The sequence below is a fragment of the Microvirga sp. HBU67558 genome, assembly GCF_018069605.1.
In the GTDB taxonomy this organism is placed as follows: domain Bacteria; phylum Pseudomonadota; class Alphaproteobacteria; order Rhizobiales; family Beijerinckiaceae; genus Microvirga; species Microvirga terrae.
In genome coordinates this window covers 57672-114297 of the sequence record NZ_JAGPUP010000562.1, presented here as the reverse complement: position 1 = coordinate 114297, position 56626 = coordinate 57672, and the positions used below count along the sequence as shown (strand labels likewise).

Annotated in this window: 52 protein-coding genes and 2 pseudogenes (2 of these 54 only partly in view); 30 read left to right on the top strand and 24 right to left on the bottom strand. The window is 63.8% G+C overall.

The genetic code is table 11. From position 1 onward, the window contains the following. The 4 genes from KBI52_RS30675 to KBI52_RS30660 form a co-directional block, all read right to left on the bottom strand. A protein-coding gene (locus tag KBI52_RS30675) for a hypothetical protein (protein WP_173949399.1) crosses the window boundary here: on the bottom strand, positions 1–57 show its 5' end (the start). 144 nt of this gene lie to the left of the window's left edge; the window shows 57 of its 201 coding nt (coding positions 1–57); its start codon is at positions 55–57; the stop codon falls past the left edge of the window. 96 nt (positions 58–153) lie between these two features. Beyond that, positions 154–1044, bottom strand: coding sequence for a LysR family transcriptional regulator (locus KBI52_RS30670; RefSeq protein ID WP_173949398.1), 891 nt, complete (start codon positions 1042–1044; stop codon positions 154–156). 76 nt (positions 1045–1120) lie between these two features. After that, complete coding sequence (locus KBI52_RS30665; RefSeq protein ID WP_262265649.1) at positions 1121–4738, bottom strand: CheR family methyltransferase; 3618 nt, start codon at positions 4736–4738, stop codon at positions 1121–1123. Between the two features lie 120 nt (positions 4739–4858). Further along, positions 4859–5887, bottom strand: a complete 1029-nt coding sequence (locus tag KBI52_RS30660) for a chemotaxis protein CheB (protein WP_210812690.1) — start codon at positions 5885–5887, stop codon at positions 4859–4861. Between the two features lie 142 nt (positions 5888–6029). On the opposite strand from KBI52_RS30660, the gene KBI52_RS30655 reads away from it, so the two are divergent. Both KBI52_RS30655 and KBI52_RS30650 read left to right on the top strand, forming a co-directional pair. After that, positions 6030–6317, top strand: coding sequence for a hypothetical protein (locus KBI52_RS30655; protein ID WP_210812689.1), 288 nt, complete (start codon positions 6030–6032; stop codon positions 6315–6317). An 83-nt stretch (positions 6318–6400) separates the two neighbouring features. Next, positions 6401–7141, top strand: coding sequence for a Crp/Fnr family transcriptional regulator (locus tag KBI52_RS30650; protein WP_315974862.1), 741 nt, complete (start codon positions 6401–6403; stop codon positions 7139–7141). A 27-nt stretch (positions 7142–7168) separates the two neighbouring features. Here KBI52_RS30650 and KBI52_RS30645 read toward each other — a convergent pair whose 3' ends face one another. Further along, entirely contained in the window at positions 7169–8356 is a 1188-nt protein-coding gene (locus KBI52_RS30645) for a hypothetical protein (RefSeq protein ID WP_210812688.1), read from the bottom strand. Between the two features lie 190 nt (positions 8357–8546). After that, positions 8547–9341 (bottom strand): DNA-binding response regulator, encoded by a 795-nt coding sequence (locus KBI52_RS30640; RefSeq protein ID WP_173949393.1) that lies wholly within the window; start codon positions 9339–9341, stop codon positions 8547–8549. A gap of 790 nt (positions 9342–10131) precedes the next feature. Between KBI52_RS30640 and KBI52_RS30635 the strand changes: the two genes are divergently transcribed. From KBI52_RS30635 to KBI52_RS30625, 3 genes are all read left to right on the top strand, one after another. Continuing rightward, entirely contained in the window at positions 10132–11472 is a 1341-nt protein-coding gene (locus tag KBI52_RS30635; protein WP_210812687.1) for a hypothetical protein, read from the top strand. A 119-nt stretch (positions 11473–11591) separates the two neighbouring features. Continuing rightward, positions 11592–13400: a type I secretion system permease/ATPase gene (locus KBI52_RS30630; RefSeq protein ID WP_247654740.1), complete on the top strand. Its 1809-nt coding sequence runs from the start codon at positions 11592–11594 to the stop codon at positions 13398–13400. Beyond that, positions 13400–14749 (top strand): HlyD family type I secretion periplasmic adaptor subunit, encoded by a 1350-nt coding sequence (locus KBI52_RS30625; protein WP_247654739.1) that lies wholly within the window; start codon positions 13400–13402, stop codon positions 14747–14749. The genes KBI52_RS30630 and KBI52_RS30625 overlap by 1 nt, the downstream gene beginning before the upstream one ends. 329 nt (positions 14750–15078) lie before the next feature. On the opposite strand, the gene KBI52_RS34345 is transcribed toward KBI52_RS30625, so the two are convergent. Beyond that, positions 15079–15201 carry a hypothetical protein gene (locus KBI52_RS34345; RefSeq protein ID WP_371823232.1) on the bottom strand — a complete coding sequence of 41 codons (123 nt, stop codon included), beginning with the start codon at positions 15199–15201 and terminating at the stop codon, positions 15079–15081. Between the two features lie 72 nt (positions 15202–15273). Further along, a pseudogene (locus KBI52_RS34340) lies at positions 15274–15821 on the bottom strand (AAA family ATPase); the annotation flags it as partial. Between the two features lie 466 nt (positions 15822–16287). On the opposite strand from KBI52_RS34340, the gene KBI52_RS30615 reads away from it, so the two are divergent. Next, positions 16288–17400: an NADH:flavin oxidoreductase/NADH oxidase gene (locus KBI52_RS30615; protein ID WP_173949390.1), complete on the top strand. Its 1113-nt coding sequence runs from the start codon at positions 16288–16290 to the stop codon at positions 17398–17400. Positions 17401–17446: 46 nt separating this feature from the next. On the opposite strand, the gene KBI52_RS30610 is transcribed toward KBI52_RS30615, so the two are convergent. The 8 genes from KBI52_RS30610 to KBI52_RS30575 all read right to left on the bottom strand — a co-directional run bounded on the left by KBI52_RS30610 (position 17447) and on the right by KBI52_RS30575 (position 27429). Next, positions 17447–18808, bottom strand: coding sequence for an NAD(P)/FAD-dependent oxidoreductase (locus KBI52_RS30610; RefSeq protein ID WP_210812685.1), 1362 nt, complete (start codon positions 18806–18808; stop codon positions 17447–17449). Positions 18809–19053: 245 nt separating this feature from the next. Then, positions 19054–20004, bottom strand: coding sequence for an arginase (gene rocF / locus KBI52_RS30605; protein WP_173949388.1), 951 nt, complete (start codon positions 20002–20004; stop codon positions 19054–19056). Between the two features lie 132 nt (positions 20005–20136). Then, positions 20137–21552 carry an adenylate/guanylate cyclase domain-containing protein gene (locus KBI52_RS30600; protein WP_247654738.1) on the bottom strand — a complete coding sequence of 472 codons (1416 nt, stop codon included), beginning with the start codon at positions 21550–21552 and terminating at the stop codon, positions 20137–20139. Positions 21553–21764: 212 nt separating this feature from the next. After that, positions 21765–22586 carry an alpha/beta fold hydrolase gene (locus KBI52_RS30595; protein ID WP_173949386.1) on the bottom strand — a complete coding sequence of 274 codons (822 nt, stop codon included), beginning with the start codon at positions 22584–22586 and terminating at the stop codon, positions 21765–21767. Between the two features lie 24 nt (positions 22587–22610). After that, a complete protein-coding gene (locus KBI52_RS30590; RefSeq protein WP_173949385.1) occupies positions 22611–24242 on the bottom strand; it encodes an MFS transporter in 1632 nt (543 codons plus the stop codon). Beyond that, positions 24239–24664, bottom strand: coding sequence for a DoxX family protein (locus KBI52_RS30585; RefSeq protein ID WP_210812684.1), 426 nt, complete (start codon positions 24662–24664; stop codon positions 24239–24241). Before KBI52_RS30585 ends, KBI52_RS30590 begins: the two co-directional genes overlap by 4 nt. 10 nt (positions 24665–24674) lie before the next feature. After that, on the bottom strand, positions 24675–26645 hold the full coding sequence (locus KBI52_RS30580) for an amidohydrolase (RefSeq protein WP_210812683.1): 1971 nt from the start codon (positions 26643–26645) through the stop codon (positions 24675–24677). Between the two features lie 100 nt (positions 26646–26745). Continuing rightward, positions 26746–27429, bottom strand: coding sequence for a hydrolase (locus tag KBI52_RS30575; protein WP_173949382.1), 684 nt, complete (start codon positions 27427–27429; stop codon positions 26746–26748). Between the two features lie 194 nt (positions 27430–27623). Here KBI52_RS30575 and KBI52_RS30570 point away from each other — a divergent pair, with 194 nt between their 5' ends. The 19 genes from KBI52_RS30570 (at position 27624) to KBI52_RS34335 (ending at position 44736) form a co-directional block, all read left to right on the top strand. Continuing rightward, positions 27624–28592 carry a VOC family protein gene (locus KBI52_RS30570; protein ID WP_173949381.1) on the top strand — a complete coding sequence of 323 codons (969 nt, stop codon included), beginning with the start codon at positions 27624–27626 and terminating at the stop codon, positions 28590–28592. An 87-nt stretch (positions 28593–28679) separates the two neighbouring features. After that, positions 28680–29603 (top strand): helix-turn-helix transcriptional regulator, encoded by a 924-nt coding sequence (locus KBI52_RS30565; RefSeq protein ID WP_173949380.1) that lies wholly within the window; start codon positions 28680–28682, stop codon positions 29601–29603. Positions 29604–29715: 112 nt separating this feature from the next. Further along, positions 29716–30690 carry an ABC transporter substrate-binding protein gene (locus KBI52_RS30560; protein WP_210812682.1) on the top strand — a complete coding sequence of 325 codons (975 nt, stop codon included), beginning with the start codon at positions 29716–29718 and terminating at the stop codon, positions 30688–30690. 8 nt (positions 30691–30698) lie between these two features. Further along, complete coding sequence (locus KBI52_RS30555) at positions 30699–31460, top strand: ABC transporter permease (protein ID WP_210812681.1); 762 nt, start codon at positions 30699–30701, stop codon at positions 31458–31460. Then, positions 31457–32101 carry an ABC transporter ATP-binding protein gene (locus KBI52_RS30550; RefSeq protein ID WP_210812680.1) on the top strand — a complete coding sequence of 215 codons (645 nt, stop codon included), beginning with the start codon at positions 31457–31459 and terminating at the stop codon, positions 32099–32101. Before KBI52_RS30555 ends, KBI52_RS30550 begins: the two co-directional genes overlap by 4 nt. After that, positions 32098–33270: an ABC transporter substrate-binding protein gene (locus tag KBI52_RS30545; protein WP_210812679.1), complete on the top strand. Its 1173-nt coding sequence runs from the start codon at positions 32098–32100 to the stop codon at positions 33268–33270. The genes KBI52_RS30550 and KBI52_RS30545 overlap by 4 nt, the downstream gene beginning before the upstream one ends. Further along, complete coding sequence (locus tag KBI52_RS30540; RefSeq protein ID WP_210812678.1) at positions 33258–34220, top strand: PQQ-dependent catabolism-associated beta-propeller protein; 963 nt, start codon at positions 33258–33260, stop codon at positions 34218–34220. Before KBI52_RS30545 ends, KBI52_RS30540 begins: the two co-directional genes overlap by 13 nt. After that, positions 34217–34933 (top strand): ABC transporter ATP-binding protein, encoded by a 717-nt coding sequence (locus tag KBI52_RS30535; RefSeq protein WP_210812677.1) that lies wholly within the window; start codon positions 34217–34219, stop codon positions 34931–34933. The genes KBI52_RS30540 and KBI52_RS30535 overlap by 4 nt, the downstream gene beginning before the upstream one ends. Then, positions 34930–35739, top strand: coding sequence for an ABC transporter permease (locus KBI52_RS30530; RefSeq protein WP_210812676.1), 810 nt, complete (start codon positions 34930–34932; stop codon positions 35737–35739). Before KBI52_RS30535 ends, KBI52_RS30530 begins: the two co-directional genes overlap by 4 nt. A gap of 70 nt (positions 35740–35809) precedes the next feature. Beyond that, positions 35810–35977 carry a hypothetical protein gene (locus tag KBI52_RS30525; RefSeq protein ID WP_173949372.1) on the top strand — a complete coding sequence of 56 codons (168 nt, stop codon included), beginning with the start codon at positions 35810–35812 and terminating at the stop codon, positions 35975–35977. A 116-nt stretch (positions 35978–36093) separates the two neighbouring features. After that, positions 36094–37902 (top strand): methanol/ethanol family PQQ-dependent dehydrogenase, encoded by a 1809-nt coding sequence (locus KBI52_RS30520; RefSeq protein ID WP_210812675.1) that lies wholly within the window; start codon positions 36094–36096, stop codon positions 37900–37902. Next, on the top strand, positions 37883–38707 hold the full coding sequence (locus KBI52_RS30515) for a substrate-binding domain-containing protein (RefSeq protein WP_210812674.1): 825 nt from the start codon (positions 37883–37885) through the stop codon (positions 38705–38707). The genes KBI52_RS30520 and KBI52_RS30515 overlap by 20 nt, the downstream gene beginning before the upstream one ends. Further along, positions 38704–39264 (top strand): c-type cytochrome, encoded by a 561-nt coding sequence (locus KBI52_RS30510; RefSeq protein WP_173949369.1) that lies wholly within the window; start codon positions 38704–38706, stop codon positions 39262–39264. Before KBI52_RS30515 ends, KBI52_RS30510 begins: the two co-directional genes overlap by 4 nt. A 7-nt stretch (positions 39265–39271) precedes the next feature. Then, a complete protein-coding gene (coxB, locus tag KBI52_RS30505) occupies positions 39272–40276 on the top strand; it encodes a cytochrome c oxidase subunit II (protein WP_173949368.1) in 1005 nt (334 codons plus the stop codon). Positions 40277–40359: 83 nt separating this feature from the next. After that, positions 40360–42285: a cytochrome c oxidase subunit I gene (gene ctaD / locus KBI52_RS30500; RefSeq protein WP_371823231.1), complete on the top strand. Its 1926-nt coding sequence runs from the start codon at positions 40360–40362 to the stop codon at positions 42283–42285. A gap of 2 nt (positions 42286–42287) precedes the next feature. Further along, the gene (locus KBI52_RS30495; protein WP_247654749.1) at positions 42288–42917 is read left to right on the top strand and encodes a cytochrome c oxidase subunit 3; all 630 of its coding nucleotides are present in this window, start codon (positions 42288–42290) and stop codon (positions 42915–42917) included. A 4-nt stretch (positions 42918–42921) separates the two neighbouring features. Next, positions 42922–43272: a hypothetical protein gene (locus tag KBI52_RS30490; RefSeq protein ID WP_173949366.1), complete on the top strand. Its 351-nt coding sequence runs from the start codon at positions 42922–42924 to the stop codon at positions 43270–43272. Beyond that, positions 43269–44174: a cytochrome c oxidase assembly protein gene (locus KBI52_RS30485; RefSeq protein WP_173949365.1), complete on the top strand. Its 906-nt coding sequence runs from the start codon at positions 43269–43271 to the stop codon at positions 44172–44174. Before KBI52_RS30490 ends, KBI52_RS30485 begins: the two co-directional genes overlap by 4 nt. Continuing rightward, on the top strand, positions 44161–44736 hold the full coding sequence (locus tag KBI52_RS34335; RefSeq protein WP_315974879.1) for a c-type cytochrome: 576 nt from the start codon (positions 44161–44163) through the stop codon (positions 44734–44736). The genes KBI52_RS30485 and KBI52_RS34335 overlap by 14 nt, the downstream gene beginning before the upstream one ends. Positions 44737–44818: 82 nt before the next feature. On the opposite strand, the gene KBI52_RS30475 is transcribed toward KBI52_RS34335, so the two are convergent. Next, on the bottom strand, positions 44819–45712 hold the full coding sequence (locus KBI52_RS30475) for a LysR family transcriptional regulator (protein ID WP_173949364.1): 894 nt from the start codon (positions 45710–45712) through the stop codon (positions 44819–44821). A gap of 137 nt (positions 45713–45849) precedes the next feature. On the opposite strand from KBI52_RS30475, the gene KBI52_RS30470 reads away from it, so the two are divergent. Together KBI52_RS30470 and KBI52_RS30465 are read left to right on the top strand one after the other, a co-directional pair. Beyond that, complete coding sequence (locus tag KBI52_RS30470) at positions 45850–46578, top strand: SDR family oxidoreductase (RefSeq protein WP_173949363.1); 729 nt, start codon at positions 45850–45852, stop codon at positions 46576–46578. 16 nt (positions 46579–46594) lie between these two features. Continuing rightward, entirely contained in the window at positions 46595–46954 is a 360-nt protein-coding gene (locus KBI52_RS30465; protein ID WP_173949362.1) for an Atu4866 domain-containing protein, read from the top strand. Positions 46955–47111: 157 nt separating this feature from the next. Here the strand turns inward: KBI52_RS30465 and KBI52_RS30460 are convergent, their stop codons facing one another. After that, positions 47112–47558: a BLUF domain-containing protein gene (locus tag KBI52_RS30460; protein ID WP_173949361.1), complete on the bottom strand. Its 447-nt coding sequence runs from the start codon at positions 47556–47558 to the stop codon at positions 47112–47114. A gap of 716 nt (positions 47559–48274) precedes the next feature. Between KBI52_RS30460 and KBI52_RS34330 the strand changes: the two are divergent. The 3 genes and pseudogenes from KBI52_RS34330 to KBI52_RS30450 form a co-directional block, all read left to right on the top strand. Next, a pseudogene (locus tag KBI52_RS34330) lies at positions 48275–48607 on the top strand (GAF domain-containing protein); the annotation flags it as partial. Positions 48608–48790: 183 nt separating this feature from the next. Beyond that, on the top strand, positions 48791–49039 hold the full coding sequence (locus KBI52_RS33210) for a helix-turn-helix transcriptional regulator (RefSeq protein ID WP_262265895.1): 249 nt from the start codon (positions 48791–48793) through the stop codon (positions 49037–49039). 152 nt (positions 49040–49191) lie between these two features. Further along, entirely contained in the window at positions 49192–50673 is a 1482-nt protein-coding gene (locus KBI52_RS30450; protein WP_210812672.1) for a PAS domain-containing methyl-accepting chemotaxis protein, read from the top strand. Between the two features lie 83 nt (positions 50674–50756). Here the strand turns inward: KBI52_RS30450 and KBI52_RS30445 are convergent, their stop codons facing one another. The 6 genes in view from KBI52_RS30445 to KBI52_RS30420 are tightly spaced (at most 25 nt apart) and all read right to left on the bottom strand, a layout consistent with a single transcriptional unit that may run on beyond the window. Beyond that, positions 50757–51653: a carbohydrate kinase family protein gene (locus tag KBI52_RS30445; protein WP_210812671.1), complete on the bottom strand. Its 897-nt coding sequence runs from the start codon at positions 51651–51653 to the stop codon at positions 50757–50759. Further along, the gene (locus KBI52_RS30440; RefSeq protein ID WP_210812670.1) at positions 51650–52720 is read right to left on the bottom strand and encodes an ABC transporter ATP-binding protein; all 1071 of its coding nucleotides are present in this window, start codon (positions 52718–52720) and stop codon (positions 51650–51652) included. Before KBI52_RS30440 ends, KBI52_RS30445 begins: the two co-directional genes overlap by 4 nt. Next, entirely contained in the window at positions 52720–54228 is a 1509-nt protein-coding gene (gene argH / locus KBI52_RS30435; RefSeq protein ID WP_210812669.1) for an argininosuccinate lyase, read from the bottom strand. Before argH ends, KBI52_RS30440 begins: the two co-directional genes overlap by 1 nt. Positions 54229–54233: 5 nt before the next feature. Next, a complete protein-coding gene (locus KBI52_RS30430) occupies positions 54234–55088 on the bottom strand; it encodes a carbohydrate ABC transporter permease (RefSeq protein ID WP_173949355.1) in 855 nt (284 codons plus the stop codon). Next, the gene (locus KBI52_RS30425) at positions 55088–56014 is read right to left on the bottom strand and encodes a carbohydrate ABC transporter permease (RefSeq protein WP_173949354.1); all 927 of its coding nucleotides are present in this window, start codon (positions 56012–56014) and stop codon (positions 55088–55090) included. The genes KBI52_RS30430 and KBI52_RS30425 overlap by 1 nt, the downstream gene beginning before the upstream one ends. A gap of 25 nt (positions 56015–56039) precedes the next feature. Further along, positions 56040–56626, bottom strand: the 3' end of a protein-coding gene (locus KBI52_RS30420) for an extracellular solute-binding protein (protein ID WP_371823229.1). Its footprint extends 679 nt past the window's final position; the window shows 587 of its 1266 coding nt (coding positions 680–1266); its start codon lies beyond the right edge, outside the window; its stop codon occupies positions 56040–56042.

Here is a 56626-nt window from a genome sequence, read left to right as displayed (position 1 = left end):
AATGAGAAACGGAAGGCCAAGGGCAATGCTGAGAACAGCAACGAAAGACCGTGACATGGGAATGGAGCCCCGAGAATATCTGGAAAGGTTCAAGTAGCCTAAGAATCGTGGAGAAAATGAGGTTGAGCCTTTCCTCCGCTCGAACCGCTCGGGTCAGAAGTCCCAGCGCTGGGCCTTCGAGACGAGAAAGTCGCGGAAGACCTGGACGCGCGCCACCGAACGCATCTCTTCCGGATAGACGAGATAGCTGTCGAGGGTCGGCATCTGCTCGTCACGAAGAACCTGCTTGACCCGTGGGTTGTTGCTCATGGCGTAGTCGGGAGCCATGCCGATCCCCGCTCCGTTCTCGATCGCCTGCCGGAGCGCCAGGCTGTCATTGACCACGAACCGGCTGGGACGAGGATCCTTGGGGTTTCGGCCCAGGCTCGTCAGATGATGCAGGTTGAGGATGAAGGGTGGCTGATCGCCGCCGAGGCAGACGATGGAGTGCCGGTCGAGGTCGTCGATGCTCTCGGGCTCCCCGAAACGCTCGATATAAGTGTGGGCCGCGTAGGCGTGATACTGGATGGTGAAAAGGCGGCGCTGGATCAGATCGGGCTGAGCCGGCAGGCGCAGGCGAATCGCGATGTCCGCCTCCCGCATCGCAAGATCCAGTTCATCGTTGGTGAGAATGAGCTGGATGTGCACTTCCGGGTAGAGATCGAGGAATTCCGCAATGCGCCGCGCGAGCCAGATGCCGCCGATGCCGACGGTCGCCGTGACCTTGAGTTCCCCTGCCGGACGCTCGCTCGTCTCGGTCAGACGCTGGCGTGTTTCGTCCAGGCGGACGCGGATGTCCTGAGCGGCCCGGAAAAGCACGTCGCCGTGCTCCGTCAGGACGAGGCCACGGGGGTGCCGATGAAAGAGCGGGACCTTCAGTTCATGCTCGAGAGCGCTGATCTGCCGGCTGATCGACGACTGGTTGACACCGAGCTTCTCGCCGGCGCGGGTGAAATTCCCGGCGCTGACGACCTCGTAGAACAGTCTGATCTTGTCCCAGTCCAATGCGGATCCCTTAGGCTGGCGGCGCGACGTGCGGCCAAATGGAGAACACGGTAGCCTGTCAGGTCAAGCCCAATCTTCAAGAGGGATGGTGCGGGGCATCGGTCTGATCGTCCTCGGAGAGCCGATGCGATGAGGATGGAGCATCCGGAACCGCGGTTCGCTGGTTGAGCGGAACCTCGATCACACAGCGCACGCCGCCTGGTGTGAATTCAAGTTCCGTCGTCGCATCGACCTCGTAGGGGAGGGTGCGCTCGATCAGCTCGGTGCCGAAGCCGCGCCGGCGCGGGGCCGAGGCTGCCACGCGAACACCGCTTTCCCGCCATTCCAGCCGCAGCTTGCGGTCGCCGTCGACCGCCTCGATGCGCCAGGTGATGTCGATATGGCCATCGGTCTCCGAAAGAGCCCCGTATTTGACCGCATTGGTGGCGAGCTCGTGGATCGCCATTCCCAGCTTTTCCGCTACGGCCGTCTGGAGCCGGACGGGTGGTCCGTCCACATGGGCCTTCTCGTCGTCCCGAACCGCATGGGCGAGCAACTCGTCCCTGACCAGCTCTTCCAGATTGATTCCGGCATCGGCCGTCCGGGTGGCCATGGTCTGGGTGCGGGCGAAGGCTTCGATGCGCCCTTCGAGATGCATGGCGTAGTCGTCGACCGTCTCGCTGTTCGCGGCCGTTCGCCGTGTGATCGATCGCACGACGGCCAGGGTGTTGCGGACGCGGTGCTGCAGTTCGGCGAGCAGGAGCTTGGTATGCTTCTCGCTCGCCCGCAGCGCCTCTTCTGCCCGAACCCGCTCGGTGAGGTCGATCGCCACGGTCAGGCCGCCGACCACCTGTCCTGCGGCGTCGCGTCGAGCGCTGACGTTGTTCCGCACCCAGACGAGCGAGCCATCCGGGCGAAGGTGGCGGCCCTCCTGCACGAACGATTCCCCGCTGGAGACCGCACGCTCGAGCAGCCCTCCGTTGCGTCCCGCTTCCTCCGGATGCGTCAGCTCCTGAACCGTGCGGCCGACGATCTGCTCACGCGTCATGCCGAGGATCGTGCAATAGCGATCGTTGACATAGATGACACGGCCCTCGCGATCCGTCATGACAATGCCCACCTCGGCCTGCTCGGCCATGGCGCGGAACCGCTCTTCGCTTTCGCGCAGGGCCTGCTGCGCCCGGGTGAGCGGCGTGACGTCCATGAAGGTGACCACCGCGCCCCCGATATAGTTATCGACGCTGCGATAGGGCAGGACGCGGATCATGTAGCGGGTGCCCGTCGTCGGATCCTCGATCTCGCGATCGACGCTGCCGAGCGTCCGTATCACGCGCCGGGCATCGTCCTGAAGCTCGTCATAGGCCACACGCGACTTGATATGCGCGATCGGACGCCCGACATCCGTCTCGACGAGGTGGAAGATCTCGGTGACGGCCGGTGTGTAGTTCATCACCCGGATGTCATTGTCGAGAAAGATCGTTGCGATCTGCGTGCTCTCCAACAGGTTCTTCAGATCGCTGTTCGAGCGACCGAGTTCCTGAACCCTGTGTGCGAGCTCGCCGTTGACGGTGGTCAGTTCCTCGTTGACGGATTGCAGCTCCTCTTTCGAGGTCTCAAGCTCCTCATTGGCGGATTGGAGCTCCTCATTCAGGGACTGGTATTCCTCGTTCGATGATTTCAGTTCCTCGTTGGTGCTCTCGAGCTCCTCGATGGTGGCCTGAAGCCTTTCGCGGGTCACGCGCAGTTCGGTCTCAAGACGCTGCACATGCTCGTCACGGAGGAAGGAACTGCCAGCCGTGGTGCTGGCCTCCTCGGCGACGGGAGCGGCGCTGTCCTTGAACACGACGACGAAGCCCGGTGCCGCGTTGGGCTGATCGCGCAGGGGCTCGACGACGATGTCGACGATCAGGCTCTTGCCGTTCGAGCCCATCCGGAGACCGTCGATCTGGATCGTCTTGTGGTCTTCGGCCGCCTTGGTCAAGGCTGCGCGGAGGTCCAGGCGCAGGTCGCTGTGAACGAGGTTCAACAGGTTGAGCGTCGCCGTGCCGCCGGCCGGCTCGATGTAGCGCCCGGTTCGCCCTGAGAAATGCATGACGTCGAAGTTCTCGTCCGTCACCACATAGGCCGGGGCGTAGCGCTCCGCGATCATCTCGGCCTGACGCGCGAAGCTGCCTTCGATCCGCCGCGGCCGCAGGAGCGACGGGCCCTCGGCGGGCTTGCGGTCGACCGCCGTGAAGGGGAAGTCCGGTAGGATCCGGGCACTCGTTTCCAGGCGTTGGAAGATGCGATAGCCGCGATCGATCGGTGCAAAGAGCCTCGTATGGCGCGAGATGTTCTCGGAGTTGCCGAGGAACAGGTAGCCTCCCGGCCTGAGCGCGAAATGGAAGAGGGGGATGACCCGGTCCTGAAGATCCGCATTGAGGTAGATCAGCAGGTTGCGGCAGGAGATCATGTCGAGGCGCGAGAACGGAGCGTCCTTGATGACGCTGTGCTGCGAGAAGATGCACATCTCCCGCAATTCCTTCACCACGCAATAGGTGTTGCCCTCCTTGACGAACCAGCGGGCCAGCCGTTCGGGGCTTACGTCCTTCGTGATGGCTTCCGTGTACCGGCCCACCCGGGCGGACGCGAGGGCGCGGCCGTCGATATCGCTCGCAAAGATCTGCACATGCGGCACGGCGTCCAGCCCCGCCATGTATTCGCGCAGCAGAATGCCGATGGAGTAGGCCTCCTCGCCCGTGGAACAGCCAAGCACCCAGATCCGGATCTGATCGCTGCGGGTCTTGCCCTCGAAGAGCTTGGGGACCACCTGCGATTCCAGAAGCTCGAATTCCCGGCGATCCCGGAAAAATTGCGTGACGCCGATGAGAAGATCGTTGAAGAGGCTCTGAGCCTCCTCGGCATGGTCGCGCAGAAACTCCACGTAAGCGTCGATCGTCTCGGCCTGGACGACCTGCATGCGGCGTTGGACGCGGCGGAGGAAGGTGTTCGGCTTGTAGCCGTGGAAGTCGTGGCCGGTCTGGTTGCGCAGGATCGTGGCGATGCTGGCCAGAGAGCCGGAGATCTCGGCGGCCTCCGCCTCGAGATGGGCTGCCTCGCTGTAGCGCGCGAGATGGCTCACATAAAGCTGCACCCTCTCCGCCAGTTCCTCCGGAGGCAGGACGAAATCGACGAGAGCCGCGGGGCTGTGGTTGGGGACGATCCCTTCTCCGGCCAGTTCAGGGCTTTCTTCCGCGAGCGTGAGGCCGCCCGCTTCCTTGAGAGCCGTGACGCCGAGCGTCCCGTCCCCGTCCGTCCCGGAGAAGATGACCCCGATGGCCTTTTCTTCCTGATCCTGGGCAACCGAGATGAGGAAGCTGTCGATGGTGCCCCGCTCGCCCGGTGGCTCCTGCGCGGCACGGATATGGAAGCGACCGTCCTCGACCGTCAGGATCGTGTTGGGAGCCGACCAATAGATCTGGCCAGGTTCGACGAGGTCTCCGTGAGCCGCCGAGGTCAGGGTCAGCCCCTGCTCCGAGAGCGCTGATCTGAATCGCTCTTCGTTCAACGCCTCCCGCTGCTGGAAGACGAGAACGACCGACATCTCCTCGCCCACCTTCAGCCCGGTCAGGAAGCGCTCAAGGGAATGGCTGTCGGCCCCGGACGCTCCTGCTGCAACGACCGAGAAGACGCCCCGCCGCCCGGCTTCGCCAGTTCGGACGGATTCTGAGGAGATTGTCTTGTTGTTCTTGGCGTTGTTCTTAGCGGCCACGGTGACGATTCCCAGCTCGGGGAGGGGTTTGCCATACTATAGAGGATTGCACCACCTCTCAAAGTTCTGTCATGACGCTGCAGCCTATTCCTGGTTGTCCTGTCCGCCTTCGTCGACGCGCGGCGCGAGGGGGGTCATCGACTGGAGGACGGCCTGGCGCAAGGTGTCGGCGTAACCACGGTATTCGAGAGCCCTCTCATCGTACATCTCTGCCACCGCCTTGCGACCGCTTCGGCGTCCGTCCTCGGCCATGCGGGCGACCAGCTCGGCCCGCTCCTCAATGATGCGCAGAGCGACCCGCAGGGCTTCGTCCACGGCGTTCTCCTGCTCCTTCGCGACCAGGTCGGCCGTGAAGCCGTGGCCGACCTGACAGCGGAACCGGAGCGGCTTTCCTCCGCGCACCTTGGACAGGACCCCACCGCAGGAGGGGCAGGTGAGCGCCGCAGGATCGGCGAACTTTCCGATGACCTCGCTGTCGACCCGTTCCCCGGCCGCGATGTCGACCTCCAGGCGGATGTCCGGCGGAACGGGCAGGCTTGGGCCGGCGGGCTCCCGGACGAGATCGGAGAGCACGTCGCCGATCCGGATGCTCGGCACCGACAGATCCACCGACGTCGCCTCCAGGGCGCTCCGCGGCATCTCCTCGGCGATGGCCTCGGTCGGATCCTGCACGATGGCGACGCCGCCGCAGCGCTTCACGGCCTCAAGACCCGAGGCCCCGTCGTTGAGCAATCCGCTCAGGATGATCCCGATGACCCGGGACCCGTAGGCGGCCGCCGCGGAGCGGAACAGCGGGTCGATGGCGGGGCGGGCCAGGTTTTCCCGCGGCCCCCGGCCCAGCTTGATGCGCCCTTTGGTCAGGATGAGGTGATGATCCGGAACGGCCAGGTAGACATGGCCGGACGTGATCGGCATGCCATCGGCGGCGGCATGCACGGGCAGGGGCCCGGCCGCCGATGCGACCGTCGACAGGATTCCGATGCTCCGGGCCGGGATGTGCAGCACGATGAACACGGCGGCGGGAAGATCCGGGGGAAGCGCGCCCAGGATCGTCTTGAGGGGGGCCGTCGCTCCCGAGGATCCGCCGATAACGATGATGTCGCGATTGCTCATAGACGGCTCTCGGGTTGTTCTCAGGGAGTGAACATCCGGTCGAAGCGTCTGTTCCCGATGGGCAGGGTGGGATGCAGATTTTTCCAGTGTTGACGGGAACTTAAGTCCTGGGAAGCGCGTCGGTACCTGGGCAGCCAACACAATGAACGCGAGCGTGGCCATGCTGGGTCGTTCAGCCGAACAGGAGGCTCTCGCCAGGGCCGAGCGCGATATTGCCGATGGGGAAAGGCGAGTGACCGACCAGATCGTCTTGATCGAAGCCTTGCGTCGTGACGGCCACGATGTGAGCGAAGCAGAGAAGCTGCTGCAAACATTTCTTGAAACGCTGGTGGCGTGGCATGGCCACCGGGACGAGATCCTGGTCGAGCTGGCGCGGCAAGGAGCATTACCCTCGACCCATGTCCAGCAAAGCCCCATGATGAAGGAATGAGGGGAGCGATATCGCACGGTGAGGGGCGTTTCCCGAGCCCCGAACTGGGCAATATCGTTCTGCAAAGAAGGTCTGGAGGTGCTATGATGAATCTTGCCATGCACAAACAGGCCAGTCTCAATCCTCTTCTCTGGAAGCTGGACGCCATTGCGGATCTGTCCGATCAGGACAAGCAGGCGATCTTGGACCTGCCGATGAGCGTCAAGGTTTTCGAAGCGGACAGTGACATCGTCCGTGACGGTGACCGGCCTTCGGAATGCTGCCTGGTCCTGAGCGGGTTCATCTGCCGATACAAGATCCTTTCGGACGGCAAGCGGCAGATCATGGGCTTCTATATTCCGGGCGACATTCCGGATCTGCAGAGCCTTCATCTGAAGGTGATGGACCACAGCATCGGGGCTCTCGCGACGAGCAGCATCGCGTTGATCCCGCACGAGAGCCTTCACGCCGTTCTGGAGCGGCACCCTGGCCTCAATGCTGTCATGTGGCGGGACACACTCATCGACGCGGCCATGTTTCGCGCATGGATGATCGGCATCGGGCGGCGTTCGGCTTATCAGCGCATCGCCCATCTCTTGTGCGAACTGCAGATGCGCCTCAAGGCGGTCGGGCTTGCCGGTGAGAACGGTTACGACCTGCCGGTCACCCAGAATGAGCTCGGCGATGCCCTGGGACTGTCCACGGTCCATGTCAACCGGGTGCTTCAGGATCTCAGAGGCGAGGGACTGATCGTCCTGCGCGGAGGCACGCTTCACATTCCCGACTGGGAAGCCCTTCAAGTGGCCGGCGACTTTGACCCCGCTTATCTTCACCTCAAGCGCTGATACGGCTGTCTGGGTCTGCACGACGCGCTATACGACAGAGAAGTCGATCCTGAGCGTAGTATCCTGGTCGATCGTCGCCGTCTGTACTGCGTCGACATCGACACCGATAGCACCATCGGCATAGCTGACATCGATGTCGGCGTCCTGGTCCACATCGATGGCCTGTTTCACGCCAATCGCGACCTTGATCGCGAACTTCTCCTCGAGTTCATCGTCGATATCGACATCCACATCGACGTCCTGCCGGATATCGAGATGATTGTTGACGACGAACTGGCTCTTGCCGTGCCAGCCGTCCATCATCAGGTCGAGTTCCGTATCCTGGACGATATCAACCTCGTTCTTGAGGTACAGGTCGACATAGAGAACGCCCTTGACCTCGTAGATGTCGAGATCGATCTCGGTGTTCTGGTCGATCGTCATCGACTGGTCGAGGCGCAGGAAAACACGATTGTTGGCGTCGACATCGAGCCGAATATCGGCGTCCTGCTCCATGTCCGCATCGTTGTCCATGAAGACACGGATCTTGCTTTCACCCATCCAGCCGTTGAGCAGAACGTCCGCGTCCTGGTCCACGAAGGCGGTCTGGACGATGTGGATGTCGTCGCTGTCGGGAACGGCTATCGGAATGCCGGCCGGGGCCGGCGGATCCGACGGGAGCCCGGCTCCCGGGACCGTTGCAGTTCCTGCGGCGGTCTCGGGAAGCGGCGTATGCACGCCCCCGCTCTCCAGGGCAGGCCCTGGATCCTTCTGTCCCTCGTCGGTCGCAGCCTCCTCCGGCATGCGATGCGAGGCGCCGCTCGAGGCGCCTGCTGCCGCATGAGGAGCTGCTGTGGGAGATCCGACAGAAGATCCAAAGACTGAAGACTGACCTGACTCGGTTCCGTTGTCGTCGATCTCCACGCCGGACCGGGCATGTCCGCTGATGCCATCCGTTGAACCCTTTGGCCCCGGGGACGAGAACGCATGCGAGGCCGAATCGTGTACCGCCGGAGCCAGGTCCGTTCCAAAGGGCGACGTGGCAGGCTGATGGGCCGGCTCGATGCGGGACGGTGCCGGATCGCTGGTCGGATTGGACGAATGGGAGGCCGATAGCCCAGGATCCGAGGCCGGACGGACTGGGCTGCCCTCGTCCTCGGCCGCCTGAACGATTCCATCCTGCTTGTCAGCCAGGAGCGGGAGCAGGTTTCGTGTTCCCTTGTCGGGAGGCAGCATCAGGATCGACCTCGCGCGGCCACTAAGGAAAAGACAGTGTAGAGCGCCGGTGGACCGCTGCGCCAGTCACCCATTCAGGCGCCTTACCCATCTGCCTAGACGATCCTGCATCCTTCGGCTGGTGCTCAAGCGCACAGGGACTCCGTCTCATTCTCATTCAAATGGACGACACCAGATGGGATTACGAGCCTCAGCTCAAGCCGTTGAGCTGACGGTGCCGGATGACCGCCTCCGTCCTGTTGGTGGCGTGCAGCTTTCGCATGATACGCTGGATATGCACTTTGATCGTGTTCTCGGAGATGTTGAGTGAATGGGCAATCCATTTGTTGGACCATCCCTTCTGAAGGGCCTCCAGGACATCCAGCTCCCGCGCCGTGAAGATGACCCCTGATCCGTTCGCCTCTGTCTTGAGCACGTCTCCGGTTTGCTCCACGATCTCGAAATAGGATCGCTGACCGGTATGGGGCAGGACAAGCCGTGTGGGCACCTCCGGATGTAAGTCGTGCCCATCCTTGGTTTCGGGGACGACAGGCAAGTCTCCGTTCGCGAAACGAGGGAAATATGTACCGCCAACCATCACGAGCTGAAGGGCCGCGACCGCAACCTTGAAGGAGGTGGTCATCGGGATGATGCCGCGGACGCCCATGGCAATCGCATCCCGGACATCCTTCGTCTTCATGCACATGGAGAGGATGACGATGGGCACGTCCGGACGGTTCTGGAGGATGTCTCTGGTGTCATCATTCAGCTGGCTTCCTGAGGGTGAATGCTGCTGAGACCTCAGCAGCACCAAGCCGACTGCCAACTCACCAGCATGAGCAAATTCGCTGGCCGATGAAAATCCTACGACGGGGGTGCGCGGGAACGCACTGCCGATCGCGTGGACGAGACATTCCTGCGAGAACGGCTCGTCATCGATGATGACGAGAGCCTCCTGCCTCATACCATTCGGGTCACCATCGGGCGTTGCGTACGAAAAATGCATCACAACCCTCCTTCATGTGAGGCCAATCTCATTGAATGGGTTCCCAAGAATTTTTGTGTTCCCTAGGGCGATTGATATCTACGCAACGATGGGGCACCACGATCAGGCAGGCACTATTAACAGGCCTATCCTGCCATTGATCTTCCAAACGGCGGAACTTGGCACTCGACGCTCAAGACGCAAACGGCGCGCGCTGGATATTCTCCAATAATCGTGTGCCTAGTTTAACCGTTTTTCATGGCAGTTTCTAGTAATCGAACTGCCAGGCTTAGCTTCAATTCGATCATCCCTTGAAGCATCAGCCGAGATTATTGCTCACGCTCCCTCAGGTCAGAAATCTCCAGAGCCACTCTGAATAGGTCAATTGTCACAGGTGCCTCTCCGGCATGATGAGAAAGGAAGCTTTCCCATCCTCCAACTGCCTCGGCATTCACACGGATCAAGTGAATGGCATGCACCGGGAGGCAAATTAGCGGTACGTCCTACGAGCCGCCGACGTGGAGTGCCGAAGGCGATGGTTTGCGTAAACAAATCATTGTCCTAGCCAATCCAAGACGTTCCTACCTCTTAGGGGTTACCCCATCAAAAGAGCTACCGGTTCGGCTGATCCGGCAGGTGCTCTGATGCATGTGAAAGGAGACGCGTCACCCGAATGGGCGACCGGAACCTTCTCCTCACCCATTCTGCGGCATGCAAATCGGCAACTTTCTCTCATGCCGTGCATGCAGGACTCTCTGCCAAACCGCCTCGCAACTCCACGAGGCGGCTGCAACTACTGAGGAGCGCGAGAATGGCAGACCTATCAGACCTGCTCAGCGGATTCGGGTTCGATTTCGATCTCGACGTTGAGTTGAACAACACCCTGGATCAACTGCAGAGGCAGAACACCGAGACGAATGCCAGTCAGACCTCGGCCATTGACCAGGACAACGACAACGAAGCCGCGGTCGACTACAATCCGGTTCAGCTGGCCTACAACGATGCCAGCGCCAACAACACTGCCGATACGAATGTCACCACGGACAACGACTCGGGCGTCGACTCGACCGTGACGACCGGTGGCGATTCGATTGCCACAGCCGCCAACAGCGCCAATGGCGGCGCCGCCACGGGCGGCACGACGACCGGCGGGTCCGCCACAGGCGGCGACACCGTAGGCGGTTGGACCGACAGCGGCGACTCCACGTCCGGAGACACGGCAGGAAGCAATGCGGGCGCCGTGGGCGGCGCAGGCGGAGACGGGACCGGCGGGGACGGCACGAGCGGGCCGATTTATTCCGGAGACGCGGACACTGGCGACGGATCGGGTGGCAATGGTCCTGGCGGTGATGGGTACTCGGGCGATGCGGCAAGCGGCGACTCTGCCGCGACCGGCGGCGCCGGAGGCGATGGTGGCGACGGCACGGGCGGCTATGGCCGTGGCGGCTACGCGTCTGGTGGCGATGGCACTGGCGGTGACGGAGACTACGGTGCAGGCGGCGCCGGAACAGGCGGTGACGGGACGGGCGGCGCCGGCACCGGCGGTGACGGCACCGGTGGAGCGGGCGGCTATGGTGGCGCCGGCACAAGCGCCAGCGGCGACGGCACCTCAGGGGCCGGCACCGGCGGTGCCGGTTCAGGCGGCGCCGGCACGAGCGGTGCGGCGACATCCGGCGCTGCTACGGGCGGCGACGGCACGGGCGGCGCCGGCGTGGGCGGTGCGGGCGGCGCAGCTACGGCGGCTTCCGGCGATACCACGGGCGGCAGCTCCACGTCCGGTGCAGCCACGGGCGGTGACACGGCCGGCGGTGCCACGACTGCCGGGTCCGCTATGGGCGGGAATGCTTCCGCCAATGGCGGCACGGCCGCGGGCAATGCCGGGGCTCACAGCGACAACGATGCCGTGGCCGACATCGACTCCACGGCCAGCGGCAACGCCGGGGCCAGCGTGAACCAGGGCGGCGGTGGAACCGCAGCCTCCGATCAGGACATCGGTGACTTCAACTTTGGCCAGAACAACGACTCCGACGCCACGTCCACCCAGGATCAGGCGGTGACGGTCGATCTCGACCAGACGATGGATGCCACGCAGGATGCGAGCCTGGCCTTCACCTTCGACTTCGGCGACTTCGACTTCGGCTTCGTCGTCTGAGCCCCGATAACGGCGATCCGGGGCTGCGGCACTCCCGCGGCCCCGGAGTGGCGCATGCGCGATCTTCCCCGGACGTGCGAGCGCCAGCCCGACTCCCCTGATGGTTCCGGAGATCGCGTATGGCCCTGAACTGGATGAAGGCCCGCCATCAGACAGAGGTGGAGCACGCCTTCCGGCTTTGTCGCTACTCGCTGGCCCTCGTCGCGGGCTTGAGCTTCTTCGTCAATCTGCTCGCCCTGACCATGCCGCTCTACCTGCTGCAGGTCTACGACCACGTCTTGTCGAGCCAGAGTCTCGACACGCTCTTCATGCTCACCCTCATCGTCATCTTCGCGCTGGCGCTCCATGCGGTTATCGAGGCCCTGCGCCGCGAGATGCTCGCCCGCGTCGGTGGCTGGCTCGAGGAACGCCTGCAGGCTCCCGTGCTCACCGCAGCCGTGCAGGCCGCGCTGCGGGCCGATCCCGCGGGAGCCGCGCAGGCATGGCGCGATCTCGGCACCCTGCGCCAGTTCTTCGGCGGATCGGCATGCACGGCGCTGTTCGACCTGCCGTGGACCCCGATCTTCCTGCTCGCCATGACCCTCGTTCACCCGCTGCTGGGTGCCATTGGGATCGTGGCTTCCCTCATCCTGTTCGGCTTCGCATGGCTCAACGAGACCGTAACCCGGGCTCCTTTCGCGCGGGCGTCCGCGGCCTCATCCGAAAGCCAGCACCGCTTCGAGTCGCTGATGCGCAACGTGGAGGCGATCACCGCCATGGGCATGCTGCCTGGCGTGGCACGGATCCTGGCCGACGAGCAGGCGCATGCCAAGGCCGCCCAACTGACGGCCGGCTCGCGGGCTTCGGCGATCCAGGCGCTAGCCCGCTTCGTCCGTTTCCTCGCGCAGGTGCTGGTGATGGCGGCGGCCTCCTTCCTCGTCATCAGGCACGATGTCAGCCCGGCCGCGATCTTCGCCGCCTCGATCCTGCTTGGCCGCTCCCTCGGCCCCGTCGAGGGAGCCATCGGCACCTGGAAGGCCGTCACCAACGTGCGGCTCGCCTATGACCGCATCCGGCGCATCATGCAGGCCGCCCCGCCGCCCGTGAAAGGCATGGAGCTGCCCCCACCCAGCGGCCTCCTCGAAGTTGAGCAGCTCACCTACGTGCCGCCTGGATCGACCGAGCCTGTCGTGCGCCGCCTCTCGATGATGGTCTGCGCCGGCAAGGTGCTCGGTGTCGTCGGGCCCTCAGGAGCCGGCAAGTCGACCCTTGGTCGCCTGATCGCCGGCACCGTGCCGCCGACCACGGGGCATGTGCGCCTCGACGGGGCCGATGTCGGGGTGTGGATGGCCTCCGGGGGACATCGTTACTTCGGCTATCTGCCCCAGGACGTCGAGCTCTTCGCCGGGACCGTCGCGGAGAACATCTCCCGCCTGTCCGAGGCGAGTTCCACGGATGTCATTGCGGCGGCGCGGTTGGTGGATCTTCACGATACCGTCATGCGGCTGCCCAGGGGCTATGACACTCATATCGGCGAGGGCGGGGCGCGGCTCTCCGGCGGCCAGCGCCAAAAGCTCGGGCTCGCGCGTGCGTTTTTCGGCGACCCTCGTTTGATCGTTCTCGACGAGCCGAATGCAAGCCTCGACCCCGAAGGCGAGGAGGCGCTCCGTCGAGCCATCGACGAGATGAAGTCCCGCGGCGCAACGATCATCGTCATTGCCCAGCGCCTCGGCATTTTGTCCGTTGCCGATAACGTGCTCGTACTCGACAACGGCCTGGTCAACGCCTATGGCGAGCGCCGTGAGATCGCCGAGAAAATCGCACAGGGACGGACGGCGATCAGGGTCGCGCAGCAGGCGAGGGCGAAGCCTGAAACGCGCATGCCGAAGGTCAACGAAGGACCGATGATCACCGCACCCGGTCAGCAGGCCGGCAAGGGAGCCGCATGATGGCCAGAACATCGCCCGTCATCGATCTCTCCGATGTCCTGCCCCCGCCACCCCCCACTCCGTTCCATCGGATCCGGTGGTTGACGGCCTTCGCGTTCGGGCTCGTGGTCGTGTTCATCGGCGGCTTCGGCATTTGGTCTGTCACGGCGCCGCTCGAAAGCGCCGCCATCGCGATCGGCTCGGTCGAGGCCGAAACGAGCCGCAAGACGGTGCAGCACTTGGAAGGCGGCATCGTCGCCAGGATTCTGGTGAAGGACGGTGATGCCGTGACGACCGGCCAGCCGCTGATTCAGCTCGACGATACGCGGGCCAGATCCAGCGCCGAGGCGCTTCGGGGACAGCTGCGCGAGGCTCAGGCCCGCGAGGCGCGGCTGCTCGCCGAGCGAGACGGGAATGACACGATCCAGTTCCCGCTGCCCCTGCGCCAAGCGGCCGAGACGGATGCAGCGCTCGATGAGATGCTCGCCGGACAGCAGCGAATCTTCAACAGCCGCCGCCAGCTCTACCAGTCGCAGCTCGCTGTGCTGATCCAGCGGCAGCAGCAGATCTCGCGCCAGATGCTGGGCCTGAGGTACCAGGTGAGCGCTGCGGCGAAGCGTGCGGAGATCATCAAGAAGGAGATGGAATCGATTGCGCCCCTCGTCGCTAGGGGTGTCATCGCGCAGCCGCGCAAGCTGGCGCTTGAGCGCGAACAGGCCGAGATCGACGGGCGGCAGGGCCAGGCGCAGGAGGAAATGGCGCGTGCCGAACAGGGTGTCGGCGAAGCCAACGCTCAGATCCTCAAGCTGCGCAGCGACCGGGAGGCCGAGATCGCTCAGAGCCTCCGCGAGGTGCAGGCGCTCCTCTTCCAGCTCTCCGAACGGGCCGAGGCCGCTCAGGACGTGCTCGGCCGCACCCAGGTGCGCGCGCCCGAGGACGGGGTCGTGACGGATCTCCGAATTCGGACCCCCGGCGGGGTCGTAGGGGAGGGCCAGCCATTGCTCGATCTCGTGCCGAAGCACGATCGCCTCATCATCACCGCCCAGGTGAGACCCGACGACATCGATGTCGTCCACCCCGGGTTACCGGCGCAGGTGCGGCTCATGCCCTACAAGCACCGCCGCGTTCCTCCCGTGGAGGGAACGCTCACCTATGTGTCGGCCGACCGCATGACCGACAAGGCCACCGAGCGCTCGTTCTACACGGCGCGCATCCGTCTCGACGAACATTCGCTGTCATCCTTGCCGGGGGTCGAGGTGATGGCCGGTATGCCCGTCGAGGTTCTGATCAAGACCGGCAAATTCACCGCAGCCGGCTACATGCTGCGCCCTGTGATGGACAGCTTCAATCGCGCGTTCCGCGAGGACTGAGGCTCGCCGCGAGAGTGTAGATCGAAGTCTAGGCCGATCATCCGAAAAGCGTCGGTGGTGAATGGGACCCCGATGCTACGATGTTCACTCAGCGGCCGTGCGTCCCTCGTCCCCGGGTCGTCGCTGAGCGTCCCGTTGCATCTCGACAGCGTTGCGATGCTCGCCCCGGCGTCGGCCGGAACCTGCTCTGTCCGTGGTCCTCGAGGCTGCGGCTCCAGAACGATCTTCTGCCGCTCGGGGTCCCAGCGTGCGGTCACCCGGTCGCTTTCATGGACCTCGTCCGCCTGCATCGCCCGGGCCGATTGCGTCTCGAACTCCGTGCGGATCAGTCACCGCAGCTCGCGCGCTCCGAACTCGGGCCGGAAGCCGGCAGCGGCAAGATGATCGACGACGCTGTCGTCGATCGCAGGATCGATTCCCTGGCCATGAGCCGTCCACCTGACGGGCTCCAGCTGAAGCTCGACGATGGAGCGGATCTCGCTGCGGGTCAGGGCATGAAAGACGATGATCTCGTCGATGCGGTTGATGAATTTCGGCCGGAAATGGCTACGAAGGACGTCCATCAGCTCCGTGATGGTGACCTTGTGGTGCGCTTCGGGAGTATCGCGCAAGCCCCGCAGGATCATGATGGTCCGGGCAACCGTCGGCTCGGGGACGAAGACCGGCTGGAAGCGACGCTCCAGGGCAGCATCCTTCTCAATGTGTTTCTGGTATTCGTTGAGTGTCGTGGCACCGATCAGGTTGAGCTCGCCACGGGCCAGCGCCGGCTTGAACACGTTGTCGTGTCGAGCCCGCTTTCGCCGCCGTCCTGGCCGGCCCCCACGATGGTGTGGATCTCGTCGATGAACAGAACGAGCTCGTTGTTCCGCTCTGTGACCTCCTTGAGGATCTGCTGGGCGCGCTCCTCGAACTCGCCCCGATATTTCGAGCCGGCCACCATCGAGTTGATCGAGAGTTCGACGCGGCGTTTGTCCCGGAGGCTCTCGGGCACCTCGCCGGCGACGATGCGCTGCGCGAGCCCCTCGACGATGGCCGTCTTGCCGACACCCGGCTCGCCGATGAGAACCGGATGCCACAGATGTCACAAATTCCGTCCGCCACGGCTTTCCTCCATGCTGTCGATTCTGCCTGATGGGTGTCGTAACCCGGCAGATGTCGGCCTTGCGTGCGACTTCGGCGCGGTTGTTCCTCATCGGCGGCTGCCATGTTCGGTACGCAGATCTGTCGATCCCCGAGCGAGAATACAATTTCGCTGGGCGGTTGCTCTGGAGCGGCCATTCTTGTTCAGAACATCACGAAATCTGGATCGGCAGCGGGCAGCCCGACGAATAATGGAGGGCTGCCATGACCAAGCTTGGGCTTGAAGACAACTCACAGAAGAGCAAGTGATGATAATCCGAATGATCGCGGTCAGCAAAAGAGCGGCTGGATCGGTCACAAAGATACCGTGACCTGTCAGACCTTTCCGGCTGCCGACGCGTTTCAATGCCACTGTACTCCTCACAAGCCTGAACCATCCGCAATCGACGAGGCAACCCATGTCGCACGCGAAACTCTTCACACCCTTCCGGGTCGGGGATCTGGAACTCGCCAACCGAATCGTCATCGCTCCCATGTGCCAATACTCGGCCGAGGACGGCTGCATGAACGATTGGCACATGATTCATCTGGGTCAGCTTGCTCTCTCGGGGGCAGCGCTGCTCACCATCGAGGCGACGGCGGTCACGCCCGAAGGCCGGATCACCTACGGGGACGTCGGGCTCTATTCGGACGCATGCGAGGCTGCGATGGGCCGCGTTCTGGACGGCATCCGGCGCTGGTCCGACATGCCTGTCGCGATCCAGCTCGGCCATGCCGGGCGAAAGGCCTCGACGGAAGTGCCCTGGAAGGGGGGCCGGCAGATCGCCCCCGATCATGCCAATGGTTGGAAGACGGAGGCGCCTTCCGCGATCCCGCAGGAGAGCGGCGAGGCTTCTCCGGCGGCTCTGGACCGGGATGGTCTTGCGCGGGTACGGAACGCCTTTGCCGAGGCGGCCGTGCGGGCTGCGAGGCTCGGCCTCGAGGCCGTTCAGATTCATGCGGCTCATGGCTACCTGCTTCACCAGTTTCTGTCGCCGCTCTCCAACCAGCGGGACGACAGCTATGGCGGATCGCTCGAAAACCGGATGCGCTTCCCGCTCGAGGTGTTCGATGCCGTTCGGGCCGTGTTCCCGGCCGGGCGCCCGGTGACGGTGCGGGTGTCTGGCACGGACTGGGCGCCGGGCGGCTGGACCATCGAGGAGACGGTGGAATTTGCCAGGGCCCTCGAGGCGCGCGGCTGCAGTGCGATCCATGTCTCGAGCGGAGGCTTGACCCCAGCACAAAAGATCCCCGTGGGACCGAGCTACCAAGTGCCTCTGGCCCGCGCGGTGAAACCGGTCGGCATGCCTGTCATCGCCGTCGGTCTCATCACGGATTTCGTGCAGGCGGAATCCATCCTCGTCACCGGGGACGCCGATCTGATCGCCCTTGCCCGTGCGATCCTCTACGATCCTCGCTGGCCCTGGCATGCGGCTGCGCATTTCGGCGCGGCGGTCCGGGCGCCAAGCCAGTACCTGCGCTCCCAGCCGCGGCAATATCCGGATCTCTTCAAGATGCGCGCAGACGATTGAGGGCGGCGCGCGTGACGAAGCCGGCTGCTGCGGGTTACCTGCGGACCTACCGCCAGTCCGTTGTGCCTGATCGCGCCTGATCCCGACCGGACCGGGCGCCCCCTTCGGCGGTTTCGGGTAAGGCTCGTGTCTTCTCATCGCGGGCCATCATCTGCATGGCCGGACCGTCGGTGATGAGGCGCGCTCCACGCTGGTAGGTCAGATAGTTCCACAACCAGCTGAACGCCACGACGGCACGGTTCCGCAGGCCGATCAGGAAGTAGACGTGCGCGAAGCCCCAGAACAGCCAGCCGATAAAGCCCGTGAGATGAACCGACTTGAGCTTCACCACGGCGGCCTTGCGCCCGATCGTGGCGAGATCGCCCTGATGGCGGTACCGGAACGGCCCCGGTAAGGGTCTGTTCTCGACCTTCGCGGCGATCATGTCGGCCACATAGCGGCCCATCTGCTTGGCCGCCGGCGCGATTCCCGGCACCGGCTTGCCGGCCGCGTCGGTCACAGTCGCGGTGTCGCCGATCACAAAAATCTCCGGCCTGCCCGGAACGGTCAGATCGGGCCCGACCTTGACCCGCCCGGCGCGATCCTGCTCCACCCCGAGCCACGCGCCGGCCGGAGAAGCCACGACGCCTGCGGCCCATATGACCGTGCCGGCCTCGATCCGCGCCTCCTCGAGGTCGACCCCGGCCTCATCGCAGTTCGTGACCCGCGCGAGCGTCCTGACCTCCACGCCCATCCGCTCGAGCGCCCGATGGGCATAGGTTGAAAGATCCTCTGGAAACGTCGGCAGCAGGCGGGGCCCCGCCTCGATCAGGATCACCCGGGCCGCATGCGGGTCGATGCGCCGGAATTCGGCCGGAAGGGCATGATGAGCCACCTCCGCAATGGCGCCGGCCATCTCGACGCCGGTGGGGCCGCCGCCCACGATCACAAATGTCAGAAGACGGCGCTGTTCGTCAGGATCGTCGGTCAGTTCGGCGTGCTCGAAGGCGAGAAGAACCTTCCGGCGGATGGAGGTCGCATCCTCGATCTGCTTCAGCCCTGGAGCGACAGTGGCCCATTCCGGGTGTCCGAAATAGGAATGGGTCGCGCCTGTCGCGAGGACGAGAAAGTCGTAAGGGACGTCCACCGGTCCCGCCCTGACACTGCACGCATCCACATCGATGCCGGTGACATTCGCCAGGAGAACCGTCGTGTTCCTCTGCCGCCTGAGGATGCCGCGGATCGGCCAGGCTATGTCGGCCGGCGACAGGGCCGCCGTGGCGACCTGGTAGAGGAGTGGTTGGAAGTAGTGGTAGTTGTGACGGTCGATGACCGTCACGTCGACCGGCACCCGCGCGAGGGATTGAGCGGCCGTCAGCCCTCCGAAGCCCGCCCCGACGATCACGACCTTTGGTCTATCAGCGGTCATTCCGCCTCTCGCTTGCTGTTGGGTGGAAAGGGATGCCCTTCATCGGAAGGCCCCAACCCTCGCAATGGGCGGAAACCCCGATGTTTCGCCCTTATGGCAATTTTATTGCATGTCCTTCCAGATATCCAGACATCTGCGGGCGCAGGGACTTACCATAGGGAGCGCCAGGATCGCCCAACCAAGTCGGGCTTCTTCCAGGGTCGTCTGCCGCCTTTCGGTTCCTTGTTCCCCAGGGTTCGAGTGGCTTACCCGATCTTTGGAGTATAGCGATAGCTCTGGGTCGGGCGGTCCAGCACCCGCCGTCCCATCAGGCTCGCCACGAGATCCACCATGAGCAGGGCTGTCCGGCCGCGCTCATCGAGGAACGGGTTGAGTTCGACAAGGTCGAGGCTCCCCACGAGGCCGCTGTCGTGGAGGATCTCCATGATGAGGTGCGCCTCGCGGAAGGTCGCGCCGCCAGGAACGGTGGTGCCGACCCCAGGCGCGATCGCCGGATCGAGGAAATCCACGTCGAGGCTCACGTGGAGAACCCCATTGGCCGCTGCGACACGCTTCAGGAAGGCGTCGAGGAGCGACACGACGCCGTTCTCGTCGATGGACCGCATGTCGTGAACCGTCACGCCCGCCGTCTGCAGCGCCGAGCGCTCTGCCGGATCGACGCTGCGGATGCCCATCATGCAGACGTTCTGAGGCTTGATGGGGGCGGCGAGGGCGGGAAAATAGCCTTCGAACCCGCTGCGCCCGGTTGCATAGGCCATGGGCACCCCATGGAGGTTTCCGCTCGTGGTGGTGGTAAGGGTATGGAAATCCGGATGCGAGTCGAGCCACAGGACGAAGAACTCGCGACCTTCCTCCGCGGCCCGGCGCGCAAGCCCCGTCATGGAGCCGGCCGAGAGGCTGTGGTCTCCGCCGGCAAAGATCGGCATGCCGTCGCGGCTTGCCTGATAGGCTGCCTCGGCGATGGCTTCGGTCCAGGCGACGGTTTCCGGGAGCGCCTTGATGGCGAGATTCGGATGCTGCAGATCGCGGAGCGGCCTGGGTGCGATGTTGCCCCGATCCTCCACGATATAGCCGAGATTCTGCAACTCGCTGATCAAGCCGGCGGTCCGGAAGGCGCTCGGCCCCATATCGCAGCCGAGCCGGCCGGCGCCCTCCTGAACCGGTACGCCCAGAACGATACACGGCTTCGATGTCATTCCGTTCTCCCTTCGGATTTCGCGGGATCAACCTGCGGCGACCGTGAATTGAGCAGTAAAGTTTGACAAAAGGATAATGCGGGCTGGGCGTATGCATACCTCGGATCGCACGGTGTGTTGGCGCTTTCGGTTCTAGGTGGGCTTCTGTGATGCGTGAGGAGCAGCAGGCACATGGCCATCGGTGGCCGCCGCGGCTGGAATCGGCGCGAAGATCGGGATCGGTTCCCTGCGCCCAGCGAGAGGTTCAAGCCCGATTTCCCGCCATGCCGTGCGATCGGGCGAGCCCTCGACGGCAGCCCCCGAGGCCAGGATCATCTCACCATACCGCTTCGTCGCCTGCTCGAGACGCGAGGCGACGTTCACCGCATCGCCCAGGACCGTGAACTCCATCCGCTCCTCGTCGCCGACGATCCCGCAGAACACCTCGCCGACGTGGATCCCGATGCCGATCCGCACGGTATGGGGCAGTTCACGGGTCGCGTTCCAGGCGGCCACGATGCGGACGAGATCATGCGCGAAGGCGAGGGCTCGCGCCGCGTCGTCGCCGGTCTCGTCCGGCACGCCGAACAGGATCAGCGCCCCGTCCCCGATAAACTTGTCGACGAAGCCGCGGTGGTTGCGGACGGCTCCCAGGATCCGGGTTCTGAAAGCCGTGAAGAACTGAGACAGGCGCTCCGGGTCCATGCCTTCGGCCAGACCGGTGGAGTCGCGGATATCGACGAAGACGATCACGGCTTTCTGACGACGCCCGCGGCGCAGGTTGACGTCGCCGGCCGCCACCCGGGGGGCGATCTCGGCCGGGAGAAAGCGCGACAGGCTCGCCCGCCCGATGGCATCCCTGACGGCGGAGGCCAGGAGGCGCCGCGACCGGATGATGCCGAAGGCCGTCGCTGCGCCCGCAAGGAGAAGCAGTTCGAGCCGCATCACGTTGACCGGCATCGAGAACAGGCGATGCCATGCGGGCGCCGCCATGGCGGCAGGATCCAGGACCAGACGGTGGTCCAACGCGACGGCAATCCCGATCAGACCGATCGCCAGGAGCGCGATGGCACAGAGCTGGACTTTCACGTCGTAGCGGAGGGCCCCGACGGCGAGAACGAGCGGCGCCGCCCAGGTGATTGGCGCGGACGGCAGGGCGTTGCCGGGCAGTCCGCGTTCGCCGACGGCAAAGAACGCGATGACGAGGACAAGCCCCACATCCATCACCATGAACAGGTAGGCGAAACCGTGGCGCCAGCGCTGCGGCACCGCGAGCACGATGCTGACGGCCCCGACGAGGAGGAAGCCGAAGGAGGCGATCCAGGCGTTCCGCTCGAACATGTCGAGGGTCATTCCCGTCAAACGAAGCAGAATGCGATCAGCGAGGATCACGGTCGTGAAGACGCACAGGCCGATGGCCACGCGCAGCCATCCGATCAGCCGCTCCGCGGCAACCTCATGACGCCTCATCAGGGCCGCGACGAGGTCCCCCTCGAGGGGGCGATCCGGCAGGTTGATGAACGGCTCTGCTTCCCGGGATGGATCCTTCGCGCGCAGATCTGGCCGCATGATGGCCTCCCGGCTCCTCGGCTCCATAGCTCAGGCTATGGCCCGATTAGAACACGAACCGCCCCTGCGCGGCCAGAGGGGGCACATGGATGTCCCCTCTTCCATTCTCCTCAGACAATCGGGATGACCCCGCCCGGCGACCGCGTCATCCGACCGGCAGCGATTTCGTCCGGCCGACTGCGCTGACGCGGCCCTCCAAGGCCAGTGATCCGCTAGCCTTTGATGAAGGCGAGCACGTCGGCGTTGAACCGGTCCGCCTCGGTCTGCGCCAACCCGTGGGGAGCCCCTAGGTAGACCTTGAGCTCGGCGCCCTTGACGATCTTCGCGGTCTTTTCCGCCGATGCCTTGATCGGCACGATCTGGTCGTCGTCGCCGTGGATCACGAGCGTCGGCTTGTCGATCTTCTTGAGATCTTCGGTGTAGTCGACCTCCGAGAACTCGTGGACGCAGTCGTATTCGCCCTTGATGCCGCCCATCATGCCCTGGAGCCAGAAGGACTCGCGCAGGCCCTCATTGGCCTTCGCGCCGTCACGGTTGAACCCGTAGAACGGCATGGTGAGGTCCTTGAAGAATTGCGAGCGGTCACCGGCAGTGTTCTGGCGGATGCCGTCGAAGACGTCGATCGGCGTGCCTTCCGGATTGGCCTCGGTCTTCAGCATGAGCGGCGGCACGGCACCGACGAGGACGACCTTCGCAACTCGCCCGGTGCCGTGGCGGCCGATGTAGTGCGCAACCTCGCCGCCACCGGTGGAATGGCCGATCATGATGACGTCTCTGAGATCGAGCGTCTCGATCAGTTCGGCCAGGTCGTCCGCATACTGATCCATGTGGTTGCCGTCCCAGGTCTGGTCCGAGCGACCATGGCTGCGGCGGTCATGCGCGATGACGCGGTAGCCCTGCTGGCCAAAGAACAGCATCTGGCCGTCCCAGGCATCGGCCGAAAGCGGCCAGCCATGGGAGAACAGGATCGGCTGTCCCGCTCCCCAGTCCTTGTAGAATATCTTCGTCCCGTCCTTCGTCGTGATCGTCCCCATGGGGTGCTCTCCTTGCTAAGTGCTTCAACGTGGCTGTCGGCTTGGCCTTTCGACGGCCAGGAAGTGCTGAACCAGGGGCGGCTCGGCGCCCTGGTGAAATTGCCGGGCCTCGGCCTGGATATCCGCGTCGGCCTTCGAGATCCGCTTGTGCTGGCGCAGGTGCTCGGCCCAGGATTCGACGAAGAACCATTCGACGATGTGCTCGGGATCGGCCGCATCCTCGGAGATGCCCCAGGAATAGGCGCCGTCGCGCCAGCGTTCCTCGGAGAGGCGCTCGAGCGCAGCCAAGAAGGCGGCACGGTCGGCCTGCAGGATTCGATAGGTCACCATGATCATCACCGGCCCCCGGTCATGCGCAACGGGTTCGGCCATGGCCGGCTCGGGCCAGTGCAGGGATGGCGTCAGATCGCTCTCGCCGGCCGGCAGAGGCGCGCGATGCGCGAGCAGGGCAACCACGACGAGGCTGAGGCCGGCCGCGACCAGGGCGGTGTCCGTGCCGATCTCCTGCGCGAGGAAGCCCCAGCCCAGGCTGCCCGCCGTCATAGCGCCGTTGAAGGCGGTGAGATAGATCGCGAGGCCCCGGCCCCGGATCCAGTTCGGCAGAATGGCCTGCATGGTGCTGTTAAGGGTGGTCAGCATGGCGATCCACGCGATGCCGAGAACGAAGGTCGCGACGATGGCGACGATCTCCAGGTTGGTGAGGGCGAGCAGGATGGTCGCGGCCGCCGTCACGAGGGTTGCGGCGAGCACCAGGCCGTCCTGCCCAAGCCGGGCGCGGGCCCGCGGCATCAGGACGGCGCCCGCGATGGCGCCTGCTCCGACGCTGCCGAGCAGCAGTCCGTAGAAGCCCGGCCCGCCGCCGATCTCCTGCCGGGCGACGATCGGGAGCAGGGCCCAGACGGCGCTGGCGAAGGCGAAGAACACAACGGCCCGCCACAGGATGCGATGGAGGTCGCGGCTCGCCCGGGCATAGCGCAGGGCGGCGCGCAAGGCTCCGCCGAAATTCTCCCGCAGTCCGTCATCATGATCGGCCTCGCGGCGCCACCACAGCAGGGCACCGCCGACAAGGACATAGGTCAGGACGTCGAGGCCGTAGACGGCGGCGGCCCCGAGAAGCGCCAGCAGAAATCCGCCCAGGGCGGGCCCGATGGAGCGGGCGATGTTGATGCCGAGGGAGTTGAGCGCAACGGCGCCCTTCAGGTCTGACCGTGGAACGAGCTCCGGCGTAATGGCCTGCCAGGCCGGGGTCGCCAGGGCCGCCCCCACGCCGCCGAGGAAGGTGAGGACGATGAGGCCTTCGACCGAGACGGAGCCCGTCCAGGCCAGGACGGCGAGCAGGGAGCTCACGCTTCCGAGAACGATCTGCAGGGCGATGAGAAGGCGCCGCCGGTCGAGGATGTCGGACAGGACGCCGGCCGGAATCGCGAGCAGGAAGAACGGCAGCGTGCCGGCGGCCTGGATCATGGCGACCGACGCGGGCGAGGCGGAAAGCCCCGTGACCAGCCAGGCGGACGACACGTCCCGCATGAAGGTGCCGATATTGCCGAGCACCGTCGCGGTCCAGATCACCGCAAAGAGGCGGTGGCGGAGGGGCGCGAAGGTGCCGGGCGGCGGTGACGCCGGCGCCTGCGCGAGGCCGGCCGGGGTCTCGCTCATGAGCGTGTGCCCCGACCGTTGGCCAGCAAGGCCGCGAGACCAAGACCGCCGACGATGGCCACGTGTTCGAAGAACGTGGCGGTCTGGCGGCCGCGATCGGGCCCCTCGAAAGCCCAGAAGGGATGTGCGAGAAGGGTGGCCAGAGCGGTGAACACCGCCAGGATCCCGGCGCCGAGCCAGCAGGTCCGGCGGGCGAGGAAGAGAATGGACCCGCCGAGCTGCGTGGCGATGACCAGCCCTGCGATCGGCGCGGCCGGTTGGAGGCCGAGCCCCACGACTTCATTCACCGCTCCGCCGAAATCGGCGAGCTTCACGACCCCGCTGATCAGAAAGGGCGACGCCAGCGCGAGGCGCGCCAGATAGTCGAGTCCAGGCAGGGCCAGCATTCGGGTGACGGGGCGGGGAGCCGCGATATCGGTCATGGTGCTTCTCTCAGAAGGCCCAGCAGGAGCAGCCGAGCGCTCCCCAGAAAGAGCGTGAATCCGACGTCGGTGATGCGGATCCCCAGGCCGCGGCATGGGAATGGCCATGCACACCGCAGGAATTGACGCAGCCGCAGGCAGCCGCTGCCGCGAAGGTGTATTTTCGGTCGGATTCAGGACCGGCCCGGCGCTGCTGGTAGCCACCGAACGTGCGGACAGGGGACCAGTCCGGCATCGGGGGTGGCAGAGGCGGCGCGAAATCCTTGAACTCGGCATCGCCGTAGACCGGCCGACCGCCGAGAAGGGTGAGAACCGACGCGATGTCCTGGATCGCGTCCTCCGGAACGGAGAAGAAATCGTCGGACAGAACCGCCAGGTCCGCCAGCTGGCCCACCTTGATCTGACCCTTCTTGCCTTCTTCCGTCGAGAACCAGGTGTTGGCTTCGGTCCACAGGCGAAGGGCGGTTTCGCGGTCGAGGCGGTTCGCCGCCGGATAGAGCGTCAGCCCTCCGAGGGTCTTGCCCGTCACGAGCCAGGACAGGGAGACCCAGGGATTGTAGGAGGCCACCCGGGTGGCATCGGTGCCTGCGCCCACGGGAACGCCGGCCTCCAGCATGCGCCGGACCGGGGGCGTGTGCTCGGCCGCCCTGTCGCCGTAACGCTCCACGAAATCCTCGCCCTGGAACGCCATCCGGTGCTGGACCGCGATACCGCCGCCGAGAGCCGCGATCCGGTCGATGTTGCGCTCATCGACGGTCTCGGCGTGATCGATGAACCAGTGCAGGCCCTCGAGCGGCACGTCCCTGTTTACCCTCTCGAACACATCGAGCGCCCGGGTGATCGTCTCGTTGTAGGTGGCGTGCAGGCGCCACGGCCAGCGGTTCTGGGCGAGCAGGCGCACGACGGGCTCGAGATCGGCCTCCATCGAGGGCGGCATCTCGGGCCGTTCGACCTTGAAATCCTCGAAGTCGGCAGCCGAATAGACCAGCATCTCGCCGGCGCCGTTATGGCGGTAGAGATCGTCGCCCTGGCCTGGCTTGACCTGCTTGGACCAGGTGTCGAAATCCGTCAGTTCTTCCTTCGGCTTCTGCGTGAAGAGGTTGTAGGCGAGACGCACCGTGAGCTGGCCCTCCCGATGCAGCTCCTCGATGATCCGGTAATCGTCCGGATAGTTCTGGAAGCCGCCTCCGGCATCGATGACGCCGGTCACTCCGAGGCGGTTCACCTCGCGCATGAAATGGCGCGAGGAGTTCTTCTGGTACTCGGGCGGAAGCTTCGGGCCCTTCGCCAGGGTGGCGTACAGGATCGTGGCATTGGGCCTGGCGATCAGCAGGCCCGTGGGATTGCCCTGCGCGTCCCGCTGGATCTCGCCGCCGGGAGGATTGGGCGTGTCCTTGGTATAGCCGACGGTCCGCAGGGCGGCGCCGTTCAACAGCGCACGGTCGTAAAGGTGCAGGATGAAGACAGGGGTGTCGGGCGAGACGGCGTTGATCTCGTCGAGGGTCGGCAGCCGCTTCTCGGCGAATTGATGCTCCGTGAAGCCGCCGACCACGCGCACCCATTGCGGCGCCGGTGTGCGGTCCACCTGTTTCTTCAGCATCCGCATGGCATCGGCCAGGGAGCGGACCCCGTCCCAACGCAGCTCCATGTTGTAGTTGAGGCCGCCACGGATGATGTGCATGTGGCTGTCGATCAGGCCGGGGATGACCCGGCGGCCGTTCAGATCCACGCGGCGCGTGTCGGGGCCGGCGAGGGTCATGATCTCCCGTTCGGCGCCGACGGCGACGAAGCGCCCGTCCCGGATAGCCACAGCGGATGCTTCGGGAGCCTGACGATCGAGGGTCGTGATCCTGCCGTTGAACAGGATCAGGTCGGCGGACGTCTTCATCGTCTGAGCCTCCAGGCCTTTGGGAAGAGCAAAGCCCGCCCCGAATGCACCAAGGCCGGCGAGCACGGTACGACGATCATGGGGCATGGACATAGCCGGCTTTCGCTCGCGTCTGCCGGGCATGGCAGTCGACGGGACATCGAAGAGGATGGAGCGGATGCAGGGATGGTCCTGCACCCGCCGGGGGAGCCGGCTATTCCGCCGCGACCGCCGAGTCGCCGTGGGCGCCTTCGCTCGCGCCGAACATGGTCTTGGCGTAGATGATGCCGAGACCGTAGGCGCCGCCGTACTTCTTCGCGATTCCCGTCGTCAGGTCGTAGGTTTCGGTCCGGGCCCAGTCGCGCTGCAGTTCGAGCAGATATTGCAGAGCGGTCATCGGCCGGACGCCGGCCTGGATCATGCGTTCCACGGCGCGCTCGTGCGCCTCGGTCGAGACATCGCCGCACGCATCGGTCACCACATAGACCTCAAAGCCCTGATCGAGCGCCGACAACGTCGGGCCGACGATGCAGACCGACGTCCAAAGGCCCGCGAAAACCAGGCGGCTCTTGCCGATCCGGTTGACCTCGTCGATGACGGCCGCATCCTCCCAGGTGTTCATCGACGTGCGGTCGAGAAGGCTCTGGCCCGGAAAGGCGTCCGTGACCTCGGAGAACATCGGGCCCGAGAAGCTCTTCTCCGCGACGGTCGTCAGGATCGTCGGAACCCTGAAGCCGGCCGCAGCCTGGGCGATCATGGCTGCATTGTTGCGCAGGTTCACGGCATCGATCGACTTCGTCGCAAACGACATCTGCGACTGGAAGTCGATGAGGATCAAAGCGTGATCGGCGGGGTTGATGAGGTTCGAGCCGGGCGTAGGGGATGCTTTGACGGACATGGTCGATCCTGTTCGGGTGAGGGCTGGCGGGGGAACAATCGAGCCATTGGTCTTGAGAATCTTGTCGAAAATGAAACGGACTTGGACGATCTGGGCTTGGCGTTCGGGAAAGTGTCGGTCTCTGGCAAAAGAGGACGAGACAAACGCGATTACCAGCCGATAGGGTGGCGGAAACGATACACCGGAGTGCAGCCATGGCCGGACGCGGCCTTCATCACGTGACGCTGATCTCGAGCGACGCTGAGCGGAGCTGCCGCTTCTACGCGTGTCTTCTCGGCATGAGGCTCGTCAAGCGGACGGTGTCTCACGAGGATCCAGGGACGTTCCACCTCTGCTTCGGTGACGAGGTCGGCCGGCCAGGCACCCTGTTTACCCTGTTCCCGTGGCAGCGGGTGCCTCGCGGCAGGCGCGGGGCCTGCGAGGCATGGCAGACGGCGTTCCGCATTCCCCTGGGAGCGCTGGACTGGTGGAAGCGTCGCTTTCAGGAGGCCGATGTTCCCTGCGGGATCGGATGGACGGGATTCGGTGAGCCGTGCCTCATGTTCGAAGATCCCGACGGCGCGATGCTGGCCCTCGTGGAGGCGGCCGCGCCCGTGGCGCCTGAACCTCGGAATCGTTCCGACGTTCCCGCGGCCTATGCAATCCAGGGACTTCACGATCTTGTGTTGAAGGTGCGCTTGGCCGATCCGCTGAGCGAGTTGTTTCGAGAGATCCTGGACTTTAACGAGATTGGCCGCCGGGGCCAACTTGTCCGCCTCGCGGCGCATGACCAACCGGGCGGCACCATCACGCTCGACGAGGCCGGCCTTCTCCCGCGAGGTCAGCTTGGAGCAGGGAGCATTCATCATGTTGCCATCCGGGCCCGCGACGCCCTCGACCAGGATTCCCTTGTGCGCGCGCTTCACGACAGGTACGGAATCGTTGCAACTGAGTCCAAAGACCGAATCTATTACCGGTCTGTCAATTTCCGTTCGACCTGCGGCCTTCTCCTGGAACTCGCGACGGACGGGCCGGGGTTCGATATCGATGAAAATTCTGAAAGACTGGGCATGAGCTTGAAGCTTCCTCCCTCCCTCGAGGAGAGGCGCGGCGAGCTCGAACTGCTTCTGCCGTCTCTGCCGCTTCCGACATCCAGGCGACATGAATCCGAGGAGATAACATAAACCCGGATGCCTCCGTCGTACGAGGAACGTGAAGAGCGAAGGATTCAACCGTAAGGCCAGGATCTCCATTGATTGAAGCGAGTTGACATGCCAGCCGTTCAGGAAAACACACAATCCGGGTTGTTCGGCCGGCGGCTCGGACGTCATGTCGAGATGGTCAGCCAGAGCATCCTGCAGGTCTCGAAGGACAACCGTCTCTCCCTCGCCGTCACGCGGCTGACCTGCATGCGCCAGGATCGGGATCGGACGGTTCTGATCGAGCCCGAGGCCGCCTTCAGCGCGACCTACAAATTGAAGGACGTGGAGGAGCACGAGTTCTGGCTCAACGGCCGCATGCGGTACGCGCGAGGCTTCGCGGCAGGGACGGTCAGCGCGGCCGACCTGTCGGAAGATCCTCGCAGCCGAATTCGTGGGCCGTTCGACGGCGTGCAGTTCTACATGCGCAAGGAGGCTCTGGACGATCTCGCCTATGAGCGCGGCGCGTCGCCGATATCGACTCTGCGCGCCCTGCCCGATGCCAATGATCCCATCCTGGGATCGATGTGCGCATTCCTTCTCTCGGCACCGCCGGAACTGTCACAGACCAATCCGCTGTTCGTCGATCAGATGGCTCTGAGCCTGCTGACCTATTTTGCAGAAGGCTATGGGGGCATGCATCTCCCGGCTATTCCCGACAACGGCAAGCTCGCATCGTGGCAGGAGCGACGCGCCAAGGAAATCATGCACTCCCGTCTTGCAGCCCGTCTGACCATCGCCGACATCGCGCGCGAATGCCGTCTCACGCCAAGCTATTTCGCCAAGGCCTTCCGCCGCACGACAGGAATGAGCCCGCATCACTATCTGACGCATATCCGCGTGCAGGAAGCCAAAAGCCTCCTCATGTCCTCGACCTTGCCCTTGGCCGACATCGCGCTCATCTGCGGCTTCGGCGATCAGAGCTATTTCACCCGCGTCTTCACGCGCTGCGTTGGCGCGAGCCCCGGAAAATGGCGCCGGGCGATGCATCGTTGATTGAAGGCCCTGGCCCTGTCGACCCGGCGGGCGGCCCGCGCATCGGATTGGATTCGGAACCAATCCAAAGCTTGACCGTTGACTGGGGCTGTCGTTTGCCCCGAGTTCGGCCATGCGTGTCAGAATTGCCTGGTTCATCCTCGTCCTGCTCGCCCTCGGACCCGCGCAGGCCCAGGAAGACCGCACGGTCCGGGCCGGACTGCTCAGGTTCGGCACCGTCGCCTGGGAAATCGACACCCTCCGCCATTACGGGCTCGACCGGAAGCACGGGATCACCGTGGTGCCGGTCGAGTTTGCATCCAACGAAGCGGCCAAGGTCGCCCTGCAGGCGGGCGCGGTGGACGTGATCGTCACGGACTGGCCCTGGGTGGCCCGCCAGCGGAGCGAGGGAGCCGACTTCAGCTTCGTTCCCTATTCACGGGCCGTCGGCGCGCTCATGCTTCCGCCCGCTTCCAAGGTCGGGAGCCTCCGTGACCTCAAGGGCAAGCGCATCGGCGTTGCAGGCGGACCTCTCGACAAGAGCTGGCTTCTCCTCCGGGCCTTTGCCCAGCAGGAACTCGGTGTCGATGTCGCGGAGTCCGTCGAGCCCGTCTTCGGAGCCCCGCCGCTGCTCAACGAGGAGCTGTCCCGCGGCCGCATCGACGCCGTCTTGACCTATTGGCATTATGCGGCCCGTCTGGAGGCCGACGGGGCCAGAGCGCTCCTGTCCGTCGACGACATGATCCGCGGCCTCGGCATCGATCACGAGGTGCCGATGCTGGGCTATGCCTTTCGGGAGAGCTGGGCCGTCCGTGCGGATGCGACCCTTCAGGGTTTCGTCGCAGCTTCCCGGGATGCGAAGGCGCTGCTTGCCGGCGCGAAGGACGAGTGGATCCGTCTGGCCCCGCAGATCGGAACCGACGACCCGGTAGCCCTGGCGGCCCTCCAGCATGGTTTTCGCAGAGGAATTCCGGATCGGTGGTCTGAAGCCGAGAGACAGGCTTGCGCCGAACTGTATGCTATTCTTGCAAAGATAGGGGGCGACAAGCTGGTCGGATCGTCGAGCGTGCTGGATGCGAAGACCTTCTGGCCCGCAATCTCCTATTGAGGCCGCCGATGCGTGCTGCTGAGGTCGAGGGCAGGGGGGCGTGGCAGGGCATTGCCTCTGTCCTGCTCTTCCTGTGCCTGTGGCAGATTGGGGCCAGCTGGGTCGGGAGCAGGCTGTTTCCCGGTCCCCTCGCGGTGCTGCAGGGCCTCGTCCATGAGGCGGTCGACGGACCCTTGCTTCATCATCTCGGAATCACCATGGCGCGGGTCGGCATCAGCTTTGCGATCGCCATGGTCGCCGGCACGGCCCTGGGCGTCGCCCTCGGACGCCTGGGATGGCTCGACCGCTGGCTCAATCCGTGGCTCGTCATCCTGCTCAATGTGCCGGCGCTGGTGATCATCATCCTGACCTATGTGTGGCTCGGCCTGGTCGAGACCGCGCTTCTGGTGGCAGTGGCGCTCAACAAGATCCCCAACGTCGCCGTGACGCTTCGGGAAGGTGCGAGAGCCCTCGACCGGGACTACACGGACGTCGCGCAGGTCTACCGCTTCGGCCCATGGACGACGCTGCGCGAGGTCATTGCGCCTCAGCTGGCGCCCTATGCCCTGGCCGCAGCCCGCAACGGACTCGCGCTGGTGTGGAAGATCGTTCTCGTGGTCGAGTTGCTCGGACGCTCCAACGGGGTCGGGTTCCAGCTGCAGAGCTATTTTCAGCTCTTCGACGTGCCGCGGGTCATGGCCTACGCGGCTGCCTTCGTCCTGTGTGTCATGCTCATCGAGGCCGTGCTGTTCGCGCCGCTCGAACGCCGCTCTGGGCGGTGGCGTCGATGACGATTCGGATCATGATCGACCGGAAGATTCATCCGGCGCGAGGCGGTGCTCCCCCTCGCGTGCTGTTCGACAACCTGACCCTCGAACTCGCCGACGGCGAGGTTTGTGCCATCGTGGGGCCATCGGGCATCGGCAAGTCCAGCCTCCTGCAGATCGTGGCCGGGCTGGACACGGATTTCGAGGGATCCATCACGGGCTTGCGGCAGCCCGTCGGCTATCTCTTCCAGACGCCGCGCCTTCTCCCGTGGCGAACCGCGCGCAGGAATCTCGAGCTTGCTCTTCCAGACCAGCCCGCAAAGGCCGGAGACTGGCTGCGTCAGATCGGTTTGGCAGACTCGGAAGACGTCTACCCGCATCAGCTTTCGCTCGGCATGGCGCGGCGCGTGGCCCTGGCCCGTGCGCTGGCGGTGGAGCCGAAGCTGCTCCTCCTGGACGAGCCCTTCGCGTCTCTCGACGACGATACGTCTCGCGAGATGCAGGATCTTGTGGCGTCCCATGTGCGCCGTCTGCGCCCAACGACACTGCTCGTCACACATCACTGGCACGAGGCGGCCCTCGCTCATCGCGCCATCACCTTGGGCGGGTCCCCGGCCCGGATCGTCGAGGACCGGCCCCTTCACGAGGCGAGAGCCGCTGAATGAAGATCATTCTGGTCCTGATCGCGATGGTCCTGTCCGCGCCTGCTCTGGCCGAGGAAGGCGTCATCACCATCGCAGTCATCACGCAGGAGCGCGATCCGGTCGAGCCGGTCTCTCCGATCGACCGGTCGATCCGGGACGAGGGGATCGCAGGGGCTCGGCTGGGTCTCTCCGACAACGCGACCACCGGCCGGTTCACCGGACAGAGCTTCACGCTCGTGGAGCGGACCGTCAAGATTGACGGCAAGCCCGAGGACGTCATCCGGGAACTGGTGCGGGAAGGCGTCCGGCTTGTTGTCTCGGATCTCGATGCGCCGCTCCTGTTGGCCGCGGCTTCCGTGCCCGACGCCCGTGAGATGCTGCTCATCAATGCCCGCGCACCGGATGATGCGCTACGCAACGAGTCCTGCCGCGCCAACGTGCTTCATACCATCCCGAGCCGCGCCATGCTGGCCGACGCGCTCGCGCAGTATCTGATGTCCAAGCGTTGGCGGCGCTGGTTTCTCGTGACCGGCGGCACGTCCGGCGACAGGCTGCAGGCCGACGCCTTCCGCCGGGCGGCTGCCCGCTTCGGAGCCGACATCGCCGTCGAGAAGGACTGGACCTTCAAGCCGGGTCATGCGCGCTCGGATACGGGCCATGTGACGTTGCAGACCGAAATCCCCGCTTTGACTCAGGTTACGGATCACGACGTGCTCGTCGTCGCCGATGAGGCGAACGAGTTCGGCGAGTTCCTCTCCTACCGCACGGCGCGGCCTCGTCCCGTCGCCGGCACGCATGGGCTCGTCACCACGGGCTGGAGTCCCGTGTCGGAGCAATGGGGGGCAACGCAGCTTCAGTCCCGTTTCGAGAAATCCGCCGGCCGCCGGATGAGCGCCATCGACTACGCTGCCTGGGCGGCGGTGCGCGCCATCGGGGAAGCCGCTGTCAGATCCCGCAGTGCCGACCCGGCCGGGATTGCATCGTTCCTGCGCGGCCCGGATTTCATCCTCTCCGGCTTCAAAGGGCAGGGGCAGAGCTTCCGTGCCTGGGACGGGCAGATGCGACAGCCGATCCTCATCGCGGGGCCTCGGCTTCTCGTCTCCGTCTCACCGCAGGCGGGTTATCTGCACCGCGGATCCGAACTCGATACGCTGGGAACAGACCGGGAGGAGAGCCGATGCAAGCTTTGATCTTAGCGTTGCTGGCAATCGCGCTCAACCTCCAGGTGGTTTTCGCCGAGACGGTGTATGTATCGAACGAGCAGGACAACACCATCTCGGTCATCGATGGAACCACCTTGGACCAGACGGGTACGATTCCTGTCGGGCGCCGACCGCGAGGCATCGGGCTGAGCGCGGACAGGCAGAAGCTCTATGTGGCGGTGGGCGACGACAACCGGATCGATGTGGTGGATCTCAAATCCCGAAGAGTGGAAGGCTCGCTGCCGTCCGGCGAGGACCCGGAATTCTTCGTGCTGCATCCGGACGGGCGCCGTCTGTTCGTGGCCAACGAGAATGACAACCTCGTCTCCGTCCTGGACATCCCCGGACGTCGCATCGTGGCCGAAGTGCAGGTGGGCGTCGAGCCGGAGGGAATGGGCGTGAGCCCGGACGGACGCTTCGTCGTGAATACCTCAGAGACCACGAGCATGCTCCACGTGATCGATGCGCAGACGCTGGAGCTCGTCGACAACGTACTTGTCGGCACGCGTCCGCGGGTGGCGCAAGTCTCGGGCGACAGCCGTCAGATCTGGGTTTCGTCCGAATTGCGCGGGACCGTGGAGGTGTTCGATGCCGAGACGCGTGAGCCTTTGGCCAGGATCGCCTTCGAGGTGCCGGGTGTTCCACGCGAGCTCGTGCAAGCGGTCGGCATTCAGCTGACATCCGACGGCTCCCGCGCCTATGTGGCGCTGGGTCCCGCGAACCGGGTCGCCGAGATCGACGCGAAGACCTTCAAGGTGCTGCGCACCTACCTCGTCGGCCAGCGTGTCTGGCACGTCGCCCTCTCACCGGATGGAAAGCGCCTCTACACGGCCAACGGCAATTCGAGCGATGTCTCGGTGATCGATCTCGACGACAGGCAGGTGGTGAAGACCATCGGGGTCGGCCGTTCGCCCTGGGGCCTCGTCGTCGCGCCATGACGGCCCTTGCCATCGACAATCTGAGCCACGGCTTCGGCACGCGTCGTGCGTTGTCCGAGGTGAACCTGTCGGTGGAACCCGGCTCCTTCGCGGTGCTCCTGGGACCCAACGGTGCGGGCAAGACGACGCTCATCGCTCTCGCGACCGGACTCTACAACGCGCAGCACGGCGACATCCGCATCTTCGGCCACTCAATCCGCCGCGACCCTATCCGGGCTCTCGCCCGCCTCGGCGTCGTGTTCCAGATGCCGACACTGGATCTGGATCTCACAGTCAGTCAGAACATGGCCTATCATGGCGCCCTGCACGGGCTCTCGCGCGGGGAGGCTCGGGAGCGTGCAGGAGAGGAACTGGGACGCTTCGGCATCAACGACCGGCGGGACGACAAGGTGCGATCCCTTTCGGGCGGACTGCGCCGGCGTGTGGAAATCGCACGGGCGCTTCTGCATCGGCCCAAGCTCCTGATCGTCGATGAGGCGACGGCCGGTCTCGACATTGCCGCCCGCCAGCTGCTCCTGTCTCACGTGCGCTCCCTCTGCCGCGGCGGCTTGAGTGTTCTTTGGGCCACTCACATGCTCGGGGAGGTCGAGCCTTCGGATCGGCTCGTGATCCTGCATCAGGGGACGGTGCGCTGGGACGGAAGGGCCGGCGACCTCGCCCCGAATGAAGGTCTCGAAGCAGCCTTTCTGCGGATCACGGGTGGGCCGTCATGACGATGCGCTATGCCGTGCGAGCCCTGACCGGCATCATGCATCGGGAAATGTTGCGTCTCGTCGGACAGCGCGGGCGATTGGCTGCGGCGGTCGTGCGGCCTTTGGTCTGGCTCGGAATCTTCGCCGTGGGGTTCCGCTCGGTGCTCGGGCTCTCGATCATTCCGCCGTACCAGACCTACATTCTGTACGAGGTCTACATTGTCCCTGGGCTGGCCGGGATGATGCTGCTGTTCCATGGCATGCAGAGCTCGCTGTCCATGGTCTACGACCGGGAGATGGGATCGATGCGGGTGCTCCTGACCGCCCCGTTGCCGCGCTGGTGGCTGCTGGGCGCCCGCCTGCTTGCCAATACCGTGACGGTGTTGCCCATCGTCTACCTGTTTCTCGTCCTCGCCCGGTTCTGGGACGTCCGGCCGCCCGCACTCGGCTATCTGGCAACGTTGCCGGCCCTCGGCCTCGCCGGCCTCATGCTGGCGTCGTTCGGCCTGGCCTTATCGTCCATGATCCGTCAGCTCGAGAATTTCGCCGGGGTGATGAACTTCGTCATCTTTCCGCTCTTCTTCGCCTCGACGGCGCTTTACCCGCTCTGGCGGCTGGAAGAGGTGAGCCCGATCCTCGCCGCGATCGCCTGGCTCAACCCGTTCTCCCACGCGGTCGAGCTGATCCGCTTCGCCCTCTATCTGCGGTTTGAGCCGGTGGCATTGGCCGTCTGTATTGCCGCCCTGGCGGTCTTCTTCGGACTTGGCGTCTGGGGCTATGATCCCGGCCGCGGCTTCTGGGCGCGTCGGGTCGCCGAGGGATCTTGACCGTAGCGAGTGGAACAGGGGCGTCGATTCCCAGTTGCATTCACGGCAGTAACCGCACCGGTGATCGATCATGACAGAGCCGCAGACCAGCTCATTGCGGAAGGATTTTCGGGTTTTTCGTGAGCCGGGCTTTCTGGTGACGCTTCTCCTGATCGGGCTCCTGGCAGCCGTGGGCGCCTACATTCTCGTTGCCGCGTCCAATGATTACGGGATACCAGTACGCGAGTACTGGCGTTGAGCTCCTGATCAAAGTTCCCTTACGGAATGATCACATTTTCGGGAACATACCGGAAGCTGCGCGGTTAGAGTCGAGCCGCGACCGACGCGGCGCGTCAAGCGTTCCGGAGAGCTATCTTGGATGGAGCTCGACTTGCCCTCGTTCTGGCGATCTCGCTGATCCTTCAGCTTGCCTCCCCGATTTTGGCCCAGTCCGCTCCCCCGCAGCCTGCCGCGCCATCCTTCGCTGCGACGCCCGAAGACGGGCAGTGGACGATCCCGCAGAAGAACTACGCATCGACCCGCTATAGCGATCTGTCCGAGATCAACACCGAGACGGTGAAAAATCTCCAGGTGGCCTTCACCTTCTCGACAGGCGTCAACAAGGGACAGGAATCAGCCCCGCTCGTCGTCGGCGGCACGATGTACGTTCTCTCTCCCTATCCCAACATCCTCTATGCCCTGGATCTCACGCAGCCCGGCGCGCCGATGAAATGGCAGTACAACCCGAAGCCGGCCGCCGCCGCCCAGGGTGTCGCCTGCTGCGACGTGGTCAACCGTGGCCCCACCTTCGCCAACGGCCGGATCGTCTTCACGACGCTTGACGCCCATGTGGTGTCCGTGAACGCCGAGACCGGCGAGGAGGTGTGGAAGACCAAGCTTGGCGACATCAACCGGGGCGAGACCATGACCATGGCGCCTCTGGTCGTGAAGGACAAGGTGATCGTCGGCATCTCGGGGGGCGAGTACGGGGTGAGGGGCTGGATTCAGGCCCTCGACATCAATTCCGGGAAGAGCGTCTGGAAGGCCTACAACACCGGCCCGGATCAGGACGTGAAGATCGGACCGACCTTCAAGCCCTTCTACGACAGCGATAAGGGCAGGGATCTCGGTGTCACCACTTGGCCGGCAGACGCCTGGCAGCAGGGCGGCGGCACAGTGTGGGGATGGCTGTCCTACGATCCCGAGCTCAACCTCCTCTATCATGGAACCGGCAATCCGGGTCCCTGGAACCCCAACCAGCGCCCCGGCGACAACAAATGGACGGCGGGCATCTTCGCCCGGGATCCCGACACCGGCGAGGCGCGGTGGTTCTACCAGACCGCACCACACGATCTCCATGACTGGGACAACATCAACGAGTTGATCCTCCTCGACATGGATTGGGAGGGACAGCCCCGCAAGGTGCTCGTTCATCCGGGGCGGACGGGTTTTCTCTACGTGATCGACCGCACCACCGGTGAGGTTCTGTCTGCGAAACCGTTTCATGCGCTGACAGCCGTGACGGGCGTCGACCTCAAGACGGGCCGCATCCAGTATAATGCTGAGAAGGAGCCTGTGAACAACCGCGTGGTGCGCGACATCTGCCCCACCGCTCCCGGCGCGAAGGACTGGAACCCGAGCGCGTTCTCCCACAGGACCGGTCTTCTCTATATCCCGCACATGAACATGTGCATGGACTGGGAGAGCGTCGAGCCGAACTACATCGCCGGAACGCCCTATGTCGGCGCGGAGGTCCGCATGTATCCCGGGCCCGGCGGCCACATGGGCGAATTCTCCGCGTGGGATCTTCAGGCGGGCAAAGAGCTCTGGACGATCAACGAGCGCTTCCCGCTCTGGAGCGGTGCGCTCGCCACCGCCGGCGACGTGGTGTTCTACGGCACCATGGAGGGCTGGTTCAAAGCCGTGCATGCGCGCACCGGCGAGGTGCTGTGGCAATTCAAAGTCGATTCCGGAATCATCGGTCAGCCGACCACCTATCGCGGGCCCGACGGCAAGCAATATGTCGCCATTCTCTCCGGCGTCGGCGGCTGGGCCGGGGCGATCGTCTCCGGGGATCTCGACCCGCGGGACGGCTCGGCCGCCAAAGGGTTCGTCAACGCCATGCGGGACCTGAAGAACGTCACCACCAAGGGAGGAACGCTCTATGTGTTCAAGCTTCCTTAAAGGTGCCGCTCTTGCCGCATTGCTGGTGATGGCCGGCGGTGTTCATGCGCGGGAACTTCGCGTCTGCGCCGATCCCAACAATCTCCCGTTCTCCAATGAAGCCGGCGAGGGCTTCGAGAACAAGATCGTTTCCCTGATCGCCCAGGAACTCGGCGCGGAGGTTCGCTATACCTGGTGGGCGCAGCGCCGCGGCTTCCTGCGCAACACGCTCAAGGCCGAGATCTGCGACCTGGTGCCCGGTCTTCCTGCCAATCTGGAAGGCGTGCGAACGACCGCGCCCTATTACCGGTCCTCCTATGTCTTCGTCACCCGTACGGGTGGTCCCGAAATCCAGTCCTTCAACGATCCGGCTCTTCGTGCCGTGAGGATCGGCGTCCATCTCATCGGCGACGACGGCTCGAACACGCCGCCGGCGCACGCCCTCTCCCGCCGCGGCATCGTGGAGAACGTGCGCGGCTTCATGATTTATGGCGACTACAACGAACCCGATCCGCCGGCGCGCATCCTCAGGGCCCTGGCGAACGGCGACATCGACGTCGCCGTCGTCTGGGGGCCTCTCGGAGGCTACTTCGCAGAGCGCGAGGGCGTTCCGCTGACAGTAAACCCCGTGCGCCCGATCTTCGACGGTCCGCAGCTTCCCATGGCGTTCGATATTTCAATGGCCGTCCGAAAGGACGATGAGACGCTGCGCCAGGAGGTCGATGCAGCGCTCGCCCGGCGCCGGTCCGAGGTGGATGCCATTCTTGCAGCCTTCAGGGTCCCGCGTCTCGACACCGGCATGAAGCAGGCAGGGCGCACGCCATGAGAACGCTTCTGATCCTGTCCATTGCCGCCTTAGCCCTCGTGGCCTGCGAGAGGGAGGATCGCGAGTACCGGTCCAACCCGGTCACGGCCGAGACGAACGAGAAGATCGCCCTGGTCCCCTTGTCGGCTGGTCCCGGTGGGCCAACCGAGCAGAGGTCAGGCATTGGCAAGGACTACGAGGAGAACGCCTATCACATCTCGCAGGGGCAACGCCTGTATACCTGGTTCAACTGCAATGGCTGCCACGCCAATGGCGGCGGCGATTCCGGACCGGCGCTCATGGATGACCGCTGGATCTATGGCGGGCAGATCGAGAACATCGTCCAAACGATCCGGGAAGGGCGGCCGAACGGCATGCCGTCGTTCCGCGGGAAGATTCCCGACGATCAGATCTGGCAGATTGCGGCCTATATCCGCTCCATGGGCCGCAACGTGCCGAAGCCGGCGGCGCCGAGCCGCAAGGACGATATGAGTCCCGGGCCTGCCGAGCAGCGCCGCCCGCCGGGCGAGGTGATCGACGGCGGGCAGATTCCACCCTCCGCCCAAATGCCGCAATGAGGCGGGGATGAGAAGGCTCGGCCCCATTCTTCTGTTCTCCACTCTGCCTCTCGGAGGCTGTCAGGGCTGGCAATCGGCGCTCGACGCGCACGGGCCTGCCGCAGGCGTCTTGGCACGCATGTTCTGGACCTTCGTCGCCGTGCTCGCCACGGTGTGGGTCCTGACCATGATCGCCCTTCTCCTGTCGCTGCGCAGACGGCGCCCTGCCGGTGCCGACCCGCTGGCCACGGACCCCGCAACCGAGCGGCGTATGACCATCACGGTCTCGATCGCCATCGCCCTGACGCTCGTGACGGTCGTTTCCCTGACGGGCCTCAGCTATGCGGCCCAGAAAGTGCTGTTCGCCCACAAGGAGGGAGGGCTGACACTCCTGGTCAAGGGGCAGCAATGGTGGTGGCAGGTGACCTACGAGGATCCACAGCCGAACCGTGTCTTCACCACGGCCAACGAAATCCACATCCCGGTCGGCGAGCCCGTGCTGATCAAGCTCGAATCCTCCGACGTGATCCACTCCTTCTGGGTTCCGAGCCTCACCGGCAAGATGGATGCGATTACCGGCCGGCAGAACCAGATCCAGATCCAGGCGGACCGTCCGGGCTTGTACCGCGGACAATGTGCGGAGTATTGCGGCCTGCAGCATGCGCATATGGGTCTGCTCGTGGTCGCGGAGAGCAGGGAGGACTTCGAGCGGTGGCGCGAGCAGCAGATCTCCTCCGCCATTCCGCCGAACGATGACGAGCGGCAGCGCGGCATGGAGATCTTCATGTCGAAGCCCTGCATCATGTGCCACCAGATCCGGGGAACGGATGCCGGCGGCAAGGTCGCCCCGGACCTCACGCATGTGGGAAGCCGTCGCACTATCGGCGCCGGAACCCTGGAGACGACGCGGGGGAATATCGCCGCGTGGATCGTGGACCCGCACGGCGTCAAGCCGGGCGTGAACATGCCAACGATTCAGCTCGATCCCGACGAGGTTCAGCCTCTCGCAACCTATCTGGAGGGGCTGAAGTGACCCGGGCGATCACATCCCACGATCTCGATGCCGTTCCCGAGATCTCGCGCCTTGCGACGGGGGAGCGTGGCGGCATTCCCGGCGTGCAGAGCGAGGCGGATGCGCCTCCGAGCCCCGATGAACTGCGCGACGATCAGGTGGACGGCGCGGAGCTGACGGCACGGCTCGCCAAGACCTGGGGCACCGACAAGGGACTCGTCGGCACTCTCTCCACGGTGGACCACAAGATCATTGGCCGCCGCTACATCATCACGGCGATCCTTTTCCTGTTCCTGGGCGGCCTGTCCGCTGTCGTCATGCGCATGCAGCTGGCCGTCCCTGAGAACAGGCTCGTCGGGCCGGATCTTTACAACCAGCTCTTCACCATGCACGGCACCACGATGATGTTCCTCTTCGGCGTGCCGATCGGCGAGGCCTTCGCGGTCTATCTGGTGCCGCTCATGGTGGGCACCCGCAACATCGCGTTCCCGCGCCTGAACGCCTATTCCTACTATGTCTATCTCTTTGGCGGCCTTATGATCTGGGTCGCGTTCATGCTCAATATCGGCCCGGATGTCGGATGGTTCGCCTATGTTCCGCTCTCGGGTCCTGAGTTCTCTCCCGGCAAGCGGGCGGATTTCTGGGCGCAGATGATCACCTTCACGGAGGTGTCCGGAATCGCGGTGGCGATTTCCATCATCGTGACGGTGTTCAAATTGCGCGCGCCCGGCATGACGCTGGATCGCATTCCGCTCTTCGTCTGGGCTGAACTCGTCAATTCCTTCGTCATCATCTTCGCTCTGCCTGCGGTGGTGACGGCTTCGGCCACCCTGATGATGGATCGGCTCGTTGGAACGCATTTCTTCAACCCGGCGGAAGGCGGCGACGCGCTGCTCTACCAGCACCTGTTCTGGTTTTTCGGCCATCCGGAGGTCTACATCATCTTCCTGCCGGCCACGGGCTGGGTCTCGGCCATCGTGGTCACCTTCGCCCGACGGCAGGCCTTCGGCTACATCGCTCTCGTGCTGTCGCTCATCGCGACCGGCTTCCTGTCGTTCGGTCTGTGGGTGCACCACATGTTCACGACCGGGCTGCCGCAGCTCGGCGCCAGCTTCTTCACTGCGTCCAGCATGCTGATCGCCATCCCGAATGGCATTCAGATCTTCTGCTGGATCGCGACCCTGTGGGACGGGAGGCCTGTGTTCCGCGCGCCGCTTCTGTTCATCATCGGGTTCTTCTTCATCCTCGTGGCCGGAGGACTGTCGGGCATCATGCTGGCCTCAGTGCCGCTCGACACCCAGGTCCACGACACGTTCTTCGTGGTCGCCCATTTCCACTACGTACTGATCGGCGGCAACGTTTTCCCGCTCATCGCTGCAGTGTATTACTGGTTCCCTAAATTCACCGGCCGCATGATGAGCGAGCGGCTCGGCAAGTGGCATTTCTGGCTCGCCTTCATCGGCTTCAACGTCACCTTCTTTCCCATGCACATCACGGGCCTGATGGGCATGCCGCGCCGGGTCTACACCTATCTGCCGGAAATGGGCTGGGCGAACCTGAACCTCCTCTCCTCCGCCGGGGCGGTCCTGTTCTTCGGAAGCTTCGTCCTCTTTCTCTACAACATCGTGTCTAGCGCCCGCCGCGGCCCTCTGGCAGGACCCAATCCCTGGGATGCCGGAACCCTCGAATGGGCGGCAGCCTCGCCGCCCATGCCACAGAATTTTGACCGCATCCCCGTCGTGACCAATCGCGAGCCGCTCTGGGCGCACCGCGACAGCCTTCCCGTCGTCGCAGGATTGAGCGTCGAGAACCGGGAACAGATCGTCTCCACGATCACCCATGGCCGCGCGGACTTGCGGGAGTCCACGCCGGAGCCGTCGATCTGGCCCTTCATGGCGGCGATTGCGACGACGATTCTCTTCGTCGGCTCCATGTTCACCCCCTGGGCTTTGGTGTGGGGCAGCATTCCGCTTGCAGTGACGCTCATGGGGTGGTTCTGGCCGAAGCCGAGCATGGAGGACGAGCGATGACGATGGACGCTCAATCCCGCGACGCCATGCTGCCGCATCGGATCGTGCTGAACGCCAGGGGCTTGCCGGCCTATGCTTATGGCCCGCGCAGCCCAATCTGGTGGGGGACGGTGGGCTTCGCGGCTGCCGAGGGCATGGGTTTCGCTCTTGCCGGCGGCATGTATTTCTATCTCGTCTTCATCAATGGCAGCTGGCCGCTGAGCGCGCCGCCGCCGGACCTCCTCTGGTCGAGCATCTTCACGATCGTCCTCCTCATCAGTGTCTGGCCGAACCAGCGGGCCAAGCGGGACGGGGAGCGCGAGGACCTTGCGGGGTCGCGCCGCAATCTCGTGATCATGAGCCTGCTCGGCGTGGCGCTTCTGGGCATCCGCGTATTCGAGTTTGGGACGCTCCACGTGCGATGGGACCAGAATGCCTACGGGTCTGTGGTGTGGCTCCTTCTCGGCCTGCATACGCTGCACCTGCTCACGGATCTGGGCGACACCATCGTGCTCACGGTGCTGATGTTCACCCGACACGGCCACGGCAAGCGCTTCTCCGATGTGGGTGACAACGCTTTCTACTGGTATTTCGTCGTGGCCTCGTGGCTGCCGATCTATGTCATCCTCTACTGGTTCCCGAGATGGTGGTGACGCCATGGCAGGACTGATCTCACGCGGCCTGCCATCTGCTGGCGTCTTTGCCGGACCGATCGCCTGGCTGGCCGACACGCAATTCAACTACGCGGCCGTGCCCTGGGTCTGCGCCCATCAGGTGCCGCTCATCCCCCTCTTCGCCCTGGCCATGGCGGCCATCAGCCTTGTCGGCGGCTTCCTCTCCTGGCGCGGATATGCCAGCGCGGCGCCGAAGCCGGTGCCGGATTCCACCGGGGCCGGGCGGCCGCATCGTTTCGTGGCCCTCATGGGCATCGCGATCGCGCTTCTGTTCACGATCGTCATCCTGCTCCACGGCGTGGCCGGACTCGTCTTCCACGGGTGCGAGCGATGAGAGCGCTTGCCGTTCTGCTGCTGCTTGTATGCGTCGGCGAGGCGCAGGCCCATTCCGGTCATGTGCACTGGACCGACACCGACACTACTTGGACCTGGAATCCCTGGGTTACCGTTCCATTGATTGTATCCGGCTCCCTGTACGCGATGGGCACGGCGCATCTCTGGCGCCGGGCCGGCATCGGGCGGGGCGTCAGGATCTGGCAGGCCCTGTGCTTCGCCGCCGGCTGGCTGCTGCTCGTCTCAGCGCTCGTTGCGCCGCTCCACTGGCTGGGAGAGCGCCTGTTCGTCGCTCACATGATCGAGCATGAGATCCTCATGACTGCCGCAGCCCCGCTCCTCGTCATAGGCCGTCCGGTGGCGATGCTCTGGGCTTTTCCGACAAGCCTGCGCGCCCGCATCGGCGGGTGGGGCCAGTCACCCTCTGTGACGACAACATGGCTCTGGCTCACCACTCCGCCGACGGCCACTCTGCTCCATGGCTTGGCGCTCTGGATCTGGCACGCACCCGGACTTTACGAGGCGGCCCTCGCCGATCCGTGGATCCACTGGCTGCAGCATCTCAGCTTCTTCGTCACGGCTCTCCTGTTCTGGCGCGCACTCCTCATGGGCCGACAGCGCACCTATGGCGCGTCGGTGTTCTACCTCTTCGTGACTTCGCTCCATACCGGGTTCCTCGGCATCCTGCTGGCCCTGTTCCGCAGGCCGATCTATCCGGCGCAGACCTCCCAGGCGGCGGAGTGGGGTCTCACCCCGCTCGAGGATCAGCAACTGGCTGGCCTGTTCATGTGGATCCCCGCCGGAATGGTCTATGCCGGCGCGGCGCTGATCCTGGCCGGCCTGTGGATCGCCCGATCCGGACCGCGGCACCTCGGAGGAAGGCATGCTCATGCAGCGCGCTAGGACCCTCACCCCGCTGGCGGCAGCGCTGGCCCTTGGAACGGCATGGATCTTTCTCAGCCCCCGGCGCACCGGATCGGCATCGCGCCCAAGGCGGAGAGAGCCGGCCCCGTTCAATCCCGAGGCTCACCTGCGGGGCGTCCGGGTTGCCGGACCGACCCGCTTCCGCACTCGCGCGGTCTATCTCGTGCTCTGTCTGCTTGTGCTGATCGGAGCCGGCATCTATGCCGGATATCAGATGAAGTTCGACCGGGAGGCCCGGACCCGTGCTGTAGCGCTCACCATGGGCGATCCGGACCTGGGGAGGTATCTTGCGCAGCGCTATGGCTGCGCCGGGTGTCACACGATCCCCGGCGTTCCCGGCGCTCAGGGCAAGGTCGGGCCGACGCTCCAGGGGTTTGCCGCTCGGGTCTATATTGGCGGCGTGGCCACCAACTCACCGGATAGTCTCATCCAATGGATCGAGAACCCGCGCACCATCGATCCCAAAACGGCCATGCCCGCCACGGGCATATCCCGCGCTGAGGCGCGGCATGTCGCGGCCTATCTCTACACGTTGCGCTGAGTTGTCCGAGTGCCTGACGGCATCTGAACAAACTCCTGGATGGATGTACGTGAGCCTCACGGCAGTCCGTCCGGGCCGATGGTCAACGGCGCTGCTTGCGTAGGTAGTCCACGAGAACACGCAGCTTGAGCGGCAGGTTTCGGCGATTGGGATAATAGAGGTAAAAACCCGGAAAGGGTGGGCAGAACTCCTCGAGGAGCGGCACGAGTTCAGCCTGAGAGATATAGGGGCGGAAGGTCTCTTCCATGCCGAAGGTCAGACCTGCTCCTGCTCGGGCCAGCTGGATCATCACCCGCATCTCGTTGGTGGTCACGCGCGGATCAACCGCCACATCGAAGTCGCGCCCGCTCTCCGTGAACTCCCACCGATAAGGTGCGACCTGAGGACTTGGACGCCAGCCGATGCAGCAATGTCCGGTCAGATCCCGCGGGTGGGCGGGGGCGCCATGCCGGGCCAAGTAATCAGGCGAGCCCACGACGATCTGCCGTTGCTCGGCCGATACCGCAACGGCGATCATGTCCTGCTCGATCACCTCGCCTAGCCTGACGCCGGCGTCGAAACCTTCGGCGACGATGTCGAACTCCTCGTCGGTCACGGTGATATCAAGGCGGATGTCGGGATAGGCAGCAACGAATCCCGCCAGCAGTGAGCCACTCAGGAATCTCTCTGCAATGGAGGAAACCGTCAGGCGCAGCATGCCGCTGGGCTGCTCGCGCATCTCGCCCATGGCCTCGACCGCCGCACCGAGATCGGCGAGGGCAGGACGCACAGACTCGTAAAGCCGCTCGCCGGCTTCCGTCAGACGGACGCTTCGGGTCGTGCGCTGAACAAGTGCCATGCCCATGCGCTCCTCGAGCCGCCGGACAGCCTGGCTCACGGCCGAGCGGGTAACGCCCAGGCGTTCGCTCGCGGCCCGAAAGCTCTGCGCCTCCGCAACGGTCACAAAGACGGTGATTCCAGCAAGGTCCATAGCCATTGGTGACAAAAACTTACCAGCTCATGCAGAACTGGCAAGTCGATCATGCCGGCGGCTCGCACTACGTTGTGTCCGCAAGCCCGATGCCGAGGGGGCATCGACGGTATGGACACAGACGGAAATAGAAGGATCAGATGATGTCTGAGACAAAAATCATCATCATTACAGGCGCCTCCAGTGGGATCGGCGAAGCCGTTGCGCTGGAACTGTCCAAAGCCGGTCATGTCGTCGTGGTGGGTGCCCGACGGACTGATCGCCTTCACGATCTGGCCAGCCGGATCGAGGCATCCGGCGGCACCGCCCGCGCCCACCGGCTCGACGTGACCTCGCGGGATGATTTTGATCGTATCCTGTCCGCGACCCTTGAGGAGTTCGGCCGGGTCGATGTCATCGTCAACAATGCGGGTGTCATGCCGCTGTCCCCCCTCAGGGCCCTCAAGGTGAGTGAGTGGAACCAGATGGTCGACGTCAACATCAAGGGCGTCCTGAACGGGATCGCGGCCGTGCTGCCCCACATGGAAGCCCGGGGCTCCGGTCATGTCATCAACGTTGCGTCGATCGGGGCGCATCGTGTCTCGCCGACGGCTGCGGTCTATTGCGCCACCAAGCATGCGGTCTGGGCGATCTCGGATGGCCTGCGCCAAGAGACGGACCGCCTGCGGGTCACGGTGATCTCTCCAGGCGTTGTCACGAGCGAACTGGCGGAGACGATTTCGAACGACACCGCACGTGATGCCATGCGGGAATTTCGAAAGGTCGCTATCGAGCCGGATGCAATCGGCCGAGCGGTTCTCTACGCGATCGAGCAGCCATCCGACGTGGATGTCAGCGAGATTGTCGTCCGTCCGACGGCAAGCCCTCACTGATAACGGAGGGGCAACGATGGCTTGGAAGGCTCCCTGCCTCGCCTTCTCGGTTTTGCTGGTCGTCGCCTCGACCGGAGCCGGACAGGCAGAATTCGAAGGTCAATCTCAGGTCAGAACGTTGAAGGATATGACAGATCACCCTTATCTCGGCATGTGGGTCACCCGGGATGGCCTCATTCGCCAGGAACTCCTCCCGAACGGACGCTACGATGAGGCGCGGGGCAGTCGCAGGGGCGCCTATCAGGGGCGCTACGAGATACGCGGCGACCGAATCGAATACTGGGATGATACTGGGTTTACGGCGGACGGTGAGTTCATCAACGATGTCCTTCATCATGGCGGAATGCTGTTCTATCGCGAGCGGCAGGTGGAGTAGCCCCAGCGACGGGGCGTCCGAAACGGTGGCCGCGGCCGTGGCAATGCTCTTGATGCGGACGCATCCGGTGCGGCTTGGCGGTGCCCCTCACAACCCTATCAGGAGCGTGTGGTCTCGGGGACGTCGTCCATCGCCCGGCACCGCCAGACGCGTTCCACTAGGTCGTACGATGGTCCTGAAGGACGAACCGCAGAAGGGCAAGGATCGCCTCGGCCTCTGAAGTGTCGCTTCGAAGTGCATTCGCATCGAAACGGGGCTCCAACTCCTCGGGCGTCGACTCCACATAAGCCATGGACCAAGTCGAGAACTCCCGCGCCCGGACCGGGACACAGTCGAGCAACGTCACATTCGTGTGGCGCTCATCACAGGCTATATGCCCGAACAGGCTTTTGACGGCATGGGGCGGCCCCTCCAGGACCTGCGCAAAACGGCGAAGGTCGAACAGCAATGCCCCCGAGATCCCGGTGCGTCTGTTCCAGTCCCGCGACCACGTCAAAATCCGCCGGATTTCGTCGGCCACCGCTTGCGGTTCACCGTCGATCGTCATCTGGCTCCGGTAGATGAGGCGGCACAGGTCCGGCGGGGCTTCCTGCTCTAGGTCCATTCTCACTTGCACGATCGGACTCACAATTGCTCTGGGATCAGAACGGAAAGGTCTTAGCAGACATGATGGTTCAGTCCTTCACATAAGCTATGGTCCGTGGCTGCAAGTTTGGGTAAGGACTATCGAAACCCGCAAACTCTGTCCGCCGTCGTGGAGGGGCCCCTTGACATGATCCCAAGATGTCGGCCTGCGATGGGGACACACAACTGGATCGCATCCATCGGCTGCACGAAGCCTTCGGGATCATGTGCTCCATCGCCCGCCCAATCTGGCGTGAGGAACCGAGCTGGATGTCTCCAAACAATTCCAAGCAGTACCGATGGGACGGTTCCATCGTGGCTCTCAGAGATTCTAAAGGAAGCCTCAAGGTAATCTGGCGCAATTCCGAGTACCGTGGGCGTTACAGTGTTCTAGTTGAACTCGCCTGGGAGGCCATGTCGGAGCCCCGTTCCAGCGTTACTCACTAGGTGGAAGGGAGGTTTCTTCGGGAGCTTCAGCCGCCATTGCGCCCCGATCTGGCCTAAAAACCGATTCGCTATGACAAGCAGGCGGTGCGGCAAACAGGCCCGGGGGAGTGATTTAGGGCGAAGTCTCTGCTAGAGGGCAGGTTTGCCAGATGCCGTTCAACACCATTCCGAGACGATCTATTGCACTATCCTTTTCCTCCCAATGAAAGTGCACGTTTAGAAGCCCTTCGCCGGCTCTCAATCCTCGACATGCCCGCGTCCCCGGCCTTAGAGCGGATCTGTCGTGTCGCCCAGAACCTTTTTGAGATCCCGATCGTCCTCGTAACCTTGGTTGATGCGGAGTGCGTCCGGTTCAAGGCCCGGCTCGGCCTCGGCGACTTGGCTGAGTTGCCCCGGGAGCATGCATTCTGCACCTACACGATCCTGCACGACGTGGCTTTCGTAGTGCCTGACGCGAAGGCGGATCGCCAGTTCGCGTCCTACCCTTATGTCGACGGTGAACCGCAGATCCGGTTTTACGCTGGAGCGCCCCTGATCACCGAGCCCGGCACCCGGCTCGGCTCCCTGTGTGTTCTTGATACCAAACCGCGCCAGTTCACGCCTGAGCAGACAGGAATGTTGCGCGGCCTCAGCCGTCTTGTTGTCGATGAAATCTGGCTTCATCACCTGGAGCAAAGCGGTCGCATTGATCCTGATCCTGCGTCGCTTTCCCATGAGCAGCCTGAGCCTGCCTTTACGTTTGAAATGCCTCTCACGGGTGCCCAGGTGAGAGCAGGCCGTGCCCTGCTGAACTGGTCCGTCCGGGAGTTGGCGGAGGCTTCCGGCGTGTCGCCGATGACGGTCAAACGCATCGAGGCGCAAGGAGGTGACACGGTTCGCAGGGAAAGCCTGAAGGCTGTCGAGCAGGCTCTAAACCGGGCCGGCATATCGTTCCGGTCCAATTCTCATTTCCGGTGCGGAGTAGGGTTCCAGGCCAATCGGCGCGTCGATCACCAGATCCATGAACCATCCTAAGCTTTAAGCCTTAATCTTCACGTCTCATTAAAGCTTTCTGATCACTCTGGGCTCAGTGCAGTCGAAGAAAGAGCTTTCGATTCTGCCAATCGGCGCCATCGACCTCCACTGAGGGGGATCGTGTGAGCGCCCAATGACGATTGGGGCCGACGATGTTCATGTTCCGCCTAACCAATGAGACGAATGCCAAGCTGTCTGCCCTGGACCGGTCGCAAGCCATCATCGAGTTCAAGCTCGATGGCACTATCCTGGCTGCCAACAACAACTTCCTGTCGGTCTTGGGGTACAGCCTGGCGGAGATTCAGGGCAGGCACCACAGCCTCTTCGTCGATCAGGCCACTCGTGAGAGCCGAGAGTATCGGGAGTTCTGGGCCTCGCTCAGCCGAGGCGAGTTCCAATCCGGCGAATACAGGCGAGTTACCAAAGAAGGCCGCGAGGTATGGATTCAGGCGTCCTACAATCCAATTCTGGGACGCGACGGTAAGCCAACCAAGGTGGTGAAGTTCGCAACAGACATCACACAAGCGAAACTTCGGAATGCCGAGTTCGAGAGCCAGATCAACGCGATCGTTCGTTCGCAGGCGGTCATCGAGTTCAATCTTGATGGAACCATCTTGGCCGCAAACGAGAACTTCCTGGCTGCCTTAGGCTACCAATTGGACGAAATCAAAGGCCGTCACCACGGCATATTTGTCGAGGCGCCGTATAGGGAAAGCCCCGAATACCGTCAGTTCTGGGCTTCCCTGGGCCATGGAAAGTTCCACGCCGGCGAATACAAGCGCGTGGGGCGAGGCGGCAAAAAAGTCTGGATCCAGGCGTCGTACAACCCGATCTTCGACATGAGCGGCCGTCCGTACAAGGTGATAAAGTTTGCAACCGACATCACCGCGCAGGTGACGGAGCGGCTCCGGCGCGTCGAACTGCAGAAGTCCATTGCTGTTGATCTGAGCGAGATCACGGACGCTGTTGCGAATGTCACGGAGCAGACTTCGACTGCGGCCTATGCTTCTGGTGAAACCTCCCTAAATGTCCAGGCTGTGGCAGCCGGTGCGGAAGAGCTCGCAGCCTCCGTGCACGAGATCAGTCAGCAGGTTGGTCATGCGCTTGCAATCTCTACAGAAGCCGTCGGCCAAGGTCAGCAGACCAGCGCCATTGTGTCGGGATTGACAAGGTCCGCTCAGAAGATCGGCGAAATCGTTACGCTCATTGACAAGATTGCCTCTCAGACGAACCTTCTGGCCCTGAATGCTACGATCGAGGCGGCTCGTGCCGGTGAGGCCGGCCGAGGGTTTGCCGTCGTTGCGTCGGAGGTCAAGGACTTGGCCACGCAGACGGCGAAGGCCACCGAGGAAATCAGCGGACAAATCGAACAAACGCAGATCGCGACCCGTCAGGTCGTCGATGCCATCGAACTGATTACGGCCACGGTCGTGAAGATCAACGAAATCTCGGTCGCCGTTTCAGCTGCGATCGAAGAGCAGTCGGCAGTGACACGCGAGATGTCGATCAGCATGCAGATGGCATCGCATCGTGTCTCGTCGATTAGCGGCAGCATGAACGAGATTGTCCGCTCCGCCGAGCTCGTCAGCACCGCAACGCGCAAGGTGCGGGAAGCATCGGCCGCCATGGCCTAGATGGAGCGCTTATTGCGTGGGGAGAGCCTTTCGAGAACCTGCATCGCTTCCACATCGGCGAGACGGGTATTCGAAGGTTCCTCTCACCGCAGCTGCGGCGGGGCTCCTCCCGCAGACTGAACCGAAAGGCTGCCGGCCTCGATCCCGGCCGCCACGCTTTTCTCAAGAGCGGAGGTGGCGAGCCATGTGTGCAGGAAGCCCGCATTGAACGCGTCGCCGGCTCCAGTGGTGTCGACCACTGTCACCGAGGGGGCCGGCACAGAGACGCAGGTGGAGTCCTGGGATGCGACAGCGCCATGTTCACCGCGCTTCAGCACGACCAGGGGAAAATGCTTCTGCAGATCGAGCAGGATGGCTTCCGCCGATGTCCCGCCGGTCAACGCGCCTCCCTCCTCCACATTCGGGAGGAAGACGTCGATCCCTGCACATAGCTCGAAAAAACCTGTATCGCGACGGATCAACTGGTCGTCCCAGCTCGGATCAAGCGAGACCGTCAGTCCGCACTCCTTTGCCATGGCGATCACGTCGGGATTTTCCTTGAGGGTCGCGAACTCCGCGATGTGCAGATGGGCCATGTCAGGCGCGGAAAGCGCCTCCTCCAGGGCGGCTGGTCGCGACGTTCCGGCACGTCGGGAGACGAAAGCTCGTTCGCCGTCTTTGATCAGAGCAACAGTCGGCTGGGGCCCGGCATCGTCCGACCGCTCGACGAAGGCGAGGTCGACACCGCTAAACTCAAGCTCAGTTCTGAGGCTTTCCGACAAAGGATCTGTTCCAAGGCGTGTGAGCAGCGCGACCGGCCGGCCGAGAGATGCAATATGAGCTGCCGTGATGTAAGCGCCGCCGCCCGCGACAATAGTCACGGCTTCCGCAAATCGCTCCCGCCCGAGGACGGGCATCTCGTGCAGGCCCGTGAAGATGATGTCGCAATAGGTTCTTCCAAGGCACAGAACCTTAGTCCGATCGGAGGCTCTTCCAGTCATTGGACGGCCAATGTTCTCTCTGTCGTCTTGTCGAAGTAATAGAGCCTCTCTGCCGGAGCGTGCAGAGTGAGTTGCTCACCAATTCTCGGAACATCCCGCCCGGGCGCGGAGCCGATGACAGTCTGGCCTCCGCTCTCGATGTGGACGAGTGTCTCGGAGCCCAGAGTTTCCACAACGACGACCGCGCCCGATACGGACATGCATGATGCTCCGGCATTGGCCGGGGTGAAATCCTGCGGACGAACGCCGACCAAGATATCGGATGTCGAGGCCGGCAAGGATGGTACCTTCACAGAGCCGCCGATCGTTAGATCGGCCCGACCTTCCTTCAACGATGCGGGGATCAGATTCATAGTCGGGCTGCCGATGAAGCGTGCGGTGAAGACGTCGACAGGCTTCTCGTAGAGCTCGAGGGGCGAGCCGACCTGCAGGATCCTGCCATCCCTCATCACGACGATCCTGTCCGCCATGGTCATGGCTTCGACCTGGTCGTGGGTCACGAACACGGACGTGGTGCCGAGCCGATGATGAAGCCGTTTGATTTCGATGCGCATCTGGGTGCGCAGCTGAGCATCAAGATTGGAGAGAGGTTCGTCGAATAGGAACGCCGCAGGATCGCGGACCATGGCCCGCCCGATGGCAACCCGCTGGCGCTGACCGCCCGATAGGGCTGACGGGCGGCGCTCCAGAAGATGCGAGAGGCCAAGGGTCTGCGCGACCTGTTCCACCCGCGCACGCTTCTCGCTCTTCGAGAGATTCGAACGGTAGAGGCCGAAGGCGATGTTGTCGGCAACGGTCACATGCGGATAGATGGCATAGTTCTGGAACACCATGGCGATGTTCCGGTCCTTGGGCTGCAGGTCGTTGACAACACGACCGTCGATTCTGATCTGCCCGTCGCTGATCTCCTCAAGCCCCGCGATCATCCGCAGCGTCGTGGATTTGCCGCATCCCGAGGGGCCGACCAGAACGACGAATTCGCCATCCTGGATCGCGAGGTCGATGCCATGGACAACGGCCGTCTGCCCGTATCTCTTGACGAGGCGATCTATTTCAATGGTCGCCATCAGCGAGCTCCGAGAAGTGCATTGAAGCGGCTTTGAAGATCCTGCGCCGCGGCACGAGCACGGGTCTCGGTGTCCGTCAGCCGGCTGCGGATCTGTGTGATTTCGAGATTGTACCCTGCAATCGCTTGAGCCAGTGCACCCGGGGCTGGTCCTCCGAAACGGTTGCGGACGGCAACGAAGTTCTCGGGCGAGACTATTTCGCCGAATTGCACCGGAGTGATACGTGTCTCACGACCCGCACAGCGATTGAAGGCCATCTGGAATGCCCCGTAGCCATCGCCGGCAATATCTCCGCCGACGGCGACGACGGATCGCGCGACCTCCGCCGCGATCTCATGGGCTTCGCGGAAGGATAGACCCTCTAGGCGAACGAGGCTGTCGGCGAGTTCCGTCACAGTGATGCAGCTGCGACGGATGTTCTGTCGAACCCGATCGGCGTCAATGCGCAGGGACGGGACGAGGGCTGCGAGGAGGTCAAGGACCCGCCCGCCGCTTTCGAAGGCACCATAGCCGAAGCCCTGGCTTTCCCCTTCGCTGTCGTTCATGTCGGTGAAGGGCGTGTTGTGCATGATCGTGAGCATCGCCTGCGCCCGCCCGACGGTCTGGGACGATAGATGTCTCATATGCTCGATCGGGACAGGGTTACGCTTCTGCGGCATGATCGAAGAGATCTGCACGAAGGCATTGGGAACGTAAACCTGCCCGACCTCGAAGCTCGTCCAGAACTGAAGATCCTGGATGAAGCGGCCCAGATGCAGGAAGATCAACTCGATGGCGGAATAGGTGGACGTGATATAGTCGATCGAGGCGATGCAGCCGTAGGAGTTCTGCAGAGGACGGCGGAAGCCGAGCAGGTGAGCCATCAGCTCGCGATCGATGGGGAAGCCGCTCGTCGTGATGGCGGCGGCGCCCATCGGACTCTGGTCGACGATGTCCCGTGCCGCCTCAAGTCGGGCGATGTCGCGTAGCAGGGTCTCAAGAACGGCGGACAGGTAATGACCGAAGACGGTCGGCTGCGCTGGCTGACCGTGGGTATAGGCAACGATCAGCGTTCCGCTTTCCCGCTCCGCCACGGATGCGAGGATCTCGGCCAGCCGAACCAAGCGCTTCAACAGCGGATCGATGCGGTGCTTGAGGCCGAGTTTGAACAGCGTGTGGTCGATATCGTTGCGCGAGCGTGCGGTATGCAGGCGCCCGGCGAGGTCCGGCCCGAGGCGGGCGCGCAGCTGCTTTTCGATGAGGAAGAAGAAGTCTTCGACCTCGCCGGTATAGGTCAGGGAGCTGACGTCAACCTCGCGATCGATGGCTTCGAGCGCTTGAGCGATCGGCCGAGCCTGCTCCAACGTCAGGATTCCCGTCTCGTGGAGCATCACGAGATGCGCCCTGTCGATGAGACGGAAGCCCTCGACATGGTGATCCTTGGCGCCGTCGAAAAGAGGACGCAGCACCGTCTCCTTGTAGACCGGATCCGGAAAGGTGGATGTATCGTTGAACGTGCCTGAGGTCATCGGCTTCAGCCTTTAAGTCCGGCCAGCATCACGCCTCGGACGATGTAGCGTTGAAGAAACAGGAAGATAACGAGCGTAGGAAGGGTGGCGATGCTTGCCCCCGTCATGATCTTCTCCCACTGGATGGACTGCTCTACCGCGAAGCTGGAGAGCCCGACCGGCAGCGTGTAGAGCTCTGCACTGGTCGTCACGATGAGCGGCCAGAAGAAGGCCGTCCAGTTGCCGAGGAAAGTGAAGATCGCGAGCGCCGACAGGGCAGGGGTCACGAGAGGCATGGCGATCTTCCACCAGATGGTGAACTCGTTCAGGCCGTCAATCCTCGCGGCCTCCAGGAAGTCGTCAGGTACGCCTTCGAAGAACTGCTTCATCAGGAAGGTCCCGAATGCCGTCATCATGCCCGGGAACATGATGCCCCAATAGCTGTCGAGCCATCCGAACCGACTCGCCATGAGGTACCAGGGCAAGACCAGCATTTCGGTCGGGATCATCAGTGTGGACAGTATGGCGATGAACACGATGTAGCGACCCCGAAACCTGAATTTCGCCAGGGTGTAGCCGACCAAACTGTCGAAAAATACATTAGAGAGAGTGACGATCACGGCCACGATCGTGGAATTGATCAGCCAACGTGTGAAGCGTCCGTCGCCCAGGATCTCGATGTAGTTGTCGAGGGTCGGCGCTGCCGGAACGACGCGCAGATCGTAGACCTGCGAAGCGTCTTTGAGGGATGTCGACAGCATGAAGAGCAGGGGCGTCACCATGATGATGCCGCCGATGAACAGGAGCGTCCAGGCGACGATCCGTCCGGGCCTGATCCGCGACATGGGCAGAGACCCGCGGGAGGATGCGACAGGGGTCATCAGCGATCTCTCATGATGCGCAGCTGGACAAGGGAGATTACGAGGAGGATCACGAACAGAACCACGGTTTGGGCAGCCGCGTAGCCCATCTCGTAGGAGCTGAAGGCGGTCTGGTAGATCATCAGCACGAGCGGCTTGGTCGAGTTCAATGGCCCGCCGGGATCGTTCGTGTTGATGTTGTAGACCTGGTCGAAGATCCGCAGAAACCCGATGGACGAGAATACGACCAGGAACACGAGGGTCGGCTTGAGCAAGGGGATCGTGATCCTGCGCAGGATCGCGCTCTCAGACAGCCCGTCGATCCGCGCCGCTTCGTAATAGGTCACCGGGATGGCCCGCAATCCAGCCAGGAAGATGATGATCTGGAAGCCGAGGCCGGCCCAGACGGCCGGTGCGAGGACGGCCGGAAGCGCCTGTGTGGTCGAGCGGAGGAACGGCTGCTGAGGGATCCCGAAACTCGCAAGGATGTCGTTGATCACGCCAATGGGAACGGGCTGGTAGAACCAGCGCCAGACCCATGCCATCGCGGCCGCCGTGGTGAGAAACGGCAGGAAATACAAGGCGCGGATGAAGGAGTGCATGAAGCGCACCCGGTCGAGATAGTAGGCCACGGTGAACGAGATCAGCAGGCTGATCGGTGTGCCGAGGATCAGGTAAAGGAAGGTGTTGCGGAACACCTGCCAGAAGAGCGCGTCGGCAAAGAGTCTCTTGTAATTCTCAAGCCCCACGAAGGAGGCAGGTCGCGTGATGGTCCAATCTGTGACGGACAGATAGAAGGCCTGGAATGTCGGCCAGAAGCGGATCACCACGTAGAAGAGAAGGGGAACCGCAAGGAAGCCCCACGCCCAGATCCGCTGCTTCTGGCCAAGGCTCATCCTCGACCAAAGGCCGCCGGTGGCGACCTCCTGATGTGCGATGCTGGACATGGGCTGTTCCCTGCGGTCTCGATAGTCAGCGCTTGGCGCGATCGATGATCGCCTGCTCGGCTTCGGCCGCCTTGGCGAGCGAGGTCTTCGGGTCCTCCCCGCCGATCAGGATTCGGTTCACCATATCGATGGCTCCCTGCCGCTGGGCAGTCTCATCCTTGAACAGGGTCGTGTGGGAGTATTCCAAGCCCTTGAGGAATGGCCCATAGATGGGATGCCCGGTGTTCTCGGGCGTGAGAGCGGCGGCACGCCGCGCCGGCAGTTCGCCCACGACCTCCATCCAGATCTTCATGGCGTCAGGAGAGGAGACGTACTTCAGGAACTTCTCGGCCGCCGCGAGCTTTTCGCCCTCCGCCTTGGCAGTGATCGCGTTGGCGAAGTAGCTGGCGTAGTTGCTGCGCACGCCCTGTGCATTGGCGGGAAGTTCGGTCACACCCCACTCGAAGCTCTTGATGGCGCCGAACGAGCCGAGGCGGAAGGTGCCGTCGATGGTCATGGCGGCGAGGCCCGCGCGAAAGGCGGCCTGCCCTTCGTCCATGAAGCCCGTCTGGCCGACCTTATGCTTCTTTTGCAGGTCCGTGTAGAAGGTGAGCGCCTTCAGGCCCGCCTCGT

Excerpts from the sequence above, each read along its gene's own strand:
- KBI52_RS30660 (WP_210812690.1), bottom strand. The coding sequence starts at position 5,887 with ATGAGCAATCGCGACATCATCGTTATCGGCGGATCCTCGGGAGCGACG.
- KBI52_RS30655 (WP_210812689.1), top strand. The coding sequence starts at position 6,030 with ATGAACGCGAGCGTGGCCATGCTGGGTCGTTCAGCCGAACAGGAGGCT.
- KBI52_RS30650 (WP_315974862.1), top strand. The coding sequence starts at position 6,401 with ATGATGAATCTTGCCATGCACAAACAGGCCAGTCTCAATCCTCTTCTC.
- KBI52_RS30645 (WP_210812688.1), bottom strand. The coding sequence starts at position 8,356 with ATGCTGCCTCCCGACAAGGGAACACGAAACCTGCTCCCGCTCCTGGCT.
- KBI52_RS30640 (WP_173949393.1), bottom strand. The coding sequence starts at position 9,341 with ATGCATTTTTCGTACGCAACGCCCGATGGTGACCCGAATGGTATGAGG.
- KBI52_RS30635 (WP_210812687.1), top strand. The coding sequence starts at position 10,132 with ATGGCAGACCTATCAGACCTGCTCAGCGGATTCGGGTTCGATTTCGAT.
- KBI52_RS30630 (WP_247654740.1), top strand. The coding sequence starts at position 11,592 with ATGGCCCTGAACTGGATGAAGGCCCGCCATCAGACAGAGGTGGAGCAC.
- KBI52_RS30625 (WP_247654739.1), top strand. The coding sequence starts at position 13,400 with ATGGCCAGAACATCGCCCGTCATCGATCTCTCCGATGTCCTGCCCCCG.
- KBI52_RS30615 (WP_173949390.1), top strand. The coding sequence starts at position 16,288 with ATGTCGCACGCGAAACTCTTCACACCCTTCCGGGTCGGGGATCTGGAA.
- KBI52_RS30610 (WP_210812685.1), bottom strand. The coding sequence starts at position 18,808 with ATGACCGCTGATAGACCAAAGGTCGTGATCGTCGGGGCGGGCTTCGGA.
- rocF (WP_173949388.1), bottom strand. The coding sequence starts at position 20,004 with ATGACATCGAAGCCGTGTATCGTTCTGGGCGTACCGGTTCAGGAGGGC.
- KBI52_RS30600 (WP_247654738.1), bottom strand. The coding sequence starts at position 21,552 with ATGCGGCCAGATCTGCGCGCGAAGGATCCATCCCGGGAAGCAGAGCCG.
- KBI52_RS30595 (WP_173949386.1), bottom strand. The coding sequence starts at position 22,586 with ATGGGGACGATCACGACGAAGGACGGGACGAAGATATTCTACAAGGAC.
- KBI52_RS30590 (WP_173949385.1), bottom strand. The coding sequence starts at position 24,242 with ATGAGCGAGACCCCGGCCGGCCTCGCGCAGGCGCCGGCGTCACCGCCG.
- KBI52_RS30585 (WP_210812684.1), bottom strand. The coding sequence starts at position 24,664 with ATGACCGATATCGCGGCTCCCCGCCCCGTCACCCGAATGCTGGCCCTG.
- KBI52_RS30580 (WP_210812683.1), bottom strand. The coding sequence starts at position 26,645 with ATGTCCATGCCCCATGATCGTCGTACCGTGCTCGCCGGCCTTGGTGCA.
- KBI52_RS30575 (WP_173949382.1), bottom strand. The coding sequence starts at position 27,429 with ATGTCCGTCAAAGCATCCCCTACGCCCGGCTCGAACCTCATCAACCCC.
- KBI52_RS30570 (WP_173949381.1), top strand. The coding sequence starts at position 27,624 with ATGGCCGGACGCGGCCTTCATCACGTGACGCTGATCTCGAGCGACGCT.
- KBI52_RS30565 (WP_173949380.1), top strand. The coding sequence starts at position 28,680 with ATGCCAGCCGTTCAGGAAAACACACAATCCGGGTTGTTCGGCCGGCGG.
- KBI52_RS30560 (WP_210812682.1), top strand. The coding sequence starts at position 29,716 with ATGCGTGTCAGAATTGCCTGGTTCATCCTCGTCCTGCTCGCCCTCGGA.
- KBI52_RS30555 (WP_210812681.1), top strand. The coding sequence starts at position 30,699 with ATGCGTGCTGCTGAGGTCGAGGGCAGGGGGGCGTGGCAGGGCATTGCC.
- KBI52_RS30550 (WP_210812680.1), top strand. The coding sequence starts at position 31,457 with ATGACGATTCGGATCATGATCGACCGGAAGATTCATCCGGCGCGAGGC.
- KBI52_RS30545 (WP_210812679.1), top strand. The coding sequence starts at position 32,098 with ATGAAGATCATTCTGGTCCTGATCGCGATGGTCCTGTCCGCGCCTGCT.
- KBI52_RS30540 (WP_210812678.1), top strand. The coding sequence starts at position 33,258 with ATGCAAGCTTTGATCTTAGCGTTGCTGGCAATCGCGCTCAACCTCCAG.
- KBI52_RS30535 (WP_210812677.1), top strand. The coding sequence starts at position 34,217 with ATGACGGCCCTTGCCATCGACAATCTGAGCCACGGCTTCGGCACGCGT.
- KBI52_RS30530 (WP_210812676.1), top strand. The coding sequence starts at position 34,930 with ATGACGATGCGCTATGCCGTGCGAGCCCTGACCGGCATCATGCATCGG.
- KBI52_RS30525 (WP_173949372.1), top strand. The coding sequence starts at position 35,810 with ATGACAGAGCCGCAGACCAGCTCATTGCGGAAGGATTTTCGGGTTTTT.
- KBI52_RS30515 (WP_210812674.1), top strand. The coding sequence starts at position 37,883 with ATGTGTTCAAGCTTCCTTAAAGGTGCCGCTCTTGCCGCATTGCTGGTG.
- KBI52_RS30510 (WP_173949369.1), top strand. The coding sequence starts at position 38,704 with ATGAGAACGCTTCTGATCCTGTCCATTGCCGCCTTAGCCCTCGTGGCC.
- coxB (WP_173949368.1), top strand. The coding sequence starts at position 39,272 with ATGAGAAGGCTCGGCCCCATTCTTCTGTTCTCCACTCTGCCTCTCGGA.
- KBI52_RS30495 (WP_247654749.1), top strand. The coding sequence starts at position 42,288 with ATGGACGCTCAATCCCGCGACGCCATGCTGCCGCATCGGATCGTGCTG.
- KBI52_RS30490 (WP_173949366.1), top strand. The coding sequence starts at position 42,922 with ATGGCAGGACTGATCTCACGCGGCCTGCCATCTGCTGGCGTCTTTGCC.
- KBI52_RS30485 (WP_173949365.1), top strand. The coding sequence starts at position 43,269 with ATGAGAGCGCTTGCCGTTCTGCTGCTGCTTGTATGCGTCGGCGAGGCG.
- KBI52_RS34335 (WP_315974879.1), top strand. The coding sequence starts at position 44,161 with ATGCAGCGCGCTAGGACCCTCACCCCGCTGGCGGCAGCGCTGGCCCTT.
- KBI52_RS30475 (WP_173949364.1), bottom strand. The coding sequence starts at position 45,712 with ATGGCTATGGACCTTGCTGGAATCACCGTCTTTGTGACCGTTGCGGAG.
- KBI52_RS30470 (WP_173949363.1), top strand. The coding sequence starts at position 45,850 with ATGTCTGAGACAAAAATCATCATCATTACAGGCGCCTCCAGTGGGATC.
- KBI52_RS30465 (WP_173949362.1), top strand. The coding sequence starts at position 46,595 with ATGGCTTGGAAGGCTCCCTGCCTCGCCTTCTCGGTTTTGCTGGTCGTC.
- KBI52_RS30460 (WP_173949361.1), bottom strand. The coding sequence starts at position 47,558 with ATGGACCTAGAGCAGGAAGCCCCGCCGGACCTGTGCCGCCTCATCTAC.
- KBI52_RS30450 (WP_210812672.1), top strand. The coding sequence starts at position 49,192 with ATGTTCATGTTCCGCCTAACCAATGAGACGAATGCCAAGCTGTCTGCC.
- KBI52_RS30445 (WP_210812671.1), bottom strand. The coding sequence starts at position 51,653 with ATGACTGGAAGAGCCTCCGATCGGACTAAGGTTCTGTGCCTTGGAAGA.
- KBI52_RS30440 (WP_210812670.1), bottom strand. The coding sequence starts at position 52,720 with ATGGCGACCATTGAAATAGATCGCCTCGTCAAGAGATACGGGCAGACG.
- argH (WP_210812669.1), bottom strand. The coding sequence starts at position 54,228 with ATGACCTCAGGCACGTTCAACGATACATCCACCTTTCCGGATCCGGTC.
- KBI52_RS30430 (WP_173949355.1), bottom strand. The coding sequence starts at position 55,088 with ATGACCCCTGTCGCATCCTCCCGCGGGTCTCTGCCCATGTCGCGGATC.
- KBI52_RS30425 (WP_173949354.1), bottom strand. The coding sequence starts at position 56,014 with ATGTCCAGCATCGCACATCAGGAGGTCGCCACCGGCGGCCTTTGGTCG.